This window comes from Pseudomonas sp. DP-17 (genome assembly GCF_022380625.1).
GTDB classification, from domain to species: Bacteria; Pseudomonadota; Gammaproteobacteria; order Pseudomonadales; family Pseudomonadaceae; genus Pseudomonas; species Pseudomonas nitroreducens_A.
Genome location: NZ_JAKSXG010000003.1, coordinates 390,612 through 441,300 on the forward strand (window position 1 = coordinate 390,612; position 50,689 = coordinate 441,300).

At 66.8% G+C, this 50,689-nt stretch carries 37 protein-coding genes (1 of these 37 running past the window's edge); 10 read left to right on the forward strand and 27 right to left on the reverse strand.

Translation table 11 applies throughout. The features are described from left to right. Nucleotides 1–1,533 carry the 5' portion of a DNA polymerase II gene (locus MJ122_RS09175; RefSeq protein ID WP_239743856.1) on the reverse strand. The gene continues 828 nt to the left of window position 1, outside the view, so only the first 1,533 of its 2,361 coding nucleotides appear in the window; it begins with the start codon at nucleotides 1,531–1,533; its stop codon lies off the left edge, out of view. Between the two features lie 151 nt (nucleotides 1,534–1,684). Between MJ122_RS09175 and MJ122_RS09180 the strand changes: the two genes are divergently transcribed. After that, nucleotides 1,685–2,836, forward strand: coding sequence for a murein transglycosylase A (locus MJ122_RS09180; protein WP_239743858.1), 1,152 nt, complete (start codon nucleotides 1,685–1,687; stop codon nucleotides 2,834–2,836). A gap of 144 nt (nucleotides 2,837–2,980) precedes the next feature. Then, nucleotides 2,981–3,220 (forward strand): hypothetical protein, encoded by a 240-nt coding sequence (locus MJ122_RS09185; RefSeq protein ID WP_239743860.1) that lies wholly within the window; start codon nucleotides 2,981–2,983, stop codon nucleotides 3,218–3,220. 5 nt (nucleotides 3,221–3,225) lie between these two features. On the opposite strand, the gene MJ122_RS09190 is transcribed toward MJ122_RS09185, so the two are convergent. Continuing rightward, on the reverse strand, nucleotides 3,226–4,182 hold the full coding sequence (locus tag MJ122_RS09190) for an AraC family transcriptional regulator (RefSeq protein WP_239743861.1): 957 nt from the start codon (nucleotides 4,180–4,182) through the stop codon (nucleotides 3,226–3,228). A gap of 190 nt (nucleotides 4,183–4,372) precedes the next feature. Here MJ122_RS09190 and MJ122_RS09195 point away from each other — a divergent pair, with 190 nt between their 5' ends. The 5 genes from MJ122_RS09195 (at nucleotide 4,373) to MJ122_RS09215 (ending at nucleotide 9,472) form a co-directional block, all read left to right on the forward strand. Then, nucleotides 4,373–5,284, forward strand: a complete 912-nt coding sequence (locus tag MJ122_RS09195; RefSeq protein WP_088421472.1) for a bile acid:sodium symporter family protein — start codon at nucleotides 4,373–4,375, stop codon at nucleotides 5,282–5,284. Then, complete coding sequence (locus tag MJ122_RS09200; RefSeq protein ID WP_239743863.1) at nucleotides 5,281–6,024, forward strand: sulfite exporter TauE/SafE family protein; 744 nt, start codon at nucleotides 5,281–5,283, stop codon at nucleotides 6,022–6,024. Before MJ122_RS09195 ends, MJ122_RS09200 begins: the two co-directional genes overlap by 4 nt. Continuing rightward, a complete protein-coding gene (locus MJ122_RS09205) occupies nucleotides 6,021–7,814 on the forward strand; it encodes an amidohydrolase family protein (protein WP_239743865.1) in 1,794 nt (597 codons plus the stop codon). Before MJ122_RS09200 ends, MJ122_RS09205 begins: the two co-directional genes overlap by 4 nt. Nucleotides 7,815–8,040: 226 nt before the next feature. Beyond that, a complete protein-coding gene (locus tag MJ122_RS09210; RefSeq protein WP_157791831.1) occupies nucleotides 8,041–8,181 on the forward strand; it encodes a hypothetical protein in 141 nt (46 codons plus the stop codon). A gap of 124 nt (nucleotides 8,182–8,305) precedes the next feature. Next, a complete protein-coding gene (locus MJ122_RS09215; protein ID WP_239743867.1) occupies nucleotides 8,306–9,472 on the forward strand; it encodes an MFS transporter in 1,167 nt (388 codons plus the stop codon). Nucleotides 9,473–9,547: 75 nt separating this feature from the next. On the opposite strand, the gene MJ122_RS09220 is transcribed toward MJ122_RS09215, so the two are convergent. The 9 genes from MJ122_RS09220 to MJ122_RS09260 form a co-directional block, all read right to left on the reverse strand. After that, nucleotides 9,548–9,991 (reverse strand): cytochrome c, encoded by a 444-nt coding sequence (locus tag MJ122_RS09220; protein ID WP_239743869.1) that lies wholly within the window; start codon nucleotides 9,989–9,991, stop codon nucleotides 9,548–9,550. Nucleotides 9,992–10,653: 662 nt separating this feature from the next. Beyond that, nucleotides 10,654–12,249, reverse strand: a complete 1,596-nt coding sequence (locus MJ122_RS09225; RefSeq protein WP_239743871.1) for a bifunctional aspartate transaminase/aspartate 4-decarboxylase — start codon at nucleotides 12,247–12,249, stop codon at nucleotides 10,654–10,656. 56 nt (nucleotides 12,250–12,305) lie between these two features. Then, on the reverse strand, nucleotides 12,306–14,003 hold the full coding sequence (gene aspT / locus MJ122_RS09230; protein ID WP_239743873.1) for an aspartate-alanine antiporter: 1,698 nt from the start codon (nucleotides 14,001–14,003) through the stop codon (nucleotides 12,306–12,308). 442 nt (nucleotides 14,004–14,445) lie between these two features. Continuing rightward, on the reverse strand, nucleotides 14,446–18,384 hold the full coding sequence (putA, locus tag MJ122_RS09235; protein WP_239743875.1) for a trifunctional transcriptional regulator/proline dehydrogenase/L-glutamate gamma-semialdehyde dehydrogenase: 3,939 nt from the start codon (nucleotides 18,382–18,384) through the stop codon (nucleotides 14,446–14,448). Nucleotides 18,385–18,866: 482 nt separating this feature from the next. Beyond that, on the reverse strand, nucleotides 18,867–20,030 hold the full coding sequence (locus MJ122_RS09240; RefSeq protein ID WP_239743877.1) for a hybrid sensor histidine kinase/response regulator: 1,164 nt from the start codon (nucleotides 20,028–20,030) through the stop codon (nucleotides 18,867–18,869). Continuing rightward, a complete protein-coding gene (locus MJ122_RS09245) occupies nucleotides 20,020–20,619 on the reverse strand; it encodes a chemotaxis protein CheB (protein WP_239743879.1) in 600 nt (199 codons plus the stop codon). Before MJ122_RS09245 ends, MJ122_RS09240 begins: the two co-directional genes overlap by 11 nt. After that, complete coding sequence (locus MJ122_RS09250) at nucleotides 20,616–21,434, reverse strand: CheR family methyltransferase (protein WP_088421464.1); 819 nt, start codon at nucleotides 21,432–21,434, stop codon at nucleotides 20,616–20,618. The genes MJ122_RS09245 and MJ122_RS09250 overlap by 4 nt, the downstream gene beginning before the upstream one ends. A 1-nt stretch (nucleotide 21,435) precedes the next feature. Beyond that, nucleotides 21,436–24,912: a response regulator gene (locus MJ122_RS09255; protein WP_239743881.1), complete on the reverse strand. Its 3,477-nt coding sequence runs from the start codon at nucleotides 24,910–24,912 to the stop codon at nucleotides 21,436–21,438. A 140-nt stretch (nucleotides 24,913–25,052) separates the two neighbouring features. Further along, nucleotides 25,053–25,283: a hypothetical protein gene (locus tag MJ122_RS09260; protein WP_239743883.1), complete on the reverse strand. Its 231-nt coding sequence runs from the start codon at nucleotides 25,281–25,283 to the stop codon at nucleotides 25,053–25,055. Here MJ122_RS09260 and MJ122_RS09265 point away from each other — a divergent pair. Beyond that, complete coding sequence (locus MJ122_RS09265) at nucleotides 25,282–27,732, forward strand: ATP-binding protein (protein WP_141099384.1); 2,451 nt, start codon at nucleotides 25,282–25,284, stop codon at nucleotides 27,730–27,732. The two genes, MJ122_RS09260 and MJ122_RS09265, sit on opposite strands and share 2 nt — an antisense overlap. Before the next feature lie 17 nt (nucleotides 27,733–27,749). On the opposite strand, the gene MJ122_RS09270 is transcribed toward MJ122_RS09265, so the two are convergent. The 8 genes from MJ122_RS09270 to pqqA form a co-directional block, all read right to left on the reverse strand. Then, the gene (locus MJ122_RS09270) at nucleotides 27,750–29,444 is read right to left on the reverse strand and encodes a NahK/ErcS family hybrid sensor histidine kinase/response regulator (protein WP_239743885.1); all 1,695 of its coding nucleotides are present in this window, start codon (nucleotides 29,442–29,444) and stop codon (nucleotides 27,750–27,752) included. Further along, nucleotides 29,428–30,591, reverse strand: a complete 1,164-nt coding sequence (gene ercA, locus MJ122_RS09275) for an alcohol dehydrogenase-like regulatory protein ErcA (protein ID WP_088421460.1) — start codon at nucleotides 30,589–30,591, stop codon at nucleotides 29,428–29,430. The genes MJ122_RS09270 and ercA overlap by 17 nt, the downstream gene beginning before the upstream one ends. A 109-nt stretch (nucleotides 30,592–30,700) precedes the next feature. After that, entirely contained in the window at nucleotides 30,701–32,494 is a 1,794-nt protein-coding gene (locus MJ122_RS09280; protein ID WP_239743887.1) for a S9 family peptidase, read from the reverse strand. Nucleotides 32,495–32,496: 2 nt separating this feature from the next. Next, the gene (gene pqqE / locus MJ122_RS09285; RefSeq protein WP_239743889.1) at nucleotides 32,497–33,645 is read right to left on the reverse strand and encodes a pyrroloquinoline quinone biosynthesis protein PqqE; all 1,149 of its coding nucleotides are present in this window, start codon (nucleotides 33,643–33,645) and stop codon (nucleotides 32,497–32,499) included. Next, complete coding sequence (gene pqqD, locus MJ122_RS09290; RefSeq protein WP_017518379.1) at nucleotides 33,617–33,895, reverse strand: pyrroloquinoline quinone biosynthesis peptide chaperone PqqD; 279 nt, start codon at nucleotides 33,893–33,895, stop codon at nucleotides 33,617–33,619. The genes pqqE and pqqD overlap by 29 nt, the downstream gene beginning before the upstream one ends. Then, nucleotides 33,895–34,644 carry a pyrroloquinoline-quinone synthase PqqC gene (pqqC, locus tag MJ122_RS09295; protein ID WP_239743891.1) on the reverse strand — a complete coding sequence of 250 codons (750 nt, stop codon included), beginning with the start codon at nucleotides 34,642–34,644 and terminating at the stop codon, nucleotides 33,895–33,897. The genes pqqD and pqqC overlap by 1 nt, the downstream gene beginning before the upstream one ends. A gap of 25 nt (nucleotides 34,645–34,669) precedes the next feature. Then, nucleotides 34,670–35,584 (reverse strand): pyrroloquinoline quinone biosynthesis protein PqqB, encoded by a 915-nt coding sequence (pqqB, locus tag MJ122_RS09300; RefSeq protein ID WP_239743893.1) that lies wholly within the window; start codon nucleotides 35,582–35,584, stop codon nucleotides 34,670–34,672. Between the two features lie 47 nt (nucleotides 35,585–35,631). Further along, nucleotides 35,632–35,703 (reverse strand): pyrroloquinoline quinone precursor peptide PqqA, encoded by a 72-nt coding sequence (gene pqqA, locus MJ122_RS09305; protein ID WP_003106462.1) that lies wholly within the window; start codon nucleotides 35,701–35,703, stop codon nucleotides 35,632–35,634. Between the two features lie 380 nt (nucleotides 35,704–36,083). Here pqqA and MJ122_RS09310 point away from each other — a divergent pair, with 380 nt between their 5' ends. Beyond that, nucleotides 36,084–38,018, forward strand: coding sequence for a sigma-54-dependent Fis family transcriptional regulator (locus MJ122_RS09310; RefSeq protein WP_239743895.1), 1,935 nt, complete (start codon nucleotides 36,084–36,086; stop codon nucleotides 38,016–38,018). Nucleotides 38,019–38,326: 308 nt separating this feature from the next. Here MJ122_RS09310 and aldA read toward each other — a convergent pair whose 3' ends face one another. From aldA to pedF, 8 genes are all read right to left on the reverse strand, one after another. Continuing rightward, on the reverse strand, nucleotides 38,327–39,763 hold the full coding sequence (gene aldA / locus MJ122_RS09315; RefSeq protein ID WP_239743896.1) for an aldehyde dehydrogenase: 1,437 nt from the start codon (nucleotides 39,761–39,763) through the stop codon (nucleotides 38,327–38,329). A 37-nt stretch (nucleotides 39,764–39,800) separates the two neighbouring features. Next, the gene (locus MJ122_RS09320; protein ID WP_239743898.1) at nucleotides 39,801–41,984 is read right to left on the reverse strand and encodes a PQQ-dependent dehydrogenase, methanol/ethanol family; all 2,184 of its coding nucleotides are present in this window, start codon (nucleotides 41,982–41,984) and stop codon (nucleotides 39,801–39,803) included. 510 nt (nucleotides 41,985–42,494) lie between these two features. Further along, a complete protein-coding gene (locus tag MJ122_RS09325) occupies nucleotides 42,495–44,015 on the reverse strand; it encodes an aldehyde dehydrogenase family protein (RefSeq protein WP_239743900.1) in 1,521 nt (506 codons plus the stop codon). Nucleotides 44,016–44,762: 747 nt separating this feature from the next. Next, the gene (locus tag MJ122_RS09330; protein WP_239743902.1) at nucleotides 44,763–46,535 is read right to left on the reverse strand and encodes a methanol/ethanol family PQQ-dependent dehydrogenase; all 1,773 of its coding nucleotides are present in this window, start codon (nucleotides 46,533–46,535) and stop codon (nucleotides 44,763–44,765) included. 378 nt (nucleotides 46,536–46,913) lie between these two features. After that, nucleotides 46,914–47,843 (reverse strand): quinoprotein relay system zinc metallohydrolase 1, encoded by a 930-nt coding sequence (locus MJ122_RS09335; protein WP_239743904.1) that lies wholly within the window; start codon nucleotides 47,841–47,843, stop codon nucleotides 46,914–46,916. A 10-nt stretch (nucleotides 47,844–47,853) separates the two neighbouring features. Continuing rightward, nucleotides 47,854–48,603 (reverse strand): quinoprotein dehydrogenase-associated SoxYZ-like carrier, encoded by a 750-nt coding sequence (locus MJ122_RS09340; protein ID WP_239743906.1) that lies wholly within the window; start codon nucleotides 48,601–48,603, stop codon nucleotides 47,854–47,856. Nucleotides 48,604–48,612: 9 nt separating this feature from the next. Then, entirely contained in the window at nucleotides 48,613–49,500 is an 888-nt protein-coding gene (locus MJ122_RS09345; RefSeq protein ID WP_239743907.1) for a transporter substrate-binding domain-containing protein, read from the reverse strand. A gap of 5 nt (nucleotides 49,501–49,505) precedes the next feature. Next, nucleotides 49,506–49,943, reverse strand: a complete 438-nt coding sequence (gene pedF / locus MJ122_RS09350) for a cytochrome c-550 PedF (RefSeq protein WP_017518368.1) — start codon at nucleotides 49,941–49,943, stop codon at nucleotides 49,506–49,508. A 269-nt stretch (nucleotides 49,944–50,212) separates the two neighbouring features. Here pedF and MJ122_RS09355 point away from each other — a divergent pair, with 269 nt between their 5' ends. Beyond that, the gene (locus MJ122_RS09355; protein WP_088421446.1) at nucleotides 50,213–50,647 is read left to right on the forward strand and encodes a carboxymuconolactone decarboxylase family protein; all 435 of its coding nucleotides are present in this window, start codon (nucleotides 50,213–50,215) and stop codon (nucleotides 50,645–50,647) included. Nucleotides 50,648–50,689 lie beyond the last annotated feature (42 nt).

Genomic DNA, 50,689 nt, shown 5'->3' on the forward strand with positions numbered 1-50,689 from the left:
GAAGCGGCAGCCGCTGGAACCCAGCACGCCGTAGAAGGCATTCATGATGATCTTCAGGGCCTGGGACAGCGGCGCGTTGCCGTCGCGCTTGGCGGCGTCGCGGCCCTGCCAGACGCGCTCGACGATCGCCGGCAGGCAATGCTGGGTCCGCGAGAAACGGCCACCGCGGAAACCAGGAATCGACGCCTCGTCCGACGGGTCGCTCAAGCCTTCCACCAGCCCCACGGGGTCGATCAGGAAGGTGCGGATGATCGACGGATACAGGCTCTTGTAGTCCAGCACCAGCACCGACTCGTAGAGCCCCGGCCGAGAATCCATGACGAAACCGCCGGGGCTGGCCTCCGGCGCCTTCCCGCCGAGGTTTGGCGCGACGTAGCCCAGGCGGTGCATCGGCGGCAGGTACAGGTGGGTGAAGGCCGCCACCGAGCCGCCGCTGCGGTCCGCCGGCAGCCCGGTGACGCTGGCGCGTTCGAGCAGGAAGTCGAGGATGCGGGTCTTCTCGAAGATGCGCGTGACCAGCTCGCAGTCCTTGAGGTTGTACTTCGCCAGCGCCGGCTTGTCCTCGGCGAAACGGCGGTCGATCTCGGCCATGCGATCATAGGGGTTATCGATGGACTTGCCCTCGCCCAGCAGTTGCTGCGAGACGCTCTCCAGGCTGAACGACGGGAAGCTCCAGAACGCCGAGCGCAGCGCCTCGATGCCGTCGATGATCAGCCGGCCCGCCGCGGCGGCGAAGTAGTGGTTGCTCGAGGCGTGCTGCCGCCAGCCCATCTCGTCGCCGCCACGCCCCAGCCGCAGCGGGATCTCCAGGCGCTTGGCGTGTTCCTGCAGCACGCGCAGGTCGAACTGCACCAGGTTCCAGCCAATGATGGCGTCGGGGTCGTGCTCGACCAGCCACTGGTTCAGGCGCTCCAGCAGTTGCGCGCGGCTGTCGCAGTACTCCAGCTCGAAATCGCGCTCGCCGTCGATGCCGTTGGCCGGGCCGAGCATGTAGACCTGGCGTTGGCCGCAGCCCTCCAGGGCGATGGAGTAGAGATCGCCACGGATGTTGGTTTCGATGTCCAGCGAGGCCAGTTTCAGCTTCGGCCGATAGCCCGGATCGGGGCGCAGTTGCGCCGTGACGATGCTGCCGCCCTCGCCGGGCTCACCGCTGAAGCTCACCGGCGCGGTGATGAAGCGCTCCATCAGGTAGCGCTCGGGCGGGCGGATGTCCGCCTCGAACACCTCGACGCCCGCCTCGCGCAGGCGCTTTTCCAGGTTCATCAGTTGGCGATGCTGCTGGCAATAAAGGCCCAGCACCGGGCGCTGCTGGAAATCGCGCAGGCCCAGCGGGCGCAGTTCGGCGCCGCGTTCGCCGGCCAGCAGCTTTTCGGCGCGGGCGCGCTGTTCGCCCGGCACGAAGGCCACCGAGGTCTGCGGCGGCAGCAGCACATGCCGGGGCCCTTCATCGGTGGCCAGCCAGAAGCCCACCTCCGTACCTTGGGGCGTATCCCGCCAATGTCGGGTCAGGACGAAACCCTGCCTTGCCTCCACGCTCTAACCACCCGTCTGTCGATTCATGCCGACATTCTAGCGGGCCGTCCGGGGATTCGTTGCAAGGCGTGTAAATCCGACCGATGCGTTTGACGCACGCCCCGCGTCTGCCCAAGCTAGCGGGCTTTCGTTTGCCTGCCAGGACCTGCCCGTGACCGATTCGTCCCGCCACTGGACCCGCCCTCTCGTTGCTACCCTCTGCTTCGCCACCCTGCTCTCGGGCTGCGGCCTGTTCGGCAAAAAGCCCGAAGAGGCCCAGGCGCCCACCTATTCCAAGGCCGACTGGTCGGACCTGCCACAGACCGCCGATACCGACGTACTGCAAGGATTCAGCGCCTGGCGCTCGGCCTGCGCGGTGCGTCTGAAGAAGGATGACATCTGGGCCGCGACCTGCGCCGACGCCGCCAGCGTGCCGACCTCCGCCCCGGCCATCCGCCAGTTCATGCAGGCCCACCTGCAGCCCTACCAGCTGCGTTCCGCCGAGGGCAGCAAGAACGGCCTGATCACCGGTTACTACGAGCCGGTCTACCGCGGCAGCCAGCAACGCGACGCCCAGCACACCGTGCCGGTCTACGGCGTGCCGAAGGACCTGATTACCGTGGCGCTGGACAGCGTCTATCCGGAGCTCAAGGGCAAGCGCCTGCGCGGCAAGCTCGAAGGCAACACCCTGGTGCCCTACGCCGATGCCGCCGGCATCCGCCGCGATGGGGTCAACGCGCCCGTGCTGGCCTGGCTGCCCGACCCGATGGACCTGCAGTTCCTGCAGATCCAGGGCTCCGGCCGCGTGGAGCTCGCCTCCGGCCGCCAACTGCGCCTGGGCTACGCCGAGCAGAACGGCCGCCCCTACAAGCCAGTGGGCCGCTGGCTGGTGGAACAGGGCGAGCTGAGCAAGGAAGAGGTCAGCATGGCGCGTATCCGCGACTGGGCCCGCGCCCATCCGCAGCGCGTCGACGAACTGCTGGCTAGCAACCCCAGCTACGTGTTCTTCAGCCAGCGCCCGGACAGCAACGAGGGCCCGCGCGGCTCTCTGAACGTGCCATTGACGCCAGGCTACAGCGTGGCCATCGACCGCAAGGTGATCCCGCTGGGCAGCCTGATGTGGCTCTCCACCACCCGCCCGGACGGCGCGCCGGTGGTGCGCCCGGTAGCCGCTCAGGACACCGGCGGCGCCATCGTCGGCGAGGTGCGCGCGGACCTGTTCTGGGGCACGGGCGATGCAGCCGGCGAGCTGGCTGGGCACATGAAGCAGGACGGCCAGCTGTGGCTGCTGTGGCCGAAGGACAAGGCGCTGCCCGGCGCCTGATCCTAGCGTAGGAAAATAGAGGAAATTCCTACTCGTCCTACAGAGCTCCCTGAATCACCGGCCACACCGCCCACCGGAAAATGGTCGGCGAACCCAGGCACTCCCCTGGCTTCGCCGACCCCCCATCCGAACGCGGTGACCGCCATGAAGAAGCACCAGCCCCCCCTCCGCTCGCAGCGCCAGCACCGTGGCTGGCCGCTGGACTATGACGTGCTCTGCTGGATCGGCGCCATCGCCCTGATCCTGCTGTTCTTCGGCATCGATCAGTTCTTCGTTGCAGAACTGCCGGGCACCGGCGTCATCGAGCACCAGCGCAGCGTTCCCCAACGCATCGACTTGCCCGCAGTCCAGGCGCTGGCCACGGTGAACCATAACCGCCAGTAACCGGTTCAGCTGCTCTGACGGAACTGCCCCGGCGTCATCCCGCTCCAGCGGCGGAACGCCTTGGCGAACGCGCTCTCGTCGGAGAAGCCCAGGCGCTCGGCCACCTCTCCCAGCCGCGACGATTCGCGCAGCAGCTGCTCGGCCATGCCGTGCAACACCTGCTCGCGCAGCAGCTTGAAGCTGGTGCCCTCGTCGGCCAGCTTGCGGTTGAGATGACGCCCGCTGAGTTCCAGCTGATCGGCCACCTTCTCCTTGCCCCAGCGCGGGTTCTGCCGCAGCAGTTGCTGCACGCGGGCAGCCAGGCTCTGCGCACCCAGGCGCTCGAGCTGCGCATCGGCCAGCGCACGCAGGTGCTCGCGCATCAGCGAATTGGCCTGGATCAGCGGAACTTCAAGATCGGTGACAGCGAAGCTCAGAGCGTTCTCGGCGCAGGCGAAATCCACCGGGCACTCCAGCAGCTCGACGTAACGCGTGGGCTCACCTCGCGCCGCATGACTCAGGGCCAGTCGCTGCGGCCTGACCCGGTCGCCGGTGATCCAGCGGGTCAGGTGCACCAGGCTCGCCAGCGCGGCCTCTACGCGCTCCTCGCGGCGCACGGTATAGCTGGGGCGATAGACCAGGCGCACCTGCGTCGCGTCCTGCTCGCGCTGGAACTCGCTGCCCTCGGCGATGATCGGGTAATACTCGAGCAGGGCATCCAGCGCCTCGCCGTAGTGATCGCAGCTCATCAACAACGCGCCGACCATGTCCAGATGACCGACCTGCAGGGCACTGCCCAGGCGCAGGCCCAGCAAAGCGTCGCCCGAAGCCGCACAGATGGCTTCCCAGAAGGCGTCCTGACGCTGCAGGGGAATGCGCGGTTCGAGGCTGGCCGCCTGCAGCCCGGCAGGCACTGTCAGCCCCAGGCGCTGGGCGGCCTGCAGGATGCCCTGGGCGTAATGGACGGTAATGGTGTGCGGCATGGTCCCGAATTAACCGGCGAAGGTCCCGATTGAGCCGTTACCGGGCGGTAACGCTGCCCTATGCTTGCCAATTACAACGATAAATACAAACAAGAGTCGCCTTGCATGCTGATTGAAACCGGAGCCGCGCCCGTGCCGCCGGCCACTGCCCGTTCGCCTCGCCCCGCCCTCCTGCTACGGGAGAACGGCGATGCCTGAAGTCCATCTCGAATTCTCCGGCGGCTCGATGATCGCCCTGAACGCCATCATCGCCCTGATGATGTTCGGCGTCTCGCTGGAACTGCGCCGCGACGACTTCGCCCGCATCCTGCGCCAGCCCAAGGCGCCGGTGATCGGTATGCTGGTGCAGTTCCTGCTGCTGCCCGCCGCCACCTGCCTGCTGACCGTCGCCCTGCCCATCGACCCGGAACTGGCGCTGGGGATGATACTGGTCGCCACCTGCCCCAGCGGCACCTTCTCCAACATCATGACCTGGATGGCCCGAGGCAACGTCGCGGTGTCGGCCAGCGTAACCGCCGTGTCGGGGCTGAGCGCGGGCATCTTCACGCCGCTGAACTTCGCCCTCTACGCGGGGCTGAACCCCGCTACCCGTGACCGACTCACGCAGATCCACATCGACCCGCTGGAGCTGGTGGGCGTGGTGGTGCTGGTGCTGATCCTGCCGATGCTGCTGGGCATGGCCCTGGGCAAGCACAGGCCACAACTGGCGCGGCGCCTGGAGAAACCCATGCGGCAGCTGTCGCTGCTGGTGATGCTCGGTTTCGTCGGCATGGCCTTCGCCAAGAACTTCCAGCAGTTCATGGCCTACTTCCACCTGTTCTTCTGGCTGGTCCTGCTGCTCAACGGTACCGCGCTGCTGCTGGGCTACACCTGCGCGCGGCTGTGGAAGCTGCCGGACGCCGATGTGCGCGCCGTGACCCTGGAAAGCGGCATCCACAACTCCGCACTGGGCATGGCGCTGATCCTCACCTTCTTCCCGCAGGCCGGCGGCATGCTGCTGATCGCGGCGTTCTGGGGCTGCTGGCAACTGTTCTCCGGGCTGGTCCTGGCGCAGCTCTGGGCGCGCCGCGAACCTCGCGCAGCCGTGGTGGCCGCCCCATGAACGCACCCGCCATCGCCCTCGGCGGCTTCATCCTGCTGGCCTACACCCTGGAAGCCATCACCGGCTTCGGCAGCGTGGTGATCGCCCTGTCCCTCGGCGCGCTGCTGATGCCCATCGAGACGCTGCTACCGATACTGGTGCCGCTGAACATCGGGATGACCGGCTACCTCTGCTGGCGTCATCGCCGCCTGATCGACACCGGCCTGCTGCTGCGCACCGTACTGCCGGGGATGCTCATCGGCATGCTGATCGGCTACCTGTTGCTGCCGCACCTGGACCCGCAACCGCTCAAGCGCGGCCTCGGCGTGCTGATCCTGTGGTTCGCCGGCCGCGAACTGTGGCGCCTGCGCGCCAGTGCACCGGAGCGCGGCCGCACGCCGCACTGGGTGGTGCGGCTGGCCACCGGCGCCGCCGGGGTCTGCCACGGCCTGTTCGCTTCCGGCGGGCCGCTGCTGGTCTACGCACTCTCGACCCGCCCGCTGGACATGACCCGCCTGCGCGCCACCCTGGTCTGCGTCTGGTTCACCCTCAACGGCCTGCTGACCTTCGCCTTCCTGCTCGACGGCCGCCTGCGCCCGGCGCTGCCCCAGGTGCTCGCCTACGCGCCCCTGCTGCTGCTCGGCGTGTGGCTGGGCGAACGCCTGCACCACCGCTTCGAGGAACACCATTTCCGCCTCGCCATCCACTGCCTGCTGCTGGTCAGCGGCGTCCTGCTGCTGTCGCCCTGGAGTCTCCTGTGAGCTACGACATCATCATCAAGAACGGCCTGTACTTCGACGGCAGCGATGCCCCCGGCAGCCTGCGCCACGTCGGCATCAAGGACGGCCGCATCGACACCCTGAGCCTCAGCCCGCTGGACGAAACAGGCTGTGCGCAGATCATCGACGCCGCCGGCAAGTGGGTCACCCCCGGCTTCCTGGAGATCCATTCGCATTACGACGCCGAGGCCATTGCCGCGCCGGCGCTGAAGGAGTCGGTGCGCCACGGAGTAACCACCGTGTCGGTCGGTTCCTGCTCCATCAGCATGGTGCTGGGCGAGGCCGAGGACTGCTCGGACCTGTTCACCCGCGTCGAAGCCGTGCCGCGCGAGCAGGTATTGCCGATCCTGCGCGACAAGCGCACCTGGAAGGACGCCAAGGGCTACCGCGCCTTCTATGACCAGCAGCCGCTGGGGCCGAACCTCTGCTCCTTCCTCGGCCATTCCGAGCTGCGCGTGACGGTGATGGGCCTGGAGCGCGCCATCAGCGGCGCCAAGCCCACCGAAGCGGAGCTTTCGCGCATGGAGGAACTGCTGGAGCAAGCGCTGGACGCGGGCTGCTTCGGCCTCTCGGTGATGACCACGCGCCTGGACAAGATGGACGGCGACCGCGCCTGGTCCAGCCCGCTGCCCTCCACCTTCGCCAGCTGGAAGGAATTCTCCCGTCTCTTCGCCGTGCTGCGCCGGCGCAATGCGCTGATGCAGGGTGCGCCCAACGCGGTTACCAAGATCAACGTGTTCGCCTTCCTCTACCAGGCCCACGGCTGGTTCCGCCGCCCGCTCAAATGCTCGATGCTCACCGCGCTGGACCTGAAATCCCAGCCCTTCATGCACCGCATCACCCGCGCCTCCGGCTGGGTCGCCAACCGCCTGCTGCGCGGCCGCTACCGCTGGCAGACCCTGCCCGCGCCCTTCGTCGTGCGCATCGAAGGGCTGAACATGAACGGCTTCGAGGAGTTCGGTGCCGGCGAAGTGCTGCGCGACATCAAGGACCCGGAAGAGCTCTACACCAGAATTCAGGACCCGGCCTTCCGCGAGCGCTTCAAGAAGGACATCAAGGCCACTCTCAGCCTCGGCCTGTGGCACCGCAACCTGTCCGACTGCTGGGTGCGCGAATGCCCGGACGCTTCGCTGGTCGGGCGCAACTTCGAAGACATTGGCCGCGAGCGCGGGCTGGACCCGGTGGACGCCTTCTTCGAGCTGGCCGGCCAGTACCGCAATGACCTCAAGTGGACCACCTGCTACGGCAACCACCGCCCCGAGATCATGGGCAAGCTGCTGGCCAGCCCCTGGACCCAGCCGGGCTTCGCCGACTCCGGCGCGCACCTGGCTTCCCATGCGCAGTACAACTTCCCGCTGCGCATGCTCAAGTACGTGCGCGATGCCGAACTGGCCGGGCGGAGCTTCATGGACACCGGCCGCGCCATCCACCGGCTGACCGGCGAGCTGGCGGACTTCGCCGGGATCGACGCCGGCTACATCCGAGTGGGCGACCGCGCCGATCTGGTGGTGGTCAACCCGGCAGGCCTGACCGACGAGCTGGACGATGTCTGCGAAGCGCCGATGGAAGTGATCGGCCTGACCCGGCTGGTGAAGCGCAACGACGACGCCGTGGAGGCCACGCTGATCAACGGTCGCGTTGCCTATCGCCGCGAGAGCGGCTTCCCCGAGACGCTGGGCAAGGAGCGCCTGTTCGGTACCTTCCTCCCGGGGCGCGATGTGCTGAGCCGGCCGCAAGAGGTGCCGTCGGGCAGTCCGGTTTACGGCCGGTAAGATCGGTGTTGCCGGCGGGTCGCAGTCGTAGGATGGGTGGAGCGCAGCGATACCCATCGATCCTGTACCCGGTCGGCATGGGTATCGCTGCGCTCCACACCATCCTACCCAGCACGTTCTGCAGACACCGCGGGGGTGGCTCGACCGCCCGGCTTGCCGAGATTGACGGTCTGACGCGCACTCACTAGAGTGCGCGTTTTCCTACGTCCTACGCTGTATCCGCACCATGACCCCGTTCTGCCGCTTCGCCGACTCATCGCTCGCCCTCCTCCGGGAGCCCCCGCGCGTGCGCAAGGTCGATGCCGTGCTGAACCTGCGTCGCAGCGTTCTCTTCGCCTTCACCTTCTCTCCTCCCACCGGCTGCTGAGCCGGACGCCGCGCGCCTTCGCGCCGGCCGCTCGGTATTTCGAATCCGCCCTCCGGTGAATCCCGGCGGGCTCGTTTGCATTTGCCGGCCCGTGGCATGAGCGCTCGGGCAAGAGAAGGTTTTCATGAATACCCCAGCCATCCTCAACAAACCGCTTCTCGCGGTGCTGCTGTTTGCCGTGTCCATCGTCGGCCTGAGCCTGGGCGCAACGCTGCCGCTGGTGGCGCTGCGCCTGCTGGACAACGGCGCCAGCGCGCTGCAGATCGGCATCCTCTCGGCAGTGCCGGCGGCCGGCATGATCCTCGCCGCCACCCTGGTGGACCGCGCCTGCCAGCTGGTCAGCCGGCGTCGCCTGTACCTGCTGTGCTTCGCGCTGTGCACCGCCAGCACCGCGGCCATCGAATTCAGCAGCCATTCGCTCTGGCTGCTGGCGGTTGCTCGCCTGGCACTGGGTATCGGCATGGGCATCGCGATCATCCTCGGCGAGGCCTGGGTCAACGAGCTGTGCGGCGAAAAGAACCGCGGCACCATCGTCGCCCTGTATGCCACCAGCTTCACCGCCTTCCAGCTGCTGGGCCCGACCCTGGTCGCGCTGCTCGGTGCGCAAACGCCGTGGGTGGTGTTGCTGGTCAGTGTCGGCCACCTGATTGCCCTGGCCACCGTGGCCTTGGCCATGCCCGAGGAAGGCATCCACGAACACGTGGAGGAGCCGCGCAGCTTCTCCCTGGCCGGCTTCCTGCGGGTGGCGCCGGCGCTGTGCATGGGCGTGCTGTTCTTCTCCTTCTTCGACAGCGTGGTGCTCTCGCTCTTCCCGGTATACGCCTCCAGCCACGGTTATGCGGTGGGCATTGCCGCGTTCATGGCGACGGTGATCCTGCTCGGCGACATGCTCTGCCAGTTGCCGCTGGGCTGGCTGTCCGACCGCCTGGACCGGCCCACCCTGCACCTTGCCTGCGGCGTCGCGGCGATGGTGATCGGGCTCGCCCTGCCCTGGCTGATCAGCCAGCCGTCGCTGCTCTGGCCGGCGCTGATGCTGCTGGGCGCAGTGGCGGGCGGCGTCTACACCCTGGCGCTGGTACTGATCGGCCAGCGCTTCCGCGGCCGCGACCTGGTCACCGCCAACGCCGCCGCCGGCATGCTCTGGGGCGTCGGCAGCCTGCTCGGGCCACTGCTCAGCGGCAGCCTGATGGACCTCGGCCCCCAGGGCGTGCCGGTTGCACTGGCCCTCGCGGCCGGGCTGTTCGTGGCGACGGCGGCCGCCTCGCTGCGCCGCATACGCGCGCTGGCCTGAATCGGCAGGCGGAAATGCCCAACCGGTCTGCCGACACGGCGGCCCCGACAGGCATCCGCCGTGTCGCGACCGGCATCAAGGCTTCTTGCGCTGCAGGGTCCGGTCGAAGGTACTGGTGGTCTTGTGCACCTGTTCGGCGGTTACCGCATCCATGTATTTATTGCCGAAATGCGTTCGCACATAACCCACCACCGCTGCAATCTGCGCGTCGGACAAGTACGACTGGAAGGGCGGCATCCCGCCGCTGCCATGGCTGACCATGAGGATCGGGTAGTCCACGTCCGCCAGCCTGGGGTTGTTCGCCAATGCCGGATATTGACCCGCGCCCCTGGCGCCCTGGGCGTCCGGCATATGGCAGCCCTGGCAGATACTCTTGTACAGCGCCTCACCGCTCTGTTCGCTGAAATGCGAGGCGCCGGAGAAGGTCGGCAGCACGTTTTCAGCCAGCACATTCGTCCCTTGCAGCGCGACGACCACGAGCGCCCCGCCCAACAGTACTCCTGTCAATGACCTGCTCATGAATCCCTCCTTCGCGCCTGACCCTGGCTGGCAACGATGTGGGTGTGCAGACCCTGATGGCGTCCAGCGAGGACAGCCGCGCACCTTCCAGGCCGGAATGTAGGACGCCTGCTCGCCGGCCAGCAAGAGGCGCCCATCGATCCGGCACAGGGCTTGTAGTACTTCTCCCGCGTCTCCTCGTTCCAGAGGCCGTGGCAACCGTTGGTCCAGGGCACCCGCTGCCAACTGACCGCGATGCCGTTGTCGAACTCACTGGGGCACTGCAGATGAATCCGCGCGCCACACTCCAGCGCCTTCCTGATGCACTCTTCCGGACTCATGGCATTGAACTCATAGGCATCCGGTCCGAACGGGAAGGCGCCCAGCACGAGGATGGTCGCTCCTTTGGGCGCTCCGCTGAGCGTGAAGTCGGGTCATAGTCGGTTTCCGCAGCAGAACCCAGCGAGGTCATCGCCTGGTCCATCGCCGCCGTCCCGGCCGTCATCCAAGCCAGGAAGCCGGTCGGGCGCTCAACATCGGCACAATGACCCCGGAACAGGCCGGGGTCTTTGGATCAGAGAGGTGGGAAATTCCCAGACGCGCGGCAATGACCGCCCGGCGCGGCAGCCGCGGAATCAGCCACCATCGACCGGGCAGCAGCCCGATCGATGCCCGGCAAAGCGTCAGTGCGCCGCCCTGTACTGCGCATAACCTTCCTCGGCCACGCGGCGCAGCGACTTGCCGATCCGTGCGTAGTCGTACTCGTTGAGGTTCGCCAGGGACACGCGGCCACCCGCCTTCAGCGGCCCGAAGCCATTGGCGGGCAGCATGACGATGCCGGTTTCGTCGGCAATGCGGAACAGCAGCGTGTTGGCGTCCACCCGCTCGCTCATCCAGCGGCCGAAGTCGGCGCCATGCAGACGCGTGGCGATATACTCGAAGTCCAGCAGGGTGTAGTACTCGACCTCGAAGCGGTCGGTGGGAATCGGCAGGCCCAGCTCGCGGTACAGCGCGTGATGGCGCTGGCGCAGCAGATGCTTGAGCACGCTCTTGTAGTGGTCGGCCGCATCGATCAGGGCGAACAGTGCGAAGAACACCATCTGCACCTGCTGCGGAGTCGACAGGCCGGCGGTATGGTTGAGCGCCACCGAGCGGCTGTCGGCCACCAGCCGGTCGATGAACTTCAGGCCCTTGGTATCCACCACCAGCGACTCGTAGCGCTTGTTCAGCTCGGCATGCACGCTGGCAGGATAGGCATCGATGCGCTGGTCGAGAATATTGTCCTTGTGCAGCGCGATGGTGCCCAACCGCCAGCCGGTGGAGCCGAAGTACTTGGAGAAGGAATACACCAGCGCAGTGTTGCGGGGGCAGGTTGCAAACAGCGAGGTGAAGTCGTCGGCGAAGGTGCCGTAGACGTCATCGGTGAGGATGAACAGGTCCGGGCGCTTCTCTTCCACCAGCTTGGCGATGTAGGCCAGCGATTCGTCGTCGATGCGCACCGAGGGCGGGTTGCTCGGGTTGACCACGAAGAAGATCTTGATCGCCGGGTCGGCCAACTTGTCCAGTTCGCTGCGCGGATACTGCCAGTTGAGCTCAGGGTCGGCCTCGATGCAGACCACCTCCAGGCCATAGTCATCCAGCAGCGGGATCTCGAAGTACGGCGTGAAGGTCGGCATGCCGATGGCGACCTTGTCGCCCGGCTGGATCAGGCGGCTTTCCTTCAGGCTGTTGAACAGGTAGGTCATGGCGGCGGTGCCGCCCTCCACGGCAAAGATGTCGAATTCGTCGCGCGACAGCTGTCCGCCGATCATTTCCTTCGCCAGGTACTCGCGCACCACCTGCTCGCTCAGGCGCAACATGCGCGGCGGCACCGGGTAATTGCAGCCGAGGATGCCCTCGACCATCTCGTGCAGAAACGCAGAGGCATCCAGCCCCAACTGGTCACGCACGTAGCTGAGCATATTGCCCAGAAGGTTCACCCCACGGTGTTCGCGATGATCATGCAGGTAGCGCTCGAAACGCCCTTCGATCCCCTCGATCTGCGGCAGGCCGCCAATGCCGTCGCCCAGGTAGGAGAAACTCAGGTCAGCTTCCTGATTGGCGAACAGGCCGAAGCGGAAGAACGCCTCGCGCGGCAGGGTCGCCAGGAAGTTCGGGTTGCCCCGCCCGGCATTGAGCATCAGGCGGTTCTCGCGGCTGCCGGCCACCTCGATGAGCTTGTCCTTCAGCTCGAACGGGCTGAGGGACTTGTACTGGCTGTAATCGATCTTCTCGGACATACGGGTACTTCCTTCAAGCAGGGCGCCACCCGGATGGCAGCGCCGGGTGGTTTGTGTCAGGACAGGAGCATTACCGCGACCATCCCCCAGATGGTCAGCAGGGTGTTGCCCACTGCGTAGGTCACGGTGTAGCCCAGCGCGGGCACGTTGCTCTTGGCGGCCTCGCAGATCATCCCCAGGGCAGCCGTGGTGGTACGCGAGCCGGCCACCACGCCGAAGAGCAACGCGGGATGGAAGCGAAACACGTAGCGCCCGATCAGCAACCCGAGAAGCAGTGGCAGGGTGGTTGCCACTGCCCCCCAGAGGAACAGGCTGAGGCCCAGCTCCCGCACACCGCCAACGAAGCCGGCCGCGGCATCGATACCCACCACCGCGATGAACACGTTCAGCCCCAGCGAATTCATGAACCACACGGTGGGTTCAGGGATACGCCCGAAGGTCGGGCGGATCGAGCGCAGCCAACCGAAGACGATGCCGGACACCAGCGCGCCGCCACCCGTGGAGAGGGTCAGCGGGATGTCACCGAGCTTGAGCACCAGCGAACCGAGCAGGCCGCCGACGAAGATCGCTGCACCGATGAAGGCGACATCGGCGATATTGCTCGGGGTATCGATCTGCCCCAGCCCCTTGGCGGCGAGCTGCACATCCCGGGTCGGCCCGGTCAGGGTGACCACATCGCCGTGCTGCAGCACAGTGCCAGGCAATACCGGAATTTCGGTGGACAACGCGCCACGCTTGATCCGGCGCAGGTAGACGCCATGAGCATGAGGCCGCTTTGCCAGTTCCTCCAGGGTCTTGCCCACCAGCGCCCTGTTGCTGACGAATACATCGACGCCGGCAACCGGCAGGTCGAGCAACTCGTCGTCCTCGACTTCATCCTGGGCATGACCGAGCATCTGCAGGATTTCGTCGCTGTGCCCGCCCACAGCCAGTACGTCGCCGACCTGGATCACCTCCGCCGGCAGCGCATCGCGTAGCTCGCCACCCCTGCGTAGACGCTCGATGAACAACCGTCGCCCCTGGCCCAGCGCCTGTGCTTCAGCCTCGGCGACGCTCTTGCCGACCACAGTGCTGCCAGCGGCAATTTTGTAGGCGCGCAGCACATAGCGGTGCCAGGCACGCCCCTCGCTGGCCCGGTCAGCGCCAGCGCCCATGCTCAGCTCGTAGTCCTTGCAGGCCTTGACGAGGTCGATGCCCAGCAGCCTGGGGCCGACCATCGCCAGGATCACTGCCGAACCGATGGTGCCGAAGATGTAGGTCACCGCGTAGGCCACCGGCATGGCGTTGAGTACAGCCTGGGTCTTGTCCGGCGTCATGCCCAGCCGGTTGATGGCATCGGTGGCCAGGCCCATGGCAGCGGAGATGGTCTGCGAACCGGCCACCAGGCCGACCGCGGAGCCCAGATCGAACTTCGCCACCCAGGCTACCGCTACCCCGCAGACCAGGCACAACACACACACCACGACGGCGAACAGCGCCTGCTTCAGGCCGTCCTTGGCCAGACCCCGAACGAACTGCGGCCCGGCGCCATATCCGATGGCGAAGAGGAACATCATGAAGAACACGCTCTTCACCGTCGGCGACAGGGTAATCCCCACCTGCCCCACCAGCAGCGCCGCGAGCAGGGTCGCCGTCACCGCGCCCAGGCTGAAACCCTTGAAGCTCTTGCCGCCGACCCAGTAGCCAATGCCCAGAGAAAGGAATATCGCCAGCTCCGGATAGGAGCGCAAAGTCTGTACAAACCATGTCAACACGATTCGACCCGCCATGCAGGACCAGTGGATGGACATGCCCGCACGCGCACGCCGGCTTATTCACTGCCGAGCGTCCACGACGCCTTCATGCCCGCGAAGGCTCTAACTCGGGGCAGTCAAGCACGCAGCGATGGGTCGCCATGGGGGGCTGAAGGGGAATCAGGATTTTCCGCAGGATGGATGGCCATTTACCGTCCAGGCCTATCGCCACACAGGAAAGCTGCTGCGCGGGCGATCACAGAAACGCCATCGCGCATGTGCGGCAGGAGCGGACGAAAAAAGCGAGGGAAAGGACGGAGCGGATAGCCCCGTCCGGGCACCCGGAGGATGCGAGGGAGGAGAAGACGCTTCGTGGAGGGGTGACTCCGCGGATTGAAGCGCCTGCCCCCGGACATGGTGGGCCGGGGGTTGGCATCGCGGGAGAGAACTCCCGCGATCATCGTCAGCCGATGGTCATCAGGCTGGCGTTGCCGCCGGCGGCGGCGGTGTTGACGCTCAGGGCACGTTCGATCAGCAGGCGCTCCAGAGGGATGTCGGTTTCCCCGCGGTTCAGCCCGGTGACGCCGACGATGGCGCCCTTGCGTTGGCTGGCCTGCTCGCAGACCGCACGCAGCTGGTCGGAATCGCCGTGGTGCAGGATGGCGTCGAACAGCTTGTCGGTGGCGGTCCAGTCGGCGACCAGCTCGATGCGCTGGGCCACTTCCTTCGGCAGCTCCTTGACCACGGCGGCGTTGGACTCGGCCACCAGCGGGCGGCTGCCAACGCTGAGCACGGCGGCCAGCTGGGCGAGCAGGTCGGCACGGTCTTCGGCCAGGCACAGCACGTGCTCACGCGGCAGCAGAGTGTAGGTATTGCGCTCGCCGGTCGGGCCGGTGAGTACCTGCTGGGTGAAGCTCTGCGCCAGTTCGCCGTAGCCGCCGAGCAGGCTCGCCAGGGCGGCGTCCTTCTGCCCTGCCCACTTGGCCAGCGCGTCCACGGCCTGCTGGGCATCCTTCGGACGCGGCAGCGGCTGGGCGCCATCGCCCTTGAGCTGGTTGGCCACCGCATCCTGCGGACGGGTCGACAACAGGCGGTACAGATACAGCGGGCCGCCGGCCTTCGGACCGGTGCCGGACAGGCCTTCGCCACCGAAAGGCTGCACGCCGACCACGGCGCCGACCACGTTGCGGTTGACGTACAGGTTGCCGACGTGGGCGGTGCCGACGACCTGGGCGATGGTCTCGTCGATGCGGGTGTGCACGCCCAGGGTCAGGCCGTAGCCGGATTCGTTGATCTGCGCGAGCAACTGGCCAAGGTCGGCGCGCTGGTAGCGCACCACGTGCAGCACCGGGCCGAAGATTTCGCGCTTGAGTTCGCTGAAGCTGTCCAGCTCGATCAGGGTCGGCACGACGAAGGTGCCGCGCTTGATTTCCTCGGCATCCACGCGGGCGCTCTGGAACACCTTGCGGCCTTTGTCGCGCATCGCCTGGATGTGCTTGTCGATGTTGCCCTTGGCTTCCTCGTCGATCACCGGACCGATGTCGGTGTGCAGGCGCTCCGGTGCGCCGACACGGTATTCCGCCATGGCGCCCTTGAGCATCTGCACCACGCGGTCGGCGGCATCTTCCTGCACGCACAGCACGCGCAGGGCAGAACAGCGCTGGCCGGCGCTGTCGAACGCGGAGTTGACCACGTCCACCACCACCTGCTCGGCCAGGGCCGAGGAGTCGACGATCATCGCGTTGAGGCCGCCGGTCTCGGCGATCAGCGGGATGGTGCGGCCCTGGGCATCGAGGCGTCCGGCGATGTTGCGCTGGAGGATGCCGGCCACTTCGGTGGAACCGGTGAACATCACGCCGCGCACACGCTCGTCGCCCACCAGGCGGGCACCGACGGTTTCGCCACGGCCCGGCAGCAGCTGCACGGCGCCAGCGGGTACGCCGGCTTCGAGCAGGATGCGCACGGCTTGCGCGGCGACCAGCGGGGTCTGCTCGGCGGGCTTGGCCAGCACAGTGTTGCCGGCGGCCAGGGCGGCGGCCACCTGGCCGCTGAAGATCGCCAGCGGGAAGTTCCACGGGCTGATGCACACCACCGGGCCCAGCGGACGGTGGCTGTCGTTGGCGAAGTGGGTGCTGGCCTGGGCGCCGTAATAGCGCAGGAAGTCCACCGCCTCGCGCACTTCGGCGATGGCGTTGGCGAAGGTCTTGCCCGACTCGCGCACCAGCACGCCCATCAGCGACTGGATCTCGGCTTCCATCAGGTCGGCGGCGCGCTGCAGGATGGCGCCGCGTTCGGCCGGCTGGGTGGACTGCCAGATCTGCGCGCTGGACAGCGCGCCGAGGATGGCGTTGTTCACATCGGCTTCGCTGGCCTCGCGCACGTGGCCCACCACGTCCCGGTGGTCCGCCGGGTTGCGTACCGGCTGCGGCTCGCCCGGAGCGGCATCGGCCAGGCCCAGTATCGGCTCGGCGACGTAGGCGTGGTTGGTGCTCGTCAGCAGCGCCGAGGACAGCGAACCCAGGCGGTGTTCGTTGGCCAGGTCGATGCCGGCGGAGTTCAGCCGGGATTCGCCATAGAGGTCACGCGGCAGCGGGATGCGCGGGTGCGGCAGGCCCAGGGTGCCCTCCTGCGCGGCCATCTGCTCGACCTGCAGCACCGGGTCCAGCACCAGGTCCTGAAGGGAGATGCTGTGGTCGGCGATACGGTTGACGAAGGAGGTGTTGGCGCCGTTTTCCAGCAGGCGGCGCACCAGGTACGCCAGCAGGGTTTCGTGGCTGCCCACCGGTGCATAGATGCGGCACGGACGGTTGAACTTGCCGTCGGCGACCTTGCCCACCACCTGCTCGTACAGCGGTTCGCCCATGCCGTGCAGGCACTGGAACTCGTACTGGCCCGGGTAGTAGTTCTGCCCGGCCAGCTGGTAGATGGCCGACAGCGAGTGGGCGTTGTGGGTGGCGAACTGCGGGTAGATGGACTCCGGCACGGCCAGCAGCTTGCGCGCACAGGCCAGGTAGGAGACGTCGGTGTACGGCTTGCGGGTATAGACCGGGTAGCCTTCCAGGCCGTTGACCTGGGCCAGCTTGATCTCGCTGTCCCAGTAGGCGCCCTTCACCAGGCGGATCATCAGGCGATGGCGGCTGCGCTTGGCCAGGTCGATCACGTAGTCGATCACGTACGGGCAGCGCTTCTGGTAGGCCTGGATGACGAAGCCGATGCCGTTCCAGCCGGCCAGCGACGGCTCGAAGCACAGGCGCTCGAGCAGGTCGAGGGAGATTTCCAGGCGATCGGCTTCCTCGGCGTCGATGTTGATGCCGATGTCGTAGTCGCGGGCCATCTTCACCAGGCCCAGGACGGTCGGGTACAGCTCGTCCATCACGCGGTCGTACTGCGCGCGGCTGTAGCGCGGGTGCAGCGCGGAGAGCTTGATCGAGATGCCCGGGCCTTCGTAGATGCCGCGGCCGTGGGAGGCCTTGCCGATGGCATGGATGGCCTGCTCGTAGGACGCCAGGTAACGCTTGGCGTCTTCGTCGGTCAGCGCGGCTTCACCGAGCATGTCGTAGGAGTAGCGGAAGCCACGGGATTCCATGTTGGCCGCGTTGGCCAGGGCCTCGGCGATGGTCTCGCCGGTGACGAACTGCTCGCCCATCAGGCGCATGGCCATGTCCACGCCCTTGCGGATCAGCGGCTCGCCGGACTTGCCGATGATGCGGTTGAGCGACGAAGACATGCCGGCTTCGGTGTGGGTCGACACCAGCTTGCCGGTGATCAGCAGCCCCCAGGAGGCCGCGTTGACGAACATCGACGGGCTCTGGCCCAGGTGCTGGCTCCAGTTGCCGTTGCTGATCTTGTCGCGGATCAGCGCGTCGCGGGTGGCCTTGTCCGGGATGCGCAGCAGCGCCTCGGCCAGGCACATCAGCGCCACGCCTTCCTGGGACGACAGGGAGAACTCCTGCAGCAGGCCCTGCACCAGGCCCTGGCGGCCACCGGCGTTCTTCTGGTTACGCAGCTTCTCGGCAATGCCCAGGGCCATCTTGCTGGCGGCGGCGGCCTGCTCCTTCGGCAGGCGGGCCAGGTCCAGCAGCATCGGCAGCGCTTCGGTTTCCGGACGGCGGTAGGCGGCGGTGATGGCCGCGCGCAGCACGGACTGCGGCAGGATGCTTTCGGCGAAATCGAGGAAGACCTGCAACCCTTGTTCGTTGAGCGCATCCAGCGATTCCTCGCCCGCCGCCGCAGCCAGACCGGACTGTTCGGCCGGGGTCAGCCCGCCTTCCACCTGTTCCAGGTACGAGAAGATGGCCTGCTTGATCAGCCAGTGCGGGGTACGGTCGAGTTGCTGGGCAGCCAGCTTGAGGCGCTCGCGGGTGGCGTCGTCGAGCTTCACGCCAAGGGTGGTGGTGGCCATGGGGCTTCCTGTTGTTAGAAGGTGTGCCTGAAAACGGCGAAAGGTTATACCGCCGAATCGCAAGGTGCAACCAGGTGCAACCCAACAAAAACAAGCCTTTGGTCGTAAGCGCAGTTCCGGTGCAACCGGTGACATTCCCCCCACACGGCGCTACCAAACGGAGCACGGCCACGGGCACGTCCGGCTGCAACCTGCATGGGGCGGCCGGACGACAGGAGCAAAGCAGTGTTCGTGCCAGCGACGGGAAAAGGTGCAACCCACCGAAACGAGGGTCGACCCAGGGGTAGGAGCGGACTTTGTCCGCGATCGTTTCGCCGCCGCTCCGGCCCGCCATGGAGCACGGCCAGCCAATCGCGGACGGAGTCCGCTCCTACGCCGGCCATCACGCAGGGTGCATAACGCGCCAGCGTTATCCGCCGCGCAAAGACCGGCTGGCACGGCAATCGCAGACATGGCCCGCCCCTACAGGACAGGAACGGGCGTCAGTCCAGCGGCAGGTAGACGCAGAATTCCGCGCCTTGCCCTGGCTCGCTGTGCACTTCGATGCGCCCGCCGTGGGCCTGGACGATCTGCTCGGAGATGAACAGCCCCAACCCCAGCCCGGCCACGCGCGCAGCGCCGGCACCGCGCTCGAACTGCTGGAAGATGCGCCGCTGCTCCTCCGCACTGATGCCCTCGCCATGGTCACGCACACACAGCTGTGCCTGGCCGTCGCTCACCGCCACGCGGACCTCCACCGGCTTGCCCGGTCCGTAGCGCAGGGCATTGCTCACCAGGTTGCTGATGACCTGCTCGATGCGGTACGCATCCCACACCCCCTCCACCCGCTCCGGCGCGCTCAGCGTCAGCTCGCAGCCGGCCGCCTGCGCCTGCACCGCGAAGTTGCCCAGGACGTGGCGGGCGATGTCGGCGAAGTTGGCCCGCTCCGGGCGTATCGACAGCTTGCCGGTACGGATACGCGAGACGTCCAGCATGTCTTCGATCAGCCGGGTCAGCCCGCCGAGCTGACGCTCGTCGCGCTCGAACAGCACGGCGAGGCGCTCCGGGGAGAAGTTCTCCAGCTTGCCCCTGGACAGGTGCAACCGGCGCAACTGGGTATCCAGCATCAGGCCGTTGAGAGGCGTGCGCAGTTCGTGGGAGACGATGGACATGAAATCGTCGCGCATCTTCACCGCACGCTGCAGCTCCACCTGGGTTTCGCGCAGTTCGGCCAGCAGCGCGTCCTGTTCGGCGCGTGCCTGCTCCAGCACCTTGCGCTGGCGGTAGAGGTCGACGAAGACATTCACCTTGCTGCGCACCGCATGGTTGTCCAGCGGTTTGTAAAGGAAATCCACCGCACCGCTCTCGTAGCCCTTGAACGCATAGTTCAGCTCGCGGCCGGCGGCAGTGACGAAAACGATGGGGATGCTCCGGGTGCGCTCGGTGCCGCGCATCAGCTCGGCCAGGGCGAAGCCGTCCATGCCGGGCATCTGCACGTCGAGCAGCGCCAGGGCGAATTCGTGCTCCAGCAGCAGCGACAGCGCCTCGTCCGCCGACGAGGCCTTGAATACCTCGCGCCCCTCGCCCTTGATCAACGCCTCCAGCGCCAGCAGGTTCTCCGGCAGGTCGTCGACGATGAGCAGCTTGCTTCCCTGGTTACTCAGCATTGTTGGAATCCGAATGAGAGCCCAATCGGCTCAGGAGCGCATGAATACTGCGCAGGGAAAGAATGTGGTCCGGGGCGTGCAGCGCGATGGCTGCTTCCGGCATGGTCGTCACTTCGGCTTCGGCAGGGTCCTGGACGATGGTCAGGCCACCTTCGCGATGGATGTGCGCCAGGCCCTGTGCTCCGTCATGGTTGGCTCCGGTCAGCAGGATGCCGGCCAGCGTCTCGCGGTAGGCATCGGCCGCCGAGTCGAAAAGAATGTCGATGGACGGGCGGGAATAATTGCGCCGCGCCTCGCGACTCAGGGCGAAGGTGTGGTCGCGCTCGATGGACAGGTGGTAGCCGGCGGCCGCGAAGTACAGGGTGCCCGGCTCCACCGGCGCCTTGTCGCAGGCTTCCTGCACGGGGATGTCCAGGCGCCGGGCAAACAGGTCGACCAACTGGCTCTCATGGTCCTCCGGCAGGTGCAGCACCGCCACCATCGGCAGCGCGAAATCCGCCGGCAACCCGTCGAACAGCCGGAACAGTGCATCCACGCCGCCTGCGGAGGCGCCGATGACCACGGCCTGGACCCTGCGCTGCGCTTTCATCGCTTGCGGAACACCCGTTCGCGTCGGTTGACCACTTCGAACTCCCCGGCAAACTCGGTGAAGTCCAGGCTTTCCTTGCTGCCAAGGCCGAGGAAGCCACGGTGGCAGAGCGATTCGTGGAACAGGCCGATGGCGCGGTTCTGCAGCTGGCGGTTGAAGTAGATCAGCACGTTGCGGCACGACACCAGATGCGTCTCGGAGAACACGCTGTCGGTGGCCAGGCTGTGATCGGCGAAAGTCACGTTGGCGCGCAGCATCTTGTCGAACAGCGCGCCGTCGTAGGCCGCCGTGTAGTAATCCGAAAGCGAAGCCTTGCCGCCGGCGGCGCGGTAGTTCTCGCTGGCCTGGGCCAGGTCATCGATCGCGTAGATGCCCCGCTGCGCCTGTTCCAGCGAGCGCGGATTGATGTCGGTGGCGTAGATCAGCGTGCGTTCGAGCAGCCCCTCCTCATGCAGCAGGATGGCCAGCGAATGCACCTCTTCGCCGGTACTGCAGCCGGCGACCCACAGGCGCAGCGAGGGATAGGTGCGCAGCAGCGGCACCACTTCCTGACGCAGCGCGAGGAAGTAGCTGGGATCGCGGAACATTTCGCTCACCGAGATGGTGAGGTATTGCAGCAACTCGTGGAAGGCGTGCGGGTCATGCAGGATGCGCTCCTGCAGCGCCGAGATGCTGCGGCACTCGAACAGGTTGGTGGCATGCAGTACGCGGCGCTTGAGCGAGGTGCCGGAGTAGTCCCGGAAGTCGTAGCTGTACTTCAGGTAGATCGCCTCGATCAGGAGGCGCAGCTCGATGTCCTGGCTGCGTTCGGCCATGTCAGATGCGCTCCAGCTTGGGCAGCCAGACCCGGATCAGGGAGAACAGGCGATCCAGGTCGATGGGCTTGGCCAGGTAATCGTTGGCGCCGGCGCGCAGGCACAGCTCGTGGTCGTCCTTCATCGCCTTGGCGGTCACCGCGAGGATCGGCAGCTTCTTCCAGCGCGCGTCCTGGCGGATCAGGCGGGTCGCTTCGTAGCCATCCATCTCCGGCATCATCACGTCCATCAGCACCAGGTCGATGTCGCCAACCTGGGCAAGCTTCTCGATGGCCTCGCGGCCGTTGCGCGCGACTACCACGCGGGCGCCCTTGTGCTCCAGGGCACTGGTGAGGGCGAAGATGTTGCGCACGTCATCGTCCACCAGCAGGATGCGCCGCTCCTCGAAGGCCCGGTCGCGGTTGCGCGAGGTGCGCAGCATGCGCTGGCGCTCGCTGGAGAGCTGCGATTCGACCTTGTGCAGGAACAGCGTCACCTCGTCGAGCAGACGCTCGGGCGAGCGCGCGCCCTTGATGATGATCGAGCGCGAGTACTTGAGCAGCTCGGCTTCCTCGTCGCGCGTCAGGTTGCGCCCGGTGTAGACGATCACCGGCGGGAAGGAGCAGATGTCTTCCTCGCCCATGCGCCGCAGCAGTTCGTTGCCCTGCATGTCCGGCAGCTTGAGGTCGATGATCATGCAGTCATAGATGTTCTGGCGCAGCAGCTCCAGGGCCTGCTCGCCCTGCTCCACCGCGGTGATCTCGATGTCGTCGTCGCCGATCAGGCGCGAGACGCTGTCGCGCTGCAGCGGATCGTCCTCCACCAGCAGGATGCGCTTGACCTCCTGGGTCAGCTTGGCCTCCAGCTTGCCGAACACTTCCCGTAGCTGCTCGCGGGTGGCGGGCTTGAGCGCATAGCCGATGGCGCCCAGGTGCAGGGCCGCTTCGCTGCGATCCTCCACGGACACCACGTGCACCGGCACGTGACGGGTGCGCGGGTTGGCTTTCAGGCGCTGCAGCACGGCAAGGCCGGATTCGTCGGGCAGGTGCATGTCCAGCAGGATGGCGTCGGGGCCATGCTCGTCGGCCAGGCGCAGGCCTTCCTCGGCGCCCATGGCCACCAGGCAGCGATAGCCCAGCTCGCGGGCGAGGTCGTAGAGGATGCGGGCGAACTTGGGCTCATCCTCAACGACCAGCACGCAACGCTGGCCGATGTTCAGCTGCTCGCGGTCGTCGGCGAAGGCCGCTGCCACCGGCGCATGCACTGCCGGCGCGGCGACGGGAGTCGCAACCCTGGGGACGATGGCGGCCGGTGCGCTGACGACTTCCGTCGCTGCGGGCTCGTTGTAGCTCAGCGGCAGCAGCAGGCTGAAGACGCTGCCCTTGCCCGGCTCGCTGCTGACGATGATGCTGCCGCCCAGCAGGTGTGCAAGGTCGCGGGAGATCGACAGGCCCAGGCCGGTACCGCCGTAGCGGCGATTGGTGGCGCCATCGGCCTGCTGGAAGGCTTCGAAGATGCGCTGCAGCTGGTCTTCGGCGATGCCGATGCCGCTGTCGCGCACGTCGAAGCGCAAACCCTCGGGCGCGGCACCGACATACAGGCTGACTTCGCCGGCATCGGTGAACTTGAAGGCATTGGACAGCAGGTTCTTGAGGATCTGCTCGACACGCTGGCGGTCGCTGTAAAGCATGCCCGGCGCATCATCGGCAATGTTGACCACGAAGGTCAGGCCCTTGTCGTCAGCCTGCGGGCGGAACAATCCCTCCACGCCTTCAACCAGGCGGCGCACGCTGGCGTTTTCGGGGCGCACTTCCAGCTTGCCGGCTTCGACCTTGGAGATGTCGAGGATGTCGTTGATCAGGTTGAGCAGGTCGTTGCCGGCGGAATAAATCGACTCGGCGAATTTCACCTGCTCGTCGTCCAGGTTGCCCTGCTCGTTGTCCGCCAGCAGGCGCGCCAGGATCAGCGAGCTGTTGAGCGGCGTGCGCAGTTCGTGGGACATATTGGCGAGGAATTCGGACTTGTAGCGGCTGGCGCGCTGCAGTTCGTCGGCGCGGCCCTGCAGGTCCAGGCGCGCCTGGTTCAGCTCGGTGTTCTTGCTGTCCAGATCATCGCGCTGGGCAGCCAGTTCCTGGGCCTGCTCGGCAAGGCGCTCGTTGGTCTGCTCGAGTTCCGCCTGCTGCGCCTCCAGATGCGCCTGGGACTCCTTGAGCACCCGCGACTGTTCTTCCAGCTCCTCATTGGCGGTCTTCAGTTCTTCCTGCTGCACCTGCAGCTCTTCGTTGAGCTGCTGGGTTTCCGCCAGCAGGTCCTGCAGGCGCTGGCGGTGCTGGGCGGAAGCGATGGCGCTGCCCAGCGGCTCGGCGACCATCTGCAGGAAGGCCTTGTCGCGCTCCTCCAGTTGCCGCAGGAAACCCAGCTCCAGCACGCCGACCACGCTTGCTTCATGGACCAGCGGCAGCAGCGCGACGCTCACCGGTTGGCCGTTGCCCAGCGCCGAATTGACCTTCAGGTAGTCCGGCGGCAACCCGTCCACCAGGCGCAGCTTGCGCTGGCGGGCGGCCTGGGCGATCAGGCTGTCGTCCGCGGCGAAATAGTCCTCGCCCAATGACTGAGCGGCAAAACCGAAGGTGCCGGCCACGCGCAAGCCGCCGCGGTCGTCACGCACATACAGCGCGCCCACCGGAGAGGCCACGAAGTCGCCGAGAAAATCCATCAGGCTGCGGCCCAGCGCCGACAACGACGGCTGGCCGATCAACTGTTCGCCCAGGCGCGTCTGCCCGTCGCTCAGCCAGGCCTGCCGCTCCAGGTGCTCGTTGTGCAGCACCTGGCGGCGCAGGGACTCGGCGTAGGAGTCGGACAGGCCGAGCAACTGCCGGCGGCCGAAATACGCCAGCAGCGTGCCGACGACGATGCTGAACACCAGGTAGAGAATCACTACCCCGGTGGACAGGCTGGAAGCGAACTGGTTGCGGTCGTGGCGCAGTTGCTGCTCGGTGTTGATCAGCGAGGCGTACTGGCCGCGGATCGCATCCATCATGCTCTTGCCACGGCCGGCCTTGATCGCGTCGGACGTATCCTGGCCGGAGCGGCGCTGCTCGATCATCTGCTGGGCGAAGGTCATCCATTCGTCCTGCATCGAGGTCAGGCGCTGCACCCGCTCGACCTGGGGCGGGTTGTCCGCCACCAGGTCCGCCAGGCCCTTGAGGCCGGCATTGATGCGCGGCCGCGCCTGCTCCAGCGGCTCGAGGAAGCGCGGATCGCCGGTGATCAGGAAGCCGCGCAGCCCGCTCTCCTGGTCCACGCTCAGGCGCTGCATCTCATTGGCGCTGGAGATCACCCGGTCGGTGTGCTCGACCCAGCCCAGCACGTCGAGCATGTAGAGAATCAGGCCGATGAACAGCACCGCGCCGAGCAGGCAGATGCCCAGCGGCAGTGCCATGTTGCGCGCGAGGATGCGGCGGAAGGCGCTTTCGTCGGCGATGGCTTTCTGGTTCATCTGCAAAATCCCTGATGCTGGAGCTTCCCTGGACGTGGCCTGCCGACTCGGAGAGATCGCAGCAGAAACCAGGTAAGTATTTGAAGTTATTGTAAGAAGGTTCTTAAAACCGAGGAAATAATAACGCGAAGCATTGTAGGCTACACCTCAGCTGGCGAGTTGACAGCCGCTCCTGTAGGACGTTCGAACTTTTCGCGCACTGGACGAAGAAAAGTGGAATTTTCTTCCTTCGGACCTTTCCAACGTTCGATGTGAAACAACACTGTACGAAGGATCAGACGCAGGGTCTGCTCAATGCCAAGTTTGACGGGTGAAACCCCAGGGTTACCCATGCCCAGCCAGGGCGAATTTCTCAACAGCAGCAGTGCCATGGCGCCGCTGATCCGCCAGCTCGACTGGGCGGCCACCCCGCTCGGCCCGATGGACCAGTGGCCCGCGACCCTGCGCGGGATTCTCGAGGTCGGCCTCAACTCGCGGCTGCCGGTCTGCATCTACTGGGGGCCGGAATTCGTCCTGCTGTACAACGACGCCTGGAGCGCCATTCCCGGCGACAAGCATCCCGCGTGCCTTGGCCAGCCCGCGCGCGTGGCCTGGTCGGATATATGGTCGATCCTCGACCCCATGTACAACGGCATCCTGCAGACCGGCGTGGCCGCCCACGAGGAAGACCGCCTGCTGCCCATGGTGCGCTTCGGCTACGTCGAGGAAGCCTATTTCACCTACAACGTCAGCCCGATCTTCGGCCTGGACGGCAAGCCCATCGGGCTGTTCAACACCGCGGTGGAAACGACCGGCAACGTCATCGGACAGCGCCGCCAGCGCCTGCTGACCCGCATGGCCGAACGCCTCGGACATGCCGAGGACAGTGCGCAGCTGTGCGCCGACGCGCTGGCGCTGCTCGGCGAAGCCAGCCATGACGTACCCTTCTGCCTCCTCTACCAGGCCGGCAAGCTGCTCGGCGCCTGCGGCACCGACCCGAGCGACCGCTTCGCGCCCGCGCAACTGAGCCCCGACGACGACCCGCTGCATCTGTTCAATGGCCTCACGCAGGCCCACCAGTCGCCGCTGGCCAGCCAGTACGTGCGCGCTTTCGCGCCCTGGCCCGAGGCGCTCGACAGTACCTACGCCACACCGCTGGACGGCCCCCCCGACAGCCTCGCCGTGTTCGGCATCAGCCCGCGTCGACGCCTGGACGAGCACTACGCCAACTTCTTCAACGAACTGGCCGCCCTCCTCGGGCACGCACTGGCCGCCGCCAACCAGCGCGCCGCGGAGCGGCAGATCAAGGAGGCGGTGCAGGAAGAGGCGCGCCAGCGCACCCTGGAGCGCGACCGGGTCTGGTCGCTCAGCCAGGACCTGCTCTGCGTGCTCGATCACAAGGGCATCCTGCGCAACGTCAACCCGGCCTGGCAGACGCTGCTGGGCTGGAGCGAAGAGCAACTGATCGGACGCAACAGCGAAGAGCTGGTGCACCCCGATGACCTGTCCTCCAGCCTCGATACACGCGTCCTGCTGGTACGTGGCGAGCGTCTGCAGCACTTCGAGAACCGCATGCGCAAGGCGGACGGCGGCTACCGCTGGGTGTCCTGGCACGCCAGCGAAGACAACGGCCTGATCTATGGCTGCGGCCGTGACGTCACCGAGCAGAAGCGCGCCACGGAGCTGCTCGAGCAGGCCCAGACCGCCCTGCTCAACGCCCAGCGCATGGAAGCGGTGGGCCAGCTCACCGGCGGCATCGCCCATGACTTCAACAACCTGCTGGCGAGCATCCGCTTCAGCCTCGACCTGATCACCCGCCGCGCCACGGTCAAGGCGCAACCGGAGCTGAGCCACCTGCTGCAGGCCGCTACCCAGGCCACCGAGCGCGCCGCCGAGCTGACCCACAACCTGCTCGCCTTCGCCCGCCGCCAGGCGCTGGCCATGCACCCGGTGGAACTGGACCGGCTGCTGCGCGACTGGCAGCCCGAACTGATCGCGCGTGCCGGCCCCCGCGTGCGCCTCAGCCTTTCCACCCAGGCCTCGGGCAGCGTACTCAGCGACCGCGACCAACTGCACAAGACCCTGCTGCACCTGGTGGACAATGCACGCGACGCCATGCCCGGCGGCGGCGCCCTGGACATCCTGCTGCGCCGGCACGAAGCCAGCGGCGGCGACAACGACCTGCCAGCCGGCGACTACCTGGTACTGAGCCTGCAGGACAGCGGCCAGGGCATGAGCGAGTCGACCCTGAGCCACGTCTTCGATCCGTTCTTCACCACCAAGGGCATCGGCCCCAACAGCGGGCTGGGCCTGTCGATGGTCCATGGCTTCATCAAACAATCGGGCGGGCAGATCCGCCTGCGCAGCGAGCCCGGCCAGGGCACCTGCGTCACCCTTTATTTTCCGAGAGGCTCTTCCGTGGTCGATATTCCCGAGGTACCCGTCACCCCTGCCGAACCCGCCAACCAGCAGTTGTGCGTCCTGGTCGTCGAGGACAACGACCTGGTGCGCATGCTCACCGTGGAAGTGCTGGAGGAGATCGGCTACCAGGTGCTGCAGGCCGAGGACGCCGAAGAGGCGCTGCCGATCCTGCAGGGCGACACCGCCATCGACCTGCTGCTCACCGACGTCGGCCTGCCCGGCATGAACGGCGAGGAACTGGCCGCCGCCGCGCGTGAAGCCCGGCCGGAGCTGCCGATCCTGTTCGCCACCGGCTTCGCCGAGATCGTCCATATCGACGGCAGCGAGCTGGCCACGCGCATGTCGATGATCGCCAAGCCGTTCTCCATCGATGCCCTGCGCGACAAGGTCAACGGCATGCTCGGGCGCAAGGGCGCCTGATCCGCCGCAACTCGGTCTCAGGAACTCAGCAGCAGGCTCAGCACCGCGCGCAGCTTGCCCGGCTTCACCGGTTTGTTCAGCAGCGGCATCCCCAGCCGCTGCAGGCTGCGGCGGCAATCGTCGCTGCGGTCGGCGGTGATCATCACCGCCGGCAGCTCGCGGCGGAAATACTCGCGCAGCCCGCGCACCGCCTCGCAGCCAGTGCGGCCATGGTCGAGGTGGTAGTCGGCCAGGATCACCTCCGGCGCCTTGCCATCCAGCGCCTTCAGCGCTCCCTCGTAGCCGGTCGCCACCAGCACCTCGCAGCCCCACTGCCCGAGCAGCGCCGCCATGCTGGCGAGAATCGCCTCCTCGTTGTCGATCACCAGCAGGCGCCGGCCCGGCAACGGGTCCCCGGTGACCGGGCGCGGACCGTTCTCCACCGGAGCCGGCTGCGGCAGATCGCGCACCAGCGGCACCTGGATGGAAAACACCGAACCGCGTCCCGGCACCGAGCGCACCTGCACCCGGCAACCGAGGATGCCGGCGATGCGGTCGACGATCGCCAGCCCCAGCCCGACACCCCGACGATCCGCCGCGCGGCCGGCATCGAGCTGGTTGAACTCGAGGAAGATGGCTTGCAGCTGGTCCGCCGGAATCCCGCGCCCGGTATCCCAGACTTCCAGGCGCACGTTCTCGCCACGCCGGCGCGCGGCGAGCATGACGCTGCCACGCTCGGTGTAGCGGCAGGCGTTGCTGAGGAAATTGCGCAGGATGCGCGACAGCAGGCGGTGATCGGTGCGCACCGCCAGCGCGGGGATCCGTGAGCGCAGGCGCAGCCCGGCGGCGCGGGCCACTTCGTCGAACTCCGAGACCAGCGGGCCGAGCAGTTCGTCCAGCGGGTACACCTCCAGGTCCGGACGGATCGCGCTCTGGTCCAGGCGGGCGATTTCCAGCAGGTCGGTGAGCAGGTCCTCGGCGCCCTCCAGCGCCTGGTGGGTGCGCTCCACCAGCACCAGCTCGGCGTCCGGCAGCTTGCGTTCACGCAGGGTGGAAACCAGCAGGCGCGCAGCGTTCAGCGGTTGCAGCAGATCGTGGCTGGCGGCGGCCAGGTACTTGTCCTTGCTGTTGTTGGCCGCCTCGGCGGCATCGCGGGCCTCGCGCAATTGCTGGTTCAGCCCTTCCAGCTCACGGGTGCGTTCGGCGACGCGCTGTTCCAGCTCCTCGTTGAGGCTCTGCAGACGCTGCTGGGCCTGCACGCGCTCGGTGATATCGGCGACGAAGCCTTCCACCAGGCCTTCTTCATCCGGCTTGATCAGCAGGTTCATGAGGACGATCACATGGCTGCCATCGCGGCGGCGCAGACGCGTCTCGTAGCCGAACAGGCCGCCGCGCTCGCGCAGCAACGCGCGGATGCGGCGCATCTCCGCCTCGCCGCCAACGAACAGCTGGCTGGCCATGTCCTGCAGGTTCCACAGCACCTGCTGCGGGTCGTCGTAGCCGAGCATCCGCGCCAGCGCCGGGTTGGCGGCGCGCAGGCCCTGGTTCAGGCTGGCCTGGAAGATGCCATGGACGGCGTGCTCGAACAGCCACTTGTAGCGGTTGCGCTCGGCCTCCAGCTCGTCCAGCCGCGCCACCAGCTCGGGGTAGTGGCTCTTGCGCGCGGAATGGCTGCCCAGCCCGAGCAGCCCGGCCAGGGCCTGTTGCTGCTGCTCGTCAGAGGGCCTCGCCATACACCACCTCCACATCGCGCTGGCTGGACTCGCGAGGGTTGGTGAGGATGCAGGGGTCCTGCATCGCGTGGCGCGAAAGGAAGGGAATATCGGAGCTGCCCACGCCATGCAGGCCGAGACTTTCGTGGAAGCCCACGGCGTTCTTCAGGGCGATCAGGTGCTCGACCAGGCGCTGGCGGATCTGCGCATGGTTCATGCCGCGGCAGTCGATGCCGAATGTCTCGGCGATCACCTTGAAGCGCTCCGGCGCGGCGCTGTAGTTGAAGGCCACCACGTGCTCCACCAGCACGGCGTTGCACAGCCCGTGCGGCAGGTCGAGGTAGCCGCCCAAGCTGTGGGACATGGCGTGCACCGCACCGAGGATCGCGTTGGAGAACGCCAGCCCCGCCTGCATGCTGCCGAGCATGATCTTCTCGCGCAGGGCAATGTCCGCCGGGTTGGCGATCATCTGCACCAGGTTGCCGTTGATCAGCCGCATGGCCTCCAGCGCGTGGGGGTCGGTGAGCGGGCCATGGCCGGTCGAGACGAAGGCCTCGATGGCGTGCACCAGCGCGTCGATACCGGTGCAGGCGGAGAGGAAGGGGTCCATGGTCAGGGTGGTTTCCGGGTCGATCAGCGACACGTCGGGCACCACCGCCTTGCTGACGATGGAGAACTTCATCCGCTCGTCCTGGTTGGAGATGATCACGAACTGCGAGACGTCCGCCGAGGTGCCGGCGGTGGTCGGGATCAGGATCAGCGGCGGGCTGGGCACGCGCAGGGTGTCCACGCCCTCGAATTCGAGGATGTTGCGGCCGTGGGCGGCGACGATGCCGATGCCCTTGGCGCAGTCCATCGGGCTGCCGCCACCGACCGCGACTATCACGTTGCAGCCTTCGCTGCGGTAGACATCGGCGCCGCGCATGACTTCTTCCACGCGCGGGTTGGGCGACACATCGGCATAGCGGCAGAAGGGAATGTCCTGGGCGGCCAGGCTGGCTTCGATATCGGCGACCCAGCCGGCGGCGAGTACACCGGGGTCCGACACCACCAGCACCTTGCGGGCGCCGAAGGTTTTCACGTAATTGGCGACATTGTGCCGGCATCCGGCACCGAAAATGATCTCTGGCGAGACGAATTTGCGCAGTTGGCTGAGCTCGTGGGACATCTTGGGCTCTGTCGTTATTGTTATGGAATGTTTCCGGCAGCCTACTGCATCCGTCAGGTATTGCAATGCGACCTTGGCAGACGGTTCTGACAGCCGTCTCTCTCAGGCATCAGTCCGCCAGCAGCGCCTGATAAAAGCGCCACTCGGCCTCCAGCGCATGGGCGAGATGGGCGGCCTGGCGGAAGCCGTGGCGCTCGCCGGCGTAGCGGTGAACCTCTACCGGCACACCGCGCTGGCGCAGGCTATCGACCATGGCGTCGGTCTGCGCCGGCACTACCACCGCATCCAGCTCGCCCTGGAAGAAGATCACCGGCGCGTGGATATGGTCGGCCTGCAGCACAGGCGTGCGCTCGCGGTAGCGCGCGGCGTCCTGTTGCGGGTCGCCGATCAGCCAGTCCAGGTAGTCCGCCTCGAACTTGTGGGTCACCCGCGCCAGCGCCTGCGGATCGCTGACGCCATAGAGGCTGGCGCCGCCACGCAGGCCTGGCAGCCGCGCCAGTGCCATCAGCGCGCTATAGCCGCCCGCGCTGGCACCGCGTACGAATACCCGCTGGCGGTCGATGCGCCCCGTCCTGGCGAGAAAGTCCAGCGCCGCGCCGATGTCTTCGACCTCGACCTGCCCCCAGCCCAGGTGCAGGCGTTCGCGATAGGCGCGGCCGTAGCCGCTGCTGCCGCGATAGTTGATGTCGGCGACGGCAAAGCCCCGGCGCGTCCAGAACTGGATGCGCCCGTCGAACACGGGGTAGCTGGCCGAGGTCGGCCCGCCATGCAGGAACACCACCAGCGGCGGCGCCCCTTGCGCGATGTAGGGCGGATAGAAGAAGCCATGGCCGCATTCGTCCTCCCCCACCGGGTAGTGGAAGGGCTCGCCACGGGACAGCTCGGACTCCGGCAACGGCCTCTCGCCACCGGCCAGCACCTGGGTGGAACCGTCCAGCCGGCGAATCGCCAGCAGCGTCGGCAGGCGATCCGGCGCCGCGGCGATGCAATAGAAATGGCGCTCGTCCGCCGCCAGCGCTCGGAAGCGGCTGTACTCCTGCGCCAGCCGGCGTTCACCGCCACGCCCGTCATACAGCACCAGCACACCGCGGCCCTCTTCGTAGCGGGTCGCCAGCAGTTCGCCGCGCGGCAACGGCAGGAAGGTGCGCCCGCCCAGTTGCCACGGCGCGCTGGCGTGGTCTGCGGCAACCCCGGGCACGACGCCATGGGTTTCGTGGTACGGCTGCCAGTAGCCATCGCAGTCGCTCAGCCAGTGCAGGCGGCCGTCCTCGGCGAAGCGCGGCTGCTGGATGGATTCGTGGCGGGCCTGCCCGGCCAGGCAGCGTTCTTCCCCAGCGAAGGACTCGCACAGGCGGGTTCGCGTCCAGGGCTGGTGCGGGCGGTCCCACTCCACCCAGGCGATACGGCCGGCGTTGCCGTCGGCCACCGGGGAGGCGTAGAAGTCCGCGCCCGCGGCGATCACCCGGCGTCGGCCATCGGCGTCGAGGCGGACGATACGGTGGACCGCCCCGCCACTGCCGTTCTCTTCTTCCACCGCCAGCAGCGCATGCCAGGCCGGGACGTAGTGCAGGTCGCCGTAGCGGCAATCGTCGCGGTGGGTGATCGGCCGGGGCACGCCACCCAGGCGCAGCCAGTGCACCTGCTGGTCGCCCTCTTCCACCCAGGCCACGCCGTCGGCGGTGACGCAGCAGGAGCCGCCGCCGTACTCGTAGACGCGGCTGCGCACCGAGGCGCCGGGCGGTGTCAGCTCGACACTCTGCCCTTCACGCCGGAGAAACAACCGGCAGCGAGCGCTGGCGGGGTCGAAGGCAGCCCACAGCAGCCCGCCGTGGGCCACATGCAGTTCGGCAAAGTCCCCCGCGGCGGCGACCGCGCGTTCGGCGCTCCAATCGCTGCGCTGCATCCTCAGGCCTTGCAGATCAACTGCGAGGCTCGCTCGTTGCGCAGGGTCAGCGCGCTGAGCGGCGCGGCCGCCGTTTCCGCTTCGCGGCGGGCGTCGAGGATGATCCCGTGGTGGGCCGACTTGGCGCACACCGGGTCGGTCGCCTCGGCATCGCCGGTGAGCATGAAGGCCTGGCAGCGGCAGCCGCCGAAATCGCGCTGTTTTTCATCGCACGAGCGGCACGGCTCGGGCATCCAGGCGTCGCCACGGAAGCGGTTGAAGCCGAACGATTCGTACCAGATGTGCTGCAGGCTGTGCTCGCGCACGTTGGGGAACTTCACCGGAAGTTGCCGCGCGCTGTGGCACGGCAGCGCGGTGCCGTCCGGGGTGACATCGAGGAATACGCTGCCCCAGCCGCCCATGCAGGCCTTGGGGCGTTCCTCGTAGTAGTCGGGCACCACGAAGATCAGCTTGCACGGGTTGCCTTCGGCGGCCAGGCGCTCGCGGTACTCGGCGGTGGTGCGCTCGGCGCGCTGCAGTTGCTCGCGGGTCGGCAGCAACCCTGCGCGGTTCAGCTCGGCCCAGCCATAGAACTGGCAGGTGGCGAGCTCGACGAAGTCGGCCTCCAGCTCGATGCACAGCTCGATGATGCGGTCGATGCTGTCGATGTTGTGCCGGTGGGTGACGAAGTTCAGCACCATCGGATAGCCGTGGGCCTTGACCGCGCGGGCCATGGCGAGCTTATGGGCAAACGCCTTGCGCGAACCGGCGAGCAGGTTGTTCACCTCCTCGTCAGCGGCCTGGAAACTGATCTGGATGTGGTCGAGACCCGCGTCGGCGAACTCCGTCAGGCGCTTCTCATTGAGCCCGATGCCGGAGGTGATGAGGTTGGTGTAGAAGCCCAGCCCGCGTGCGGCGGCGATCAGCTCGGCGAGGTCCTGGCGCACCAGCGGCTCGCCGCCGGAGAAGCCCAGCTGCGCCGCGCCCATCTCGCGGGCCTGGCGGAACACCTCGACCCATTGCGCGGTGCTCAGCTCCTCGCCGCCCCTGGCGAAGTCCAGCGGGTTGGAGCAGTAAGGGCACTGCAGCGGGCAGCGGTAGGTCAGCTCGGCCAGCAGCCAGAGCGGCGGCCCTACCGGCGCGTCAGCGCAGCTCGATCCAGAATTGCGCATGGGCCACCTCGAGGAATGCCAGGATGTCTTCGTCGATGCCCGGCACGCCGGGGAAATCGGCACGCAGGCCGTCGATGATGCCGGCCACGTCGGCTTGCCCGTCGACGCGGCCGAGGATGGCCCCGGCGCTGTCGTTGAGCTTCACCATCCCCTCGGGATAGAGCAGCACGTGGCAGCCCTGGGCCGGTTCGAATTGCAGACGGAAACCCCGGCGCAGCGCCGGTACGCTGTCCAGCGAAGGCAGACTCATCACAGCAATCCCCTGTGCCATACGCGCTCGCTCGTCACCGTGTGGTAGGGCGGGCGCTGAAGTTCATAGGCCATGCTCATCGCGTCGAGCATGCTCCAGAGCACGTCGAGCTTGAATTGCAGGATTTCCAGCATGCGCTCCTGGGCTTCGCGGGTGCGGTAGTGCTCCAGGGTGATGCGCAGGCCGTGCTCGACGTCGCGACGCGCCTGGGACAGGCGCTTGCGGAAGTAGTCGTAGCCGGTGGCGTCGATCCACGGGTAGTGCTGCGGCCAGCTGTCCAGGCGCGACTGGTGGATCTGCGGGGCGAACAGCTCGGTCAGCGAACTGCTGGCCGCTTCCTGCCAGCTGGCGCGGCGGGCGAAGTTGACGTAGGCGTCCACGGCGAAGCGCACGCCGGGCAGCACCAGCTCCTGGGACAGCACCTGCTGGCGGTCCAGCCCCACGGACTCGGCCAGGCGCAGCCAGGCCTCGATGCCGCCCTCCTCGCCCGGCGCGCCATCATGGTCGAGGATGCGCTGCAACCATTCGCGGCGCACCTCGCGGTCCGGGCAGTTGGCGAGGATCGCCGCATCCTTGAGCGGGATGTTCACCTGATAGTAGAAACGGTTCGCCACCCAGCCCTGGATCTGCTCGCGGGTCGCGCGGCCTTCGTACATGGTCACGTGGTACGGGTGGAAGATGTGGTAGCAGGCGCCCCTGGCGCGCAGGGCCTGCTCGAATTCGGCGGGACTCATGGCTTCGCGGGTCATCGCGAGCCTCCTTCTGGAAGGACCGTCACAGGAAGATGCCCATGCCGTCGAACGCCACTTCGATGCCGCGTGCGTCCAGTTCGGCGCGTTCGGGCGAGGCGATATCGAGGATGGGATTGGTGTTGTTGATGTGGATGAGCACCTTGCGCGGCCCGTCGATGCCGTCGAGCACCTCGATCATGCCGCCGGGGCCGCTCTGGGCCAGGTGCCCCATCTCGCTGCCGAGCTTGTCGCCCACTTCGCAGACGCGCATCTCATCGTCGCGCCAGAGCGTGCCGTCCACCAGCAGGCAGTCGGCGCGGCGCATCCATGCCAGCAGGCCATCGTCCACCTGGCCCAGGCCAGGCGCGTAGAACAGCTTGCCGCCGGTAGACAGGTCCTCGATGAACAGGCCGATGTTGTCCCCCGGATGCGGGTTGCCCCGGTGCGGCGAATACGGCGGCGCGCTGCTGCGCAGGGCGATGGCCGTGACCTGCAGGCCCGGGCAGGCCGGGATGACAAAGGGCTCGGCGTCCAGCTCGATGAGCCGGTGCTTCAGCCCGCCATTCCAGTGCGACAGCATGGGGAAGAGCGGGAAGCCGCTGGACAGGTCCTGGTGGACCATCTCCGTGCACCAGACTTCGTGCGGGCAGCCTTCGCGCAGGCTGAGCAGCCCGGTGGTGTGGTCGATCTGGCTGTCCAGCAGGACGATGGCGACAATCGCCGAATCGCGCAGGCGCCGAGCCGGTTGCAGCGCCGGGAAGGACGCCAGCTGGGCGCGGATGTCGGGTGAGGCGTTGCAGAGAATCCAGTTCGCGCCGTCATCGGACAGCGCGATGGAGGATTGCGTGCGTGGCTGCGCGATCACGCTGCCGTCGCGCACGCCGCGACAGTTGCGGCAATTGCAGTTCCACTGGGGAAAGCCGCCACCGGCGGCCGACCCGAGAATTCGGATGTGCATGGCAGTGCCCCGTGGGCAGGGGCCCCGGCGGACCGGGGCCGTGTGGATCAGCGGTTGGCGAAGTACAGGGTCACTTCGAAGCCAAGGCGCAGGTCGGTGAAGCTAGGCTTGGTCCACATGGGTCTGTCCTCTTGTTGTAGGCCGGTTGAGCCCGGCTGCTTGAGTTAAACACCAGGGTCAGGCACTCCGAATGATACTTTCGAAGGAGATTCCCCCCTGATTTGGTAGCGGGCCCGCGACATCTGTCGCGCCCCGCCGCTACAACTGTCCCATCGCTGCGACAGCCGTTGCCCGGTTGCGCCCGCGGCGCACTGCGGCGGGCGCTCTGGCGCGGGGCTCGGCGCCCCGCGCGAAGTGTTCCGGCACAAGCCTTGCTCGGCCTCTCGTCGCCCGTGACCCATGGGTCTAGACTAGCCAATCCTAGGACCGGTCCTACGACGCATCGGTTTCGAAAAACAACAACGCGCCGCAGCCCGACTGACGGCCACCGGGAGTGACCATGCACCCGCAATCCCTGGAAAACTGCCCGAACGACCTTGCCGCCTTCATCGCCGATCACTTCGGCGAGCGTGATATCCAGCCCGAGGGTGCCATCGCGCGCTCCTGGTACCGCAGCGTGATGGAGCACCATCTCGACCCACGCGCGCGGGCGGAAAAGCACATCCTCACCGCCGGGGAAATCCGCGAACACCAGAGCCAGCACCAGGACTACCTGGCGATTGCCAGCCAGGGCGTCACAGGCCTGGCCCGGCGCGTACTGCCGGCGGGATTCGCGGTGCTGCTCAGCGACGAGCGCGGCATCACCCTCGATGCGCGCCTGCCCAGCGAGCGCGACCGCTACACCCAGGCCGGGCTGATCGTCGGCGCGCGCTGGGATGAATCCATCGCCGGCACCAACGGCATCGGCACGGCGCTGGCCGCCGGCGAGGCGCTGACCATCCACCGCCAGGAGCACTTCCTGGTGAGCAACTTCCGCCTGAGCTGTTCGGTGGCGCCTATCTTCGACGCCCAGCACCAGCTGCGCGGCTGCCTGAACGCTACCTGCCTGTACAACGACGGGCCCAAGGATGCGCAGTACCTGACCCTGCAACTGGTGATCCTGTATGCCCGGCTGATCGAGAACGCCAGCTTTCGCCAGCGCTATCGCGACCGCCTGACGCTGTCGGTGAAGGCCCGCGACGAGGTCTCCGACCTGGCCAACGAACAACTGATCGCCCTCGACGAACAGGGCCGGGTGATCGGTGCCAACCACGCCGCCTTTACCGCCTGCCGCGGCGAATTGCTGGGCAGCCGCATCGAACAGTTGCTCGAAGCGGACGTCGACCAGTTGCTCGACCTGAGCCAGGGCGGCGCGCGGGGCATCCGTCTGCGCACCCTGGCCGACCACGCGCTGGTGGACGTCGGCCTGCGCACGCCGGCCAGCCCGCCTCGCCGCAGTGCCCCAGCCCTTCGCCCAGCAAAGAGCCCGGAGCACCCCGACCTCACCCGCCTCGCCGGTGCCGACCCGCGCCTGCTGGACGGCGTGCGCAAGCTGCGCAAGGTGCTCGACAAGGGTATTTCCATCCTGGTCACCGGCGAGACCGGGACCGGCAAGGAAGCCTTCGCCCGCGCCATCCACCAGGCCAGCGCGCGTCACGCAGGGCCCTTCGTCGCGCTGAACTGCGCGGCGATTCCGGAGAGCCTGATCGAGAGCGAACTCTTCGGCTACCGCGGCGGCAGCTTCACCGGCGCCAGCAAGAAGGGCATGAAGGGCAAGCTGGAGCTGGCCAACGGCGGCACCCTGTTCCTCGACGAGATCGGCGACATGCCGGCGCACCTGCAGACGCGCCTGCTGCGCGTGCTGGCCGAGCGCGAAATCCTCCCGCTCGGCGCCGAAGCGCCGGTGGCGCTGGACGTACAGGTGGTCTCGGCGACCCACCAGAACCTGGCGGAAATGATCCGTGCCAGGGACTTTCGCGAGGACCTGTTCTACCGCCTCGCCGGCATGACCCTGCAGTTGCCGGCGCTGCGCGAGCGCACCGACCGAGCGGCGCTGATCGACAGCCTGCTGGCGGGCCTGGGCGGCGACCTGCAGCTCGACAGCGCAGTTCGTGAGCGGCTGCGCGGCCATCCATGGCCGGGCAACATCCGCCAATTGCTGAACTGTTTGCGCTACGCCGCCGCCCTCGCAGAGGACGGCCGCGTCGACCTGGACTGCCTGCCGATGGAGCTGCATCAGATGGCTCCCATGGCGGTTGCCGAAGCACCGCCGACAGCCCGCACACCCGCTCTCGCCGCCCGCCTGGACGACGACGAGGCGCGCCATCTGCTCGCGGCGCTGCGCGAGCAGCAATGGAACATCAGCGCGGTGGCGCAGCAGTTCGGCATAGCCCGGTCGACCCTGTATCGGAAGATGAAGAAGCACGGCATCGTGCAGCCCAACGCGCTGTATTGATCGTTTCCCTTTTCCCTGCGCTCGACCGATTCCAAGCGCAGGGAAAAAGGAGCGAACCGCACCTGGCAAGGACGGCCCGCCCAGTCAAACCTTGGTGCCTTTGCGGCGGGGTTTCTCTTTCCCTGAATATCCCGCGCACGCCCTTACACCCTCTCCCCAGCCCTCTCCCTGAAGGGAGAGGGCGCTGACCGTGCCGGCTGACGCCATGGTTTGAACCTGCACCGAACGGTCCCCTCTCCCTTCGGAGCGGGGCGCGTAGCCAGGATTAGGGAGAGGGCCTGCCGCCCAGGCACGAACCAGCCGCCAGCTCACTCCTGCGCATAAACCACATGCGTATGCGTGTACTCGTACAACCCATGCTTGCCATCCGCCCCGCCGATGCCGGACTTGCGCGTGCCGGCGTGGAAGCCCTGCATCGCCTCGAAGTTCTCGCGGTTGATGTAGGTCTCGCCGAAGTCCAGCTCGCGGCTGGCCTTGAGCGCGGCGCTGAGGTTGCGGGTGTAGATCGACGAGGTCAGGCCGTAGTCGCTGTCATTGGCCAGGGCGATGGCTTCGTCCAGATCCTCCACCACCTGGATCGGCAGTACCGGGCCGAAGATCTCCTTGCGCATGATCTCCATGTCGCCCTTGCAACCCGCCAGCACGGTGGGCTGGTAATGGAAGCCCTTGCCGAGGTCGGCTACGGCGCCGCCGGTGATGACCTGGGCGCCCTGCCCGGTCGCTGTGCGGACCATCTGCGCAACCTTGTCCAGGCCGATGCGGTTGACCAGCGGGCCCATGTCGAGGTCGGCCTGCACGTTCGGGTCGCCGAAGCGGGTGGCGGCCATGGCGGTGGCGATCTTCTCGATGAACTGGTCGGCCACCTGGCGCTGCACGTAGACCCGCTCGGCGCAGTTGCACACCTGCCCGGTGTTGATCACACGCGAAGCCTTGATGGCGTTCACCGCCAGCTCCAGGTCCGCATCGGCGAGGACGATGGCCGGCGCCTTGCCGCCCAGTTCCAGGTTCAGCTTGGTGATGTTCGGCGCGGACGCGGCCATGATCCGCGAGCCGGTGGCGACGCTGCCGGTGAAGCTGATCAGGTCGACGCCGGCGTGGCTGGTCAGCGCGCTGCCGGCGCTGGCCCCGGTGCCGCCGACGACGTTGAACACGCCGCTGGGCAGGTCGGTCTCCGCCACCAGGCGGGCGAACTCGAAGCAGTTGATCGGGGTTTCTTCGCTGGGCTTGATGACGATGGTGTTGCCGGTCAGCAGGGCCGGCGCCATCTTCCGCGCGATGAGGAAGAACGGGAAGTTCCACGGCAGGATGCCCGCCACCACGCCCAGCGGCTTGCGCAGCAGGAAGATGTGCTCGCCGGCGCGGTCGCTGGTCAGCACTTCGCCTTCCAGGCGGCGCGCCCACTCGGCCATGTAGTCGAGGTAGTCGGCGGTGAAGTTCACTTCCACCTCCGCCAGCGCCGGCACCTTGCCCTGCTCGGCGGTGATGATCTTCGCCAGGCGCGGCGCATTGGCGCGGACCTTCTCGGCGATCCTGCGCAGGTAGCCGGCACGCTCGATGGCAGGCTTGGCCGCCCAGGCTTTCTGCGCCGCGCGGGCAGCGCCGATGGCGCTGTCCACCTGGGCGACGCTGGCCTCGGGGATGCGCGCCAGCAGCTCGCCGTTGGCCGGGTTGTGCACCTCGATCAACGGCTCGCCGGCGACGAAGCGGTTGTCGATGTAGTGCTGGTAGGTCGTTACGTCAGTCATGAGTCGGTCTCCTGCGGGACTGCTTCTTGTAGAACGGTCACTTGGCGGCGGTCTTCTGTGCGCCGGCCAGTTGTTCCTTGAGGTCGTAGGCGCGCTTGATCAGGTACTGGTGCACGGCTTCGGCCTGCTGCAGGTCGAGATGCCCCTGGAACGAGGGCATGCCGTCGGGAATACGGCCGCCGTAGACGATGCCGAGGAAGCGCTGGTGGTTTTCCGCGCTGAGGGTGCGCAGGTCGGGCACCACGCCGCCGCTGATGGCGTTGATGCCGTGGCACTGCGAGCAGCTGGAGTTGAACAGCTCGCGGCCCTGGTCGATCTGCGCGGAGGTGCCGGTCAGCGCCGGCGGCTCGGGCTTGCGGTCGGCCCACTTGTAGTTGATGTCCGGCAGCCTGGCGGTGCCGCCAAGCTTGTAGGTCAGCACCTGGGCGTTGGGCTTCACCCCGGCGCGCAATGACAGGGCGCCGGCGAAGGTGGAGAAGGCGCCGCCCCAGCCGGCCATGAAGGTCACGTACTGCTCGCCGTCCACCTCATAGGTGATGGGCGCGGCCATCAAGCCGGTATTGGCCGGGGACTCCCAGAGCTTCTTGCCGGACTCGGCGGCGTAGGCCACCACGCGGCCGTCGGCGGTGCCTTCGAATACCAGGTTGCCGGCGGTGCTCAGGGTGCCGCCGTTGAAGATGGTGCTGTAGGGCACTTCCCAGCGTTTTTCCTGCTTCACCGGGTCCCAGGCGATCAGCTTGCCGGTCCAGGTGTCGGCGATCTTGCGCAGGCCCTCCGGGTCCTCGGGCATCATCCCGGTGTTGACGTCGAGCTGGTAGATGCTCTTGAACTTGGAGCGTGGCGGTGCGCCGTCGACGTCCTGGTACATCGCCGACATGATGTGCGCCGGGATGTAGACCAGGCCGGTGTTGGGGTTGTACGACATGGGCTGCCAGTCGTGGGCGCCCCAGAAGGCCGGCTGGATCAGGCGCGCCTTCTTCTGCGGGTCCTTCCAGTATTCGGCGACCTTTTCGTTGCGGATCGGCCGGCCGGTCTTCATGTCGATGCCGGTGGCCCAGTTGATCGGGATGAAGTTCTTCGCCGAGAGCAGCTCGCCGGTGGCGCGGTCGATGACGTAGAAGAAGCCGTTCTTCGGCGCCTGCATCAGTACCTTGCGCAGCTTGCCGTCGATCTCCAGGTCCACCAGCATGATGTGCTGGGTGGCGGTGTAGTCCCAGGCGTCGCCCGGCGTGGTCTGGTAGTGCCAGACGTACTCGCCGTTGTCCGGGTTGATCGCCACGATGGACGAGAGGAACAGGTTGTCGCCCTTGCCTTCGCTACGGATGCGCGGGTTCCACGAAGAGCCGTTGCCGACGCCGATGTACAGCAGGTTCAGCTCCGGGTCGTAGGACATCGAGTCCCACACGGTGCCGCCACCGCCCTGCTTGTGGTAGTTGTCGCCGAACCAGGTCTTGGCGGCGATCTCCATGCCCTTGCCCTTGGGCATTTCCTTGGGGTCGCCGGGCACGGTGAAGAAGCGCCAGTCCTGCTTGCCGGTCTCGGCATCGTAGGCGGTGATGTAGCCGCGCACGCCGAACTCGGCGCCGCCGTTGCCAATGATGACCTTGCCTTTCACGATGCGCGGCGCGCCGGTGATGGTGATGCTGCGCGTCGGGTCGCTACGGGTATCGACGCTCCACACGCGCTTGCCGGTCCTGGCGTCGATGGCCTCCAGGCGGCCGTCGAGCACGCCGACGTAGACCTTGCCCTTCCACACAGCAACGCCGCGGTTCACCGCGTCGCAGCACGCCTCGCCGGCGCGGCTGCGGTCGGATTGCGGGTCGTACTTCCACAGTTGCTCGCCGGTGCGGGCGTCCAGCGCGTAGACGATGGAGAACGGCCCGGTGGTGTACATCACGCCATCGACCACGATGGGTGTGGCTTCCACGCCACGGTCGATGTCCAGCTTGTGGCTCCAGGCCAGGCCGAGGCTGCCGACGTTGCTCTGGTCGATCTGCTTCAGCGGGCTGAAACGCTGCTCGTCGTAGGTACGGCCAGTGGACATCCAGTTGCCCGGCTCGCTGTCGGCGGCGGCGATGCGCTTGCCGTCGACGTTGGCGGGGGTTTCAGCAGCGTGGAGGTCGGCGGACAGTCCGGCCATCAGCAGCGAGGCGGCCAGCAGGGAATGACGCAGGACGGGTTGCAGGCGAACGGAAGGCACAGACAGGCCAATCGATCTCATGGAGGTTCTCCGATTCTTGTTGGTGCCGCAGGTCGTTCGCCGCGGCTTGGAAGGCTCAGAGCAACCGCTGTGCCAGGCTGTTCGAATCAGGCTGAAGAGCCTGCCATTCGGGGCTTCTGGCTTTTTGTTCCGAATACGATGCGGGTATTGCGGGCGCTACAGGTGTAGCGCTCATCGGCGGCAAGTGTTGCGCGGGCGGGACGCTGCGAGCGCAGGACCTGCTCTTGTAGGAGCGGATTCATCCGCGATGGTATCCGGCGCGAAGCGGGGCCAATCGCGGACGGAGTCCGCTCCTACGCGGGAACGAACCGCGAAGCCAGCCCGGTAAAAAGAAAACGCGGCCGGAGCCGCGTTCGACGAAGGCCGTCACCCGTGGAATGGGTACGGAAGCGGACGGCCGCCCGAACGGGCGCGTCGACACAAGGGATGCCTGGTGGAGTGCCCGGCGGGGTACAGCGGAATGGGCCGGCGAACCTGATGGGGGAAGGTTCGCCGGCTTGCAGCTGAGGGTTAGAAGAAGCCCAGCGGGTTGATGTCGTAGCTCACCAGCAGGTTCTTGGTCTGCTGGTAGTGGTCGAGCATCATCTTGTGGGTCTCGCGGCCGACGCCGGACTTCTTGTAGCCACCGAACGCGGCATGGGCCGGGTACAGGTGGTAGCAGTTGGTCCATACGCGGCCGGACTGGATGCCCCGGCCCATACGCCAGGCGCGGTTGATGTCGCGGGTCCAGACGCCGGCGCCCAGGCCGAACTCGGTGTCGTTGGCAATCGCCAGGGCTTCGGCTTCGTCCTTGAAGGTGGTGACGCCCACCACCGGCCCGAAGATTTCCTCCTGGAATACGCGCATGCCGTTGTGGCCCTTGAGCAGGGTCGGCTGGATGTAGTAGCCGCTGGCCAAATCGCCCTCCAGGCGCTCGCTGGAGCCGCCGGTGAGCAGCTCGGCGCCTTCACCCTGGGCGATATCGAGGTAGGACAGGATCTTCTCGTACTGCTGCTGCGAAGCCTGGGCGCCGACCATGGTCTCGGTATCCAGCGGGTTGCCGCGCTTGATCGCCTTGATCTTCTTCATCACCTCGGCCATGAACGGCTCGAAGATCGACTCCTGCACCAGCGCCCGCGACGGGCAGGTGCAGACTTCGCCCTGGTTGAAGAAGGCCAGCACCAGGCCCTCGGCGGCCTTCTCGATGAAGGCCGGCTCGGCCTGCATGATGTCCTCGAAGAAGATGTTCGGGCTCTTGCCGCCCAGCTCCACAGTGGAGGGAATGATGTTCTCCGCCGCGCAATGGAGGATGTGCGAGCCGACCGGGGTGGAGCCGGTGAAGGCGATCTTGGCAATACGTTTGCTGGTAGCCAGCGCCTGGCCCGCTTCCTTGCCGAAGCCCTGGACGATGTTCAGCACGCCCGGCGGCAGCAGGTCGCCGACGATCTCGGCCAGCAGCATGATCGACAGCGGGGTCTGCTCGGCCGGCTTGATCACCACGCAATTGCCGGCAGCCAGGGCCGGAGCGAGCTTCCAGGCGGCCATCAGCAGCGGGAAGTTCCACGGGATGATCTGTCCGACCACGCCCAGGGGTTCGTGGATATGGTACGCGACGGTGTTCTCGTTGATTTCGGCGGCGCCGCCTTCCTGCGCACGGATGCAGCCGGCGTAGTAGCGGAAGTGGTCGGCGGCCAGCGGCACGTCGGCGTTCAGGGTTTCGCGCACGGCCTTGCCGTTGTCCCAGGTTTCGGCGACGGCCAGCTGCTCCAGGTTCTGCTCGATGCGGTCGGCGATCTTCAGCAGGATCAGCGCGCGGTCCTGCACCGAGGTGCGGCCCCAACTGTCGGCGACGGCGTGTGCGGCGTCGAGGGCCCGTTCGATATCCTCGGCAGTGGAGCGCGGGAACTCGGCGATGACTTCGCCGTTCACCGGCGAGGTGTTGCTGAAGTACTGGCCCAGCACCGGCGCGACGAACTCGCCGCCGATGTAGTTGCCGTAGCGCGGCTTGAGGGTGACGACGGCGCCTGGGGTTCCGGGTGCGGCGTAGATCATGGGGGTGCTCTCCTGTCGGTTCCCGGCCCGAATCGGCCAGGTCATGGAGCGATCTTAGGCAGCGCCCTTCCCGACCCGGAATGCACCCATGGGAGCGGTGGGTTACTCATTTGGTAGTAGAAGCGGCGAGCGTCGCAGGTTGTAGGGCGCATAACCCGGAACGGGTTATCCGCCGAGGCAACCACGGCGGATAACGCTGTCGCGGTATGCGCCCTACGGTGCCGGGTGGTTCGCGAGCAAGCTCGCTCCTGCAGGTGGCGGCGAGCATCTGATGTTGCCTATCGCCGCAAGGTCCGCCGCGAAGGATTTCGCGGACAAGGTCCGCTCCTACGGGAACTCCACAACACGGCTGTGGCTGTAGATCTTGAAGGTTTCCAGAGAGACTTCCGCACACGCCGAACGCCCCGTTCAGGAGGCCTCGTTGAAGCGGAGTTTCAGGGGTTGAGCGACATGGATGTCGCGAGAGCCGCGATGGGCCAGGGATGGCCCTTCGCGGCGGGCCCCTGAAACTGCGCTTCGACGAGGGAATTTTTCGCCTAAGCGAAAAACCGGATGTCCGGGGCAAGACCTTTGCCTACTTTGGGGCGTTTGCCAAAGTAGGTCGCCCGAGGGGGCGAAACCCAATACATCCGCGCACACAGATGCGGCGCAGAAACGCCCAAAGGCCATGCACGCGAACAGCGCCAACAGCGCGCTAAAACAAAGGGCCGGCACAATGGCCAGCCCTCTGCTCGGATCACGCGAACATCATTTCTTGGCCACCAGGTCCTTGGGCAGCTTGAAGGTCCAGATCATCCCGCCCTGGTCCAGGTCCTTGATCCGCTTGGCCACTTCGCCCCCCCACAGCGGCACCGCGCCACCCCAGCCGGACAGCACGGTGACGTACTGCTCGCCGTCCATTTCCCAGGTGATCGGCGAGGCGATCACGCCCGAGCCGGTGTTGAACTCGTAGAGCTTCTTGCCGGTCCTGGCGTCGAAGGCCATCAGGTAGCCCTCGGGGTTTCCGGTGAACACCAGGTTGCCGTGGGTCGCCAGCACACCGCCCCACAGCGGCGCGTAGTTCTCGTAACGCCAGACCTGCTTGCCGGTCTTCGGATCGATGGCGCGCAACACGCCGATGTACTTCTCGTTCAGCGGCTTGATGGTGAAGCCCGCGCCGAGGTAGGCCGCGCCCTTCTTGTAGGCGATGTTCTCGTTCCACATGTCCATGCCCCACTCGTTGGAGGGTACATAGAACAGGCCGGTGTCCTGGCTGTAGGCCATGGGCATCCAGTTCTTGCCGCCGAGGAAGGACGGCGCGACGAATACCGATGAGCCCTTCTCGGTGCCCTCGCCCGGCGCGCCCGGACGGTGGGCGTCGTCGTAGATCGGCCGGCCGTCCTTGCCCAGGCCCTTGGCCCAGGTCACCTTGTCGACGAAGGGGAAGCCGCGGATGAACTTGCCGTTGGTGCGGTCGAGCACGTAGAAGAAGCCGTTGCGGTCGGCGGTGGCGGCGGCCTGCACGGTCTTGCCGCCGTCCTTGTAATCGAAGGACACCAGCTCGTTCACGCCGTCGAAGTCCCAGCCGTCGTGCGGGGTGGTCTGGAAGTGCCACTTGATCGAGCCGTCTTCCGGGTTCAGCGCCAGGCGCGAGGAGGAGTACAGGTTGTCGCCCGGGCGCAGGTGGGAGTTCCACGGCGACGGGTTGCCGGTGCCGATGAACAGCGAATCGGTGCTCGGATCGTAGTAGCCGCCCAGCCAGGGCGCAGCACCGCCGGTCTTCCACAGGTCGCCCGGCCAGGTCTTGCCCGCCTCGCCGCCGGAGATACCATTCTCAACCGCCTTGCCGTCCTTGTAGACGTAGCCCATGTGGCCTTCCACGGTCGGGCGGCTCCACAGCAGCTCGCCGTTGGTGGGGTTGTAGGCCTCGATCTTGCCGACCACGCCGAACTCGCCGCCTGCCACGCCGGTGATCAGCTTGCCCTTGGCGATCAGCGGCGCGGCGGAGATGGAATAACCGGCCTTGTAGTCGGCTACGGTCTTCTTCCACACCACCTTGCCGGTGTCCTTGTTCAGCGCGACCAGCTTGGCGTCGAGGGTACCGAAGATCACCAGGTCGCCGTACAGCGCCACGCCACGGTTGATCACGTCGCAGCAGGGCATGATGCCGTCGGGCAGGCGCGCGTCGTACTGCCAGAGCTTGCGACCGGTGCGCGCATCAGCGGCGAACACCCGCGAATAGGAGGCGGTGACGTACATCACGCCGTCCTTGATCAGCGGTTGCGCCTGCTGGCCGCGCTGCTTCTCGCCGCCGAAGGACAGCGCCCAGACCGGCCGCAGTTCCTTCACGTTGTCGCTGTTCAGGGTATTCAGCGGGCTGAAGCGCTGGCCCTGCTGGTTGATCCCGTTGACCACGATCTGGTCGGTGCGCTTGGCGGCGTCACTGATGTCCTGGTCGGTCACCCCGGCGTGGGCGCCCAGGGAGGCCAGGCTGATGGCGGTGAACAGCACGGTGCGGGCGAAAGGTTGAAGCTGTCTCATGGCGGTGCGCCTCTGCGATTGTTGTTGTACCCGGGAAAATCTCCCGGTCTGTCGCAGATTCTTGGTTTGCCAGGGTGGGCCAACAATTGAACGCAGTGCCGAATTCCCTAGTTCCTTGGTAGCAATACCGGGCCGCAGAGGCACGGAAATAGTGGCGTGCGTAGGAGCGGACTTTGTCCGCGATGGCATCCCGCGCGATGCGGACCTATCGCGGACGGAGTCCGCTCCTACGATTCGGGGGAATGGGCATTTCCCGGCGCACCACGGAGGTGTCTGGAAGCGTATGGGTAGGATGGCGTGGAGCGCAGCGATACCCATCAGTTTTTCGCACCGTCCGCATGGGTATCGCTGCGCTCCACCCATCCTACGAAAGCGCAGTCACTGCCCGTCCACGCGCGGCAAGGCCTTCTGCTCGTAGCGCGGATAGAGATGGCTGACGCTGCGGATCAGCTCGTAGCGCGTCAGGCTGACGCTGGCAAAACGCTCGGGGATGGGCGTGCGCAGCAGGTCGTTCATGTCCGCGCCCTGGGCGATGCCGTCGCGCATCACGCTGTCGAGCCAGCCGAGGTAGTCGCGCATCTGCGCAAAGGGTGCAGCATCGGTGGCAATCGCGCCGTGACCGGGAACGATGAGTTTCCAGGGCAGCTTCTGCAGCGTGTCGATATCGGCCAGCCACACGTCCAGCCCTGGGCTGTTCGGCGTGGTCAGCGCCCGCTGGTAGAACACGATGTCCCCGGCGAACAGCACGCCGGTGGTCTCGTCGAGGATCGCCAGGTCCGCGCCGGTATGCCCGCGCAGCCCCACCAGCCGGAACCGGTGGTTACCCATCTGCACGCTGCCCGGCTCCACCGTCTCGCTGGGCAGCACCACTTCGGTGCCGCGCATCCAGTCGCCCACCAGGCGGTACATGTTCTCCGCCATGGCGTTGCCCTGCTCCTTCAGCAGTTTGCCGGTGCCGGCCAGCGCGCCGATGGGCACATCGGTGAAGGCCTGGTTGCCCAGCACATGGTCGGGGTGGTGATGGGTCAGCAGCACGCGCTTGACCGGCTTGCCGGTGGTCTGCTGGATCAGCCCACGCAAGGCTTCGCCGTAGCGTTTCGACGGGCCGGTATCGATCACCAGCACGCCGTCGCCGGTGTCGATGAAGGCAACGTTGACGATGGCGCCGCCATTGTCCTTGCCGAAGTTATCGGTACTGCCTTCCACCAGCCAGGTGCCCTCGGCGATCTGCCGGGGCTGGAGGTGGTACTGCAGGTCGGCCAGCGCCGGCAGGCACAGGCACGCGAGGGCGATCAGGAGGAAACGCATGGGCACCTCGTCAGCGCAGAGCGGCCTGGAATTCGTTGCCGTTGTTGTCGTGCAGCCAGAGTTCGGTGCGCGGGTGGCCGCGCACCTCGAAGGTGAAGGTGGGGTTCTCGCTCACCGCCGGGAACAGGTCCAGCCGCGCGAAGACTTCCCCGTCCGGCCCACGCAGTTCGGCGTGATCGAGGTAGAACTCGGGGATGCCACTGACCAGGCCGTTGTCCATCGGGTGCGAGACCGACAGGCGCACCCGGCTGTACTCACCCGTGGGGTAGGCCTCGCCATGGACCTGGCCAAGCCGGTCTTCCCAGCCCGGCTGCGCGCGCACCACGCTGGGCGCGGTGCAGCCGCCGCCGGCGGCATCGACCCAGGCCGAGCCAACGTGCCAGACGCCCTTCTCGTCGCGCAGGGCGGCGCGGATCGGCGTGGCCTGTTCGATGCGGATGCGCACCGCCAGCAGCGGTTCCAGGTGTTCGCCCGGATAGAGCGTCAGCACATGGGGAATCGGGTTCAGCTCGGCCCACAGCAGCAGGCGGTCGAAGCGCCCCGGCAAGGCGCGGGCGTCGACTTCCACCGGAACCTGGCGGGAGTCCTCGGCGAACGGCGGTACGCCCAGCTTCACCCGCTCATCGAAGACGTAGGGCTCGCCATTCAGCAGACGCTTGTGGTGGTACTCCCACATCACCGAGGGCATCGGGTCGCCCTCCACCGCCGCTGCGAGCAACGGCAACGCACACATCCCCAGCAACAGCTCGCGCCTGTGCATATCGTTCCCTCACTGCACGTCCTGATAGAGCCCCGGCAGTTCGTAGCGCACGCCGTAGGCCGCATAGAGCTTTTCCATCTCGCCGCTGCGCACCAGCTCTTCCAGTTCACCGTCCAGGGCGTTGGAGAGCTGCCGATTGCTTTCGTGCACCGCCATGCCGATATCCCACTCGGGCTGGCCGAGGTTGGGGTAGGTGTTCTCGGCGTTCTTCAGGTGCTCATCGGCGGCCTGGGCGCGCATCCAGTCCAGCTCGCCGCGCAGCGCCATCACCGCATCCACCTTGCCCGCGCGCATGCCGTCGAAGGCCGCCTGGGTGCTGGGGAAGTGCACGGTCATGCGGCTGAGCTGGCCGCCCAGCACCGAGGTCAGGTAGAAGGACGGCACGCTGTCCAGTTCGACGCCGATCGGGTGTTCGCGGAAGGCGGCGATGGTGTCGACCTTCGGTAGCCGGCGGTCGTCATTGACGACCTGCCAACGCTCGCGCTGGTAGGGGCCGAACATCACCACCTGCTCGTTGGCGAACTCGCCGACATCGTTGCGCCGGTTGGCATACTGGCGGTCGTAGGGCACGCGCAGCATCACATCGGCGACCACGCCGGGGCGCAGGTAATGGCCTTTCCAGATGAAGTTGCGCAGATCGTCGTCGAGGCGTTCGCCGGGCGTGACCCAGAGGAACTCCGCGCGCAGCCCCAGGCCGCTCGCCAGGCGCCGGGCGAGATCGATGTCGATCCCGCGAGGCTGCCCACCCTGCATGAAGCTGTAGGGCGCGAAGCTCTCGTACACGGCCACCCGCAGCACGCCGCTGGAGACCATGTCCTCGTAGGGACGCACCCCGGCCTGCGCCTGCCCCAGCAGCAAGCACAGGAGCACGCCGATCAGCAGATTGGGCAGGCGCATGGCGGTCACTCTTCCACGTGCACGCTGTCCAGGTAGGTGCGAATCGCCCAGAGCCCTTCCTGGCTGATGTAGTCGGCCATTTTCGGCATGTACACCGCACCGTCACGCACGGCGCCGTTGATCACCCGCTCCTTGAACCACTCGTCACCCTCGGCGCCGGGATCGAGCATGCGCAGGTCGGGGGCGATGCCGCCGGACTTGGCTTCCAGCCCATGACAGCGCGCGCAGTTCTGGTTGTAGGCCGATGCGCCGATTTCCACCGCCTTGGCGTGGTTGGCGTAGGGCTCGCGGTAGGGGTTGGTGTCGCGCCATTCCTTGCCCAGCGGTTCCAGCCCCGAGGTATCCACTGCCTGGGGGGTCACATTGCCGTGGGACAGGGCCAGACCCGAGACACCCAGGCCGGCCACTAACAGCAGGCCACACAGCACGTTCTTGTTGTTCATCACTTCATCCTCTCATCGAGATGCTTGGCAAGGCTTGGCGCACGGAACGACGCCAGTGACGAGGATGTTAAGAACGCGCGGCCGGCGGTCGAATCCTGCTTTGGATGCTCCCGTCTACTCCCTTGGTACTAGAACGGCGGTCGGCCCTGTCCGTTGAATGGCCTTCATTGGTCTGCCGGTATTGCCGGGAATTGGCTATTCGAAGACCAGGCTACAGACGGTAACTTGGCTCCATTCCCGCACTCCCGCGGGCCCCACTGGAGATCGCCATGAGCGCACGAATCGAATGGCCCAAGGCCGCCCCCGACGCCTACAAGGCTATGCTCGGCCTGGAGCAGGCCCTGGCCAAGTCAGGCCTGGAAACCTCGCTGCTGGAACTGGTGCGTCTGCGCGCTTCGCAGATCAATGGCTGCGCGTACTGCGTGAACATGCACGCCAATGACGCCCGCAAGGCCGGCGAGACCGAGGCACGGCTGCAGACCCTGAGCGTCTGGGAGGAAACCCGTTTCTTCACCGAACGTGAGCGCGCGGCGCTGGCCTGGGTGGAAAGCCTCACCCGCCTGCCGGAAAAACATGCCCCGCAGGATCAGTTCGACGCTTTGCGCGAGCAGTTCAGCGAGGCGGAGATCGTCAACCTGACCCTGGCCATCGCCACCATCAATGCCTGGAACCGCTTTGGCGTGGGCATGGCGATGGTGCCCTGAGCAGAGCGCTCCACCCATCCTACGAATTGCATCTGTGGCTCG

Coding starts and splice junctions, on each gene's coding strand:
- pqqB (WP_239743893.1), bottom strand. CDS start 35,584: ATGCACATCCGAATTCTCGGGTCGGCCGCCGGTGGCGGCTTTCCCCAG.
- MJ122_RS09215 (WP_239743867.1), top strand. CDS start 8,306: ATGAATACCCCAGCCATCCTCAACAAACCGCTTCTCGCGGTGCTGCTG.
- MJ122_RS09345 (WP_239743907.1), bottom strand. CDS start 49,500: ATGCGCCTGCCCAATCTGCTGATCGGCGTGCTCCTGTGCTTGCTGCTG.
- MJ122_RS09185 (WP_239743860.1), top strand. CDS start 2,981: ATGAAGAAGCACCAGCCCCCCCTCCGCTCGCAGCGCCAGCACCGTGGC.
- MJ122_RS09320 (WP_239743898.1), bottom strand. CDS start 41,984: ATGAGATCGATTGGCCTGTCTGTGCCTTCCGTTCGCCTGCAACCCGTC.
- MJ122_RS09220 (WP_239743869.1), bottom strand. CDS start 9,991: ATGAGCAGGTCATTGACAGGAGTACTGTTGGGCGGGGCGCTCGTGGTC.
- MJ122_RS09310 (WP_239743895.1), top strand. CDS start 36,084: ATGCACCCGCAATCCCTGGAAAACTGCCCGAACGACCTTGCCGCCTTC.
- ercA (WP_088421460.1), bottom strand. CDS start 30,591: ATGTCCCACGAGCTCAGCCAACTGCGCAAATTCGTCTCGCCAGAGATC.
- MJ122_RS09250 (WP_088421464.1), bottom strand. CDS start 21,434: ATGGCCGAACGCAGCCAGGACATCGAGCTGCGCCTCCTGATCGAGGCG.
- MJ122_RS09200 (WP_239743863.1), top strand. CDS start 5,281: ATGAACGCACCCGCCATCGCCCTCGGCGGCTTCATCCTGCTGGCCTAC.
- MJ122_RS09265 (WP_141099384.1), top strand. CDS start 25,282: ATGGCGCCGCTGATCCGCCAGCTCGACTGGGCGGCCACCCCGCTCGGC.
- pqqD (WP_017518379.1), bottom strand. CDS start 33,895: ATGAGTCTGCCTTCGCTGGACAGCGTACCGGCGCTGCGCCGGGGTTTC.
- MJ122_RS09280 (WP_239743887.1), bottom strand. CDS start 32,494: ATGCAGCGCAGCGATTGGAGCGCCGAACGCGCGGTCGCCGCCGCGGGG.
- MJ122_RS09195 (WP_088421472.1), top strand. CDS start 4,373: ATGCCTGAAGTCCATCTCGAATTCTCCGGCGGCTCGATGATCGCCCTG.
- MJ122_RS09330 (WP_239743902.1), bottom strand. CDS start 46,535: ATGAGACAGCTTCAACCTTTCGCCCGCACCGTGCTGTTCACCGCCATC.
- MJ122_RS09270 (WP_239743885.1), bottom strand. CDS start 29,444: ATGGCGAGGCCCTCTGACGAGCAGCAGCAACAGGCCCTGGCCGGGCTG.
- MJ122_RS09210 (WP_157791831.1), top strand. CDS start 8,041: ATGACCCCGTTCTGCCGCTTCGCCGACTCATCGCTCGCCCTCCTCCGG.
- aldA (WP_239743896.1), bottom strand. CDS start 39,763: ATGACTGACGTAACGACCTACCAGCACTACATCGACAACCGCTTCGTC.
- MJ122_RS09325 (WP_239743900.1), bottom strand. CDS start 44,015: ATGATCTACGCCGCACCCGGAACCCCAGGCGCCGTCGTCACCCTCAAG.
- MJ122_RS09190 (WP_239743861.1), bottom strand. CDS start 4,182: ATGCCGCACACCATTACCGTCCATTACGCCCAGGGCATCCTGCAGGCC.
- MJ122_RS09240 (WP_239743877.1), bottom strand. CDS start 20,030: ATGCTGAGTAACCAGGGAAGCAAGCTGCTCATCGTCGACGACCTGCCG.
- MJ122_RS09335 (WP_239743904.1), bottom strand. CDS start 47,843: ATGCGTTTCCTCCTGATCGCCCTCGCGTGCCTGTGCCTGCCGGCGCTG.
- pedF (WP_017518368.1), bottom strand. CDS start 49,943: ATGAACAACAAGAACGTGCTGTGTGGCCTGCTGTTAGTGGCCGGCCTG.
- putA (WP_239743875.1), bottom strand. CDS start 18,384: ATGGCCACCACCACCCTTGGCGTGAAGCTCGACGACGCCACCCGCGAG.
- MJ122_RS09340 (WP_239743906.1), bottom strand. CDS start 48,603: ATGCACAGGCGCGAGCTGTTGCTGGGGATGTGTGCGTTGCCGTTGCTC.
- MJ122_RS09260 (WP_239743883.1), bottom strand. CDS start 25,283: ATGGCACTGCTGCTGTTGAGAAATTCGCCCTGGCTGGGCATGGGTAAC.
- MJ122_RS09355 (WP_088421446.1), top strand. CDS start 50,213: ATGAGCGCACGAATCGAATGGCCCAAGGCCGCCCCCGACGCCTACAAG.
- MJ122_RS09245 (WP_239743879.1), bottom strand. CDS start 20,619: ATGAAAGCGCAGCGCAGGGTCCAGGCCGTGGTCATCGGCGCCTCCGCA.
- MJ122_RS09255 (WP_239743881.1), bottom strand. CDS start 24,912: ATGAACCAGAAAGCCATCGCCGACGAAAGCGCCTTCCGCCGCATCCTC.
- pqqC (WP_239743891.1), bottom strand. CDS start 34,644: ATGACCCGCGAAGCCATGAGTCCCGCCGAATTCGAGCAGGCCCTGCGC.
- MJ122_RS09225 (WP_239743871.1), bottom strand. CDS start 12,249: ATGTCCGAGAAGATCGATTACAGCCAGTACAAGTCCCTCAGCCCGTTC.
- pqqE (WP_239743889.1), bottom strand. CDS start 33,645: ATGCGCAATTCTGGATCGAGCTGCGCTGACGCGCCGGTAGGGCCGCCG.